This window comes from Blautia glucerasea (assembly GCF_013304385.1).
In the GTDB taxonomy this organism is placed as follows: domain Bacteria; phylum Bacillota; class Clostridia; order Lachnospirales; family Lachnospiraceae; genus Blautia_A; species Blautia_A ammoniilytica.
Map to the genome: position 1 here is coordinate 1 of NZ_JAAITU010000017.1, position 57,671 is coordinate 57,671.

The following is a 57,671-nucleotide window of genomic DNA, read 5'->3' on the forward strand; positions in this document are numbered from 1 at the left end:
GAAATACGAAAAAAAGCCCAATTCTTTTTTAGAATCAGACTTTTTCAGTGCCCTTGATTTATTGGGCTTTTCTCGACAGAAGGCAGACCGTCTCCACATGAACAGTGGAACAAAACTGGTCCACGCTGCAGGTCTTTTGGATCTGGTATCCAGCATCAATGAATGCAGGCAGGTCTCTTGCCAGGCTGGTGGGCTTGCAGGAAATGTAAATGATCTTGTCGACCTGATAGTCCAGAATCTTGGGCAATGCCTTGGGATGGATCCCATCACGAGGGGGATCCAGCACGATCACATCCGGCTTTTCAGTCAGATCATCCAGGACCTTCAGCACATCCCCGGCAATAAAATGACAGTTTTCCAGACCATTAAAGGCTGCATTTTCTCTGGCAGCTTCCACAGCCTCTTCCACGATCTCCACACCAATCACCTCTTTTGCTACCGGTGCAAGCAGCTGGGCAATAGTTCCGGTTCCACTGTAAAGATCGAAGACTACTTTTTCTTTAGTTTCCCCAATATATTCCCGCACAATGGAATACAATACTTCCGCTGCCAGAGAATTGGGCTGAAAAAAGGAAAATGGGCTGATTTTAAACCGAAGTCCCAAAAGAGTTTCGTAGAAGTAATCCTGTCCGTACAAAAGCCTGGTTTCATCACTTTGAACCACATCTGAAAGAGAATCATTGATAATATGCATGATTCCTACGATCCTGCCTTCCAGCGGAAGTGCCAGAAGTCTTGTCACTAACGGAGCATAATCATATTCTGCCTGGCTGGTTGTGATCACATGCACCAGAATCTCTCCTGTTGTTACGCCTCTGCGAAGTAGTAGATGGCGCAGATAACCGGTATGCTGCATTTTGCGATAATGCACAGCTCCCAGTTCTGTGAAGAAATCCAGCACGCACCGGAGGATCTTGTTCATATCCGTATGTACCAGCCTGCAGTGATCTGCTGTCAGTATATCGTAGGTACTGCCTTTTTTATGAAGGCCAAGGGAAAGAGGTCCGTCCTTATATTCATCCCCAAATGAAAATTCCATTTTATTTCTGTATTCAAATTCTCTTGGACTTCCATGTATCCCTTCCCAGTGGATATCTTCTCCTGCTGCCTGGGTGAGAAGCTCTTTCACTTGGGTTTCTTTCATTTTCAGCTGTTCCTCATAGGACATAGTCTGGTACATGCAGCCGCCACACTGGGGAAAAACAGGACATACCGGATCTCTTGTTTCCAATGGAGACTTTTCCAATACCTCAAGCAATCGTCCTTCAGCTCTTCCAGAACGCTTCTTATTGATCATAAAGCGTACTTTCTGCCCTGGGATCCCGTTTTTTACAATTACCTTTTCACCATCGATATTCACGATCCCTTTATTGGGAAAATCAATTTTTTCAATAACTCCCTGATATATTTCACCTTTTTTCATAATAATCTACCTCTCACAATGTCTTTACGATCGCACAGGTACATTACAAAAGAATCTCCTGTTGCAGACGGAGTTTTTATGTAATAGGAACATTACAAAGTAATTTCCTGGTACATAAAAAAACTGTTGCATTAAGCAGTAGAAAATGTTTTAATGCAACAGCTTTTTCAGTTTGTCTTATTTACTCTTCTTCATCCTCAAAATAATCATCGAAATCATCATCGAAATCTTCTTCAAAATCTTCCAGATAATCCGGTGCAAAGAAACGATATACTGCAAAAGCAATACCTGCAATAGCTGCTACAGCTCCAATGATCGCCAGTACCCAGAGGACTGTATTCTTCTGCTTCTCATCTTCTTTTTTCTTTAAGGTTGACAATAATTCTTCGATCTTATCCATTTTAATATTCATGATCAATACCATCCTCTCTTTTTCTGATAACACCCATAATTGCTGATACTGAGAAAAACACCATACGTCCCAACATCATTCATATTCGGTATTATACCACCAATTCTGTCTTTTTACCATATCCAAGATAAAAAAGATCATGCAAATCATTCAAACTGCTCACAGCAACCACAAATCAACATTCTTTTATATACATTCAGCAGACAGTATCCCTTGCAGTTATATTTTTTTCAGCTTTGCAAAGCTGGCAAACATTTTTTTAACACCTACTTTATCAAAATCTACAGTAACTTCATAATCCCTGCCGCCTTCTGCAATGGCTTTCACTATGCCAACGCCGAATTTCATATGTCGCACAGTATCACCTACCTGGTAATCCAGGGCATCCGCTTTTGTCACTTTAAATTCTTTTGGCTTGTAGGCTCTTGTCTGAAAAATCTGCTTCATCTGGGAATATTTGCTGTCAGAAGAGAATACCTGTTCCATCTTTGGTTTCTTTTCCTGTATGGTGTGTCCCAGATCTACCAGATCTCTTGGAATCTCCTGAACAAACTGTGACACCTTGTTATACTGCGTTTCACCTCTCACCATCCGTTGTCTTGCACAGGTCATGGTCAGCTCCTTCATGGCACGGGTGATACCCACATAGCACAGCCTTCTCTCTTCTTCCAGTTCTGAACCATCTCCGTAATTAATGGACATATAGCTTGGGAAAATCCCGGTTTCCATACCAGCCATGAAAACCCTGGGGAATTCCAGTCCCTTTGCACTATGCAGGGTCATCAGAAGTACATAATCCTGCTCCGGATCCACTGTGTCAATATCTGCCACCAGTGCCACTTCCTCCAGGAATCCTGCAAGAGTAGCTGGCTGATCCTGCTCTTCCATAGTTTGCTGATACGTAACTGTTTTACTGATCAATTCGTCAATATTTTCAATCCTTGCCCTTGCTTCTTCTGTATCCTCAGCTTCCAGTTCCTTCACATACCCGGTAAGTTCAATGATCTCCTTTAACAGATCCTCCACTGTGTAAGCCTGAGCCTTGCTTTTCAGCATCTGGATAAAAGTAACAAAGCCATCTATCTTGGATAAGCTTCTGCCTATAGACGGCACTTCTTCAGCTACTCGAAGTGCTTCATAAAGACTGATGCCCATTTTATCTGCATAATCCTGGACACGACCTAGCGTGGTGGCGCCGATCCCACGCTTTGGCACATTGATGATCCTCTGTACAGCCAGATCATCTCTTGCATTATCCACGGTTTTCAGATAACAAAGCAGATCCTTGATCTCTTTTCTGGCATAAAAATTCACTCCGCCTACGATCTTATAAGGTATATTGGCATTGATAAATTTCTCCTCAAATAAACGTGACTGGGCATTGGTCCTGTACAGGATGGCACAATCCCTATACTGGCAAAGCCCTTCCCTGTGGGCCTTGCTGATTTCTCCTGCTATGTACTCTGCCTCCTCAAATCCGTTCATAAACTGCCTGAAATGGATCTTTGGCCCTTCTTCGTTCTCTGTCCATAAGGTTTTTTCTTTACGCTCTGCATTATTTGCGATTACATGGTTGGCAGCATTCAGGATATTCTGGGTGGAACGATAATTCTGCTCCAGACGTATCACAGCCGCATTTGGAAAAACCCGCTCATATCCCAAAATATTCTCAATATTAGCTCCCCGGAACTTGTAAATAGACTGGTCATCATCTCCAACCACGCACAGATTCTCATACCTGGAAGCCAAAAGACTTACAAATTTAAACTGGGCATAATTGGTATCCTGGTACTCATCCACCATAATATACTTAAACCGTTCCTGATAATATTCCAATACACGATCACAATTCTGAAACAACTCTACTGTTTTTACGATCAGATCATCAAAATCCAGCGCATTGTTTTTACGAAGGGCTGCCTGATACTCCCTGTATACCATAGCTGTTTTTTTCTGATTAAAATCACCGGCCGCATCCATTTCCATCTGATCCGGAGTAATCAGATTGTCCTTTGCATGGGAGATCTGGGACAACAGTGCCCTTTCTTTAAATATCTTTGTATCCACATTCAGCCTGCGGCATACATCTTTGATCACTGACTTCTGGTCATCTGTATCATAAATAGTAAAATTAGTGTCATATCCCAGATTGTCAATATGCCTTCTTAAAATCCTTGCACAGGTGGAATGAAAGGTAGATACCCATATTGCATCTGAGCCAAAACCTGCGATCCGGTCTACCCTTTCCCTCATCTCCTGCGCTGCTTTATTGGTAAAAGTGATTGCCAGGATATTCCATGGATTCACTTCTTTTTCCTGGATCAGATATGCGATCCTATGTGTCAGCACCCGGGTTTTTCCTGATCCTGCACCTGCAAGGATCAGCAATGGGCCTTCTGTATGAAAAACGGCCTGCCTTTGCATAGGATTTAAACTGTCATATATACTCATTCTTGCTTTTCCTTTCAAACTGAAATCAAAATCTCAGAAAATACTATAAATTACTCAGTACTTAAGTTACCTTAGCATCAAAAAACTACTCTTTGAATTATACATGATATTCCTATTTGCCACAAGTACACCTGAATCAGGACGAAGAAATTATATCAGCTGGGAGATGACCCCCACCTCTATAGGTGGTGAGAAACAAGCTGGTATCAGTGGTGGGAGTCAATCCCCCAGCTGATATAGCCTCCGGCAGGATTGCAGAGGTGCGCAGGAGAAGTATGTCATGCAATTGCATGACGCGCACCTCGCAGCAAGAATGCCGAGGCATTCTTGAGAAAAATCCAAAAAATTATTTACAAGTAGTATTGAAAACTATATAATAAGGATTATGAGGTGATAAAACATGACAATTGATAACAAAGACATTTTAAATAGTATTCTGCAGAATATATCCAGTTTAAGTTATATTAAACCAGAAGATCTTCCCAATATTGATCTTTATATGGATCAGGTAACTACCTTTATGGAGGGGCAACTGGCTTCTACCAAGCGCTATCCTGAGGACAAAGTTCTCACCAAGACCATGATCAACAATTATGCCAAGAACTCTCTTCTACCCTCACCTGAAAAGAAGAAATATTCCAGGGACCATCTTCTTGTGCTTATTTTTATATATTACTTCAAAAATATTCTGTCCATCAATGACATCCAGACCCTTTTTCAGCCTATCACAGAAAAGTATTTTAAAGGTTCTGACGGCAAAGATATGGCTTATATTTATAATGAAGTTTTCGGGATGGAGAAAAACCATATTGAGCAGATGGAGAAGAATCTTCTTCGGGATTTTTCTGTTTCATCCAAGACTTTTCAGGATGCAGATCCCCAGGATCAGGAATTTCTCCGAAAGTTTTCCTTTATATGTGAATTAAGCTTTGACGTATACATCAAAAAAATGATCATCGAAAAGCTGATCGACCAGATGGCTCCTGGTGATACCAAAAAAGAGCGTAAAAAATCTTCCAAAAAAACAGACGGCTGAATCTGACAGCCGTCTGTTTTTGCGCGGAACTTTTCTTGATCATATATGTTGCCATCTGATATATTTCAGTTTTTATTCTTGCTCTTCTTTTGCTTTCATTCTGGCAAATACCATTTCATAACCGTCATTACCATAATTCAATGAACGATTCACACGGCTGATCGTAGCAGTGGAAGCTCCTGTCTTCTCTGAAATGTCCAGGTATGTGCGCTTATCCATCAGCATCTTCGCAACTTCAAATCTCTGTGATAAGGATAAAAGCTCATTGATGGTACACACATCCTCAAAAAATGTGTAGCATTCTTCCTTATCTTTCAAACACAGGATTGCCTCAAAAAGATGGTCAACTGCCTCTGTTCTGATATTTTTTCCCATAGTCTTACTCCTTTACAGCAACTGCAGCTGCATATGTTTTATTTCCATTCATTCCCTTTTCCAATACATTACTGAATGGCATTATCTTTTGTTATTTTAACACGCTAAACTGTGATAAGCAAGGGATTTTTCAGTAATTTCCCAGATATTCCTGTCAGGCTTGTCTCTCCAGATACTGACAAAGCAACTCATAAGAACGATTCAGCACCAATTCCTTTGGAAAATCCATTTCATTCAAAAGTCGTACTGCATACTCAAATCTGCCGATCAGTTCATCAAAATGAGCATCACTGTCTACCACAATAGGTACCTGATACTCCTTGCATAGCTTTAACATTTTACGGTCATTCTCCCATGCATTCTCTCTGCAGCCGGCCGGATCCAGGGAATGATTATTTAACTCCAGAACCTTGCCATAGTCCTTGGCCGCCTGCACCACTGCCTGGTAATCCACAGGAAAACGTCCGTCATCCGGATGACCGATAATATCTACATATGGATTTTTAATCACATTCAGGTAAGCCTGTGTATTCTCCTCCACTGTCCCAGGCTCTGTGCAGGCAATATGAAGGCTTGCGATCACAATATCCATAGAATTAAGCAGCTTATCTGACATGTCCAGGGTTCCCCGGCTATCCATAATATTTACCTCACTTCCAAGAAAAAGCCGGATCCCATACATTTCTCTTGAAACAATCTTCAGATTATCAAAATAGAACCTGTGGCAGGTTCCCGGCAGCTTAGGAGCATGCTCCGTGATCCCCAGTGCTTTCAGTCCTTTATCTGCTGCTGCCCGTGCCATTTCACGAATCGTATTGTAAGCATGTCCGCTGGCAATGGTATGTGTGTGCAGATCAGCTTCGAAATTGTATTCCATAATCTTCTCACTCCTCCTGATTTCCTGTCAGTCTTCATAGTATAACACATTTTTTCAGGAAAGCAAAACAAGGATACTGTCCAAAGACAATATCCTGTTCTGCGTCTCGAGAGAATATTATTTTAACAACTAATGCTTGAGAGACCTGTTTCTCTGCCCTTATTTCGCAATAAAGGACTTTCTCTTACTTACTACATCAAAGATAACTGCTGCCAGAAGCACCGCACCTTTTACAACCTTCTGCATATTCTGGTCAGTACCCATGATACTCATGCCCTGGTTGATAATACCCATCAGCACAGCACCTACAATAACTCCAGGTACAGTACCTGTTCCACCGTAAGCAGATGCACCACCGATAAAGCAGGAGCCAATTGCATCCATTTCATAGTTCTGTCCATATGTAGGCTGAGCAGATGTCATACGTGCAACTGTAAGAAGACCTGCAAGACCTGCAAGGAAGCCCATATTTGCATAAGCAATGAAGTAAACTCTGTTTGTATTAATACCGGAAAGCTTAGTTGCTTTCTCATTACCGCCAACTGCATAGAAATGACGTCCAACGGTTGTTTTACTGGTAATATAGCCATAAACAATTACCACCAGAATAACCCATACAAGAGAAGTAGGAACACCTTTGTACTGCGCCAGTTTTATACATACAGCCATGATCACTGCTACGATCAAGATCATTTTTCCGTATACAGCCACAGCACTTCCTGCGTCATAACCGTTTTTCTTACGATTCATGTAAGTTCTGATGGTAAGGATCACATAGATCGCACATGCAATAATTCCTACAGCAAGAGCGACTTTATTAAATCCATCCTCTCCGCCGAGAAAATCCGGAATATAACAGTTTGCACCGCCGCCAAACAGTTTTACGAAAATCTCAGATTTGATAGGCAATGTTTTTCCCTGAAGAACCACGTTGGACAACCCACGGAACATCAGCATTCCTGCCAGTGTAACAATAAAAGGAGGGATTCTTACATAAGCGATCCAGAATGCCTGCCATGCTCCGATGAGTGTACCGATAAGAAGTGCCAGAATAATGGCTACTCCATCTGGAAGGTTCATATTTTCCATAAAAATGCCGCACAGGGCACCTACAAAACATACTACGGATCCAACAGAAAGGTCGATGTTTCCTCCTGTCAGGATACACAGCAGCATACCTGTAGCCAGTACAAATACGTATGCATTTTGTGAGATCAGATTGTTAATATTCTGAGGAAGAAGAATCTTGCCCTGTGTTCCCCATGCGAAAAATATAGTTACAAGCACCAGGACAATGATCATTGTATATTTCTGAAAACCTTCTTTAAACTTTGTCTTATCCATTTTTACTCTCCTTTGCTTGACTGCATAATGCAGGTCATGATCACTTCCTGGGAAGCTTCTTCTGAAGATAATTCTCCTGCAATTCTGCCTTCATTCATTACATAGATCCTGTCTGACATTCCAAGAACTTCAGGAAGCTCAGAGGAAATCATGATCACAGATTTGCCTTCTGCCACAAGACTATTAATGATGCAGTAAATCTCATACTTTGCACCAACATCAATCCCTCGGGTAGGCTCATCCAGGATCAGGATGTCCGGATCTGCAAACATCCATTTTGCAAGAAGCACCTTCTGCTGGTTTCCACCGCTTAGGTTACCCACATTTTGTTCAACTGTAGGACATTTGGTTTTCAGCTTATCCTTATATTCCACTGCTACAGCATACTCTTTGTCCTGGTCAATGACCCCATGATTACTGATACCTGCCAGATTTGCCAGACTGGTATTATTCTTGATGGAATTACTGAGAATCAGACCATCGCCTTTTCTGTCCTCTGTCACATAGGCCAGCTTGTGCTCGATGGCATCCCTAGCACTTTTCAGATGAACTTCTTTTCCGTTAATAAAAAGCTGTCCACTGATATTGGTCCCATAACTTTTTCCGAAAATACTCATGGCAAGCTCTGTTCGTCCTGCTCCCATCAATCCAGAAATACCTACAACCTCACCTTTACGCACATTCAGGGATACATTGTCCACAACTTTTCGCTCATTATACAGTGGATGGTACACATTCCAGTTCTTAACTTCCATACGCACATCACCGATCTTTACCCCTGGCCGTTTTGGGAAACGGTCAGCGATCTCACGGCCTACCATACCTTTAATGATCCTCTCCTCTGAGAAATCATCCACGCCCTTTGTCAGTGTTTCAATGGTAGAGCCGTCACGGATCACAGTGATCTTATCTGCCACATAGGAAACCTCATTCAGCTTATGTGAAATAATGATGGATGTCAGCCCTTCTTTTTTTAATTTAAGAAGCAGATCCAGAAGTGCCTGGGAATCCGCCTCGTTCAAAGATGAAGTAGGCTCATCCAGAATCAGAAGCTTAGCATTCTTAGCCAGAGCCTTTGCAATCTCTACCAGCTGCTGCTTGCCTACTCCAATGTCTTTGATATAAGTCCTTACAGAATCTGTAAGACCTACCTGTTTTGTATATTTCTCTGCCAGCCGGTATGTCTCATCCCAGTTGATGGCAGCTTTTTTTCCACGCTCATTTCCAAGGAACATATTTTCTCCGATGGTCATATATGGTATCAGAGCCAGTTCCTGATGGATAATTACAATTCCTTTTGCCTCACTGTCTTTAATATCATGGAAATTACAGATTTCTCCGTCATAAATGATATCGCCTTCATAAGAACCATGAGGATAAATTCCCGAAAGAACATTCATCAAAGTCGATTTCCCGGCACCGTTTTCTCCTACCAGCGCATGGATCTCGCCCTGCTCTACCTGTAGATTTACGTTATCTAGCGCTTTCACACCGGGGAATGTTTTGGTGATATTCTTCATTTCCAACAGTATCTTTGCCAAAATTTTTCCCTCCAGACTTTCCCAATTTAATCCAGAAACCAATATTTTTAAAACTGGGGCTGTCGCATAAACAGCCAGAAGACCTTTTATGCGGCAGCCTCAAAATTATTACTTATTATGTCAGTTCATATGAAACTGATTATTTCAGCTGATCCTCTGTGTAATATCCGGAATCAACAAGAAGTTCTTTGTAGTTGTCAGCTGTGCATACTACAGGCTCGCAAAGGAATGAAGGAATAACGCCTGTGCCGTTGTCATATGTCTCTGTATCGTTTACAGGAGCCTCGCCACCCTGCATGATAGCATCAACCATTTCAACAACCTTGGAAGCCAGTGTACGTGTATCTTTGAATACGGACATAGCCTGTTTTCCATCAATGATATTCGGCATGTTTGCAATGTCACAGTCCTGACCTGTGATGATCGGATATTCGCCTGTGTAGTTTGCTGCAAGAGCATTCTCTACACCAAGTGCTGTGGAGTCATTGGATGCAAGAACAGCGTCAAGATTTGTGCCATCTGCATAGTAGGAAGAAAGGATATTCTCAAATCTGGACTGTGCAGTTTCTGTTGACCAGTTTGCTGTAGCAACCTCATCCTTTGTCATCTGTCCGGACGGAACAACCAGTTTTCCTTCATCAATGTATGGCTGAAGAACATCCATAGCACCGCCGAAGAAGAAGTTTACATTGTTGTCACCAGGATCACCTGTAACGAACTCAATGTTGTAAGGTCCATCTGTATTGTCCAGATCCAGAGCATCTACCAGGAACTGGCCCTGTGTCTTACCAACAAGATAGTTATCAAATGTTGCATAGTAGGAAATTGCATCTGTGTTCATGATCAGACGGTCATAGGAGATAACCGGGATATTATTTTCTTTTGCCTGAGCAAGAACGGTTCCAAGAGAATCACCTTCGATGGAAGCAACCACAAGGAGCTCATCTCCATTAGCGATCATATTCTCAACCTGGGAAACCTGTGTGCTAACTTCATTTCCTGCATACTGCAGATCTACCTCATAGCCTTTTGCTTCCAGCTCTTTCTTCATGTTCTCGCCGTCCTGATTCCATCTCTGAAGATCCTGGGTAGGCATTGCAACACCGATCAGTCCCTTGCTTTCATCAGCGTGTGCAACTGTAGGAACTACTACCAGACCAGCTACCATTGATGCACAAAGAGTTGCAGCAAATAATTTTCTTTTCATTTTGTAAATCCTCCCTTTAATCTCATACCTTCTCGGTACATTCATTTTTGATGATGTTATCTTAGCACGGGCAATACAGGACATAGTTGTCAAAATATCGGATTATTTACGGAAAACAAAAAATGTCCTGCCATAAGCAAGACATTTTTGCTACAAAAAAATCCTATTGACTTTTTATTTCAGTCAGTCCTCCCTGGGAACATTCAGATACACATCTTCTACGGAATGATAGCCACCGTCAATAATGATCTCATCCATATTCCGGCTGGTAACGGAAATAGGCTGAAGCATACAAAATGGAATATCCCCTGAGCCATCATTTATACTGCTGTTAATCCTGGACAGCTTTTCTCCCTTTGCCATACTGACTGCATACCTGGCTGCAACCTTTGCCAGAAGCTCAACTGATTTAAAAGCTGTCATTGTCTGGGTGCCTTCCACGATCCTCTGGCAGGCAGCCAGATCTCCGTCCTGTCCTACCACCTGTACTTTTCCGGCAAGTCTGTGTTCTGCCAGAACACGTACTACCTGAGCTGCTATATCATCATTCCCGCACATGATCCCACTTACATCCGGATATTTTTCCAATGCTTCATCCAGATAATCCACAGCCAGCTCTGCTCTCCAGCCTTTACAATGTGCTTCATAAACCACTTCCAGATTGCTGCCTTCCAATTCCTCCATAAAGCCCTGATACACCAGCTTCACATTATTATCTTCTTCAGCTCCCTGGATCATAATGATCTGTCCCCCATCTGGCAGATCACGTTTCAGTTCCTTTCCCATTAAAGTGCCTACTGCTTTGTTATTAAAAGAAACATACAGATCTGAATCTCCATTCAGGATCAGACGGTCATAGCTGATAGTTTTGATCCCTTTTTCCTTTGCTGCATGCATCACATCAGACAAAGCCGCACAGTCTGCAGCCACCACTGCAAGAACATCCACATTTTTATCGATCAGATACTGGATCTGGGAAATCTGTTCCTGCACACTGCCATTTGCATTCTGCACGTTCACAGAAGCTCCCAGCTTTTTAGCTGTGGAAACAAATACATCCCTGTCACGGATCCAACGTTCGATCACAAAGGAATCAAAACTAAACCCTATCTTTACTTCCTGATTTTCTTTGTTATTATTTTCTTCTGCCTGCTGCCCACTGTCCTGTGTTCTTTCTGAAGTTTTACTTCCACATCCAACTCCAAGAACACATATACACAAAAACAGGCATATTACTTTTTTCCGTTTCTTCATATTGCTTCTCCTACCCTCATCTTCATCTGAGTGTTTTGTTTTGCCGAATCTTTCCCAGATCGTTTAACACTATCCTAATCTTTCTCTGAATTCACTGGGGGTTACCCCTTCATAACGTTTAAAGATCCTGCTGAAATAATTGGGATCACTGTACCCGCACATGCTGCAGATTTCTTTAATACTGTACTTCTGGTTCTTTAGAAGCTGTCTGGCATTTGTCATCCTGATCCTGGTCAGATACTCCACAAAGCCCTCGCCTTGTTCCTGCTTAAATAACTTACTGAAATAATATGGACTGATATCCACCATTCTGGAAACCTCATCAAGAGAAATATCCTTATTATAATTTTCATCAATATAGTTCCTGGCTTTTGCAACTACAGACTCGGATTCCTTTTCCTTTGTAGTTGCCATGCCCTGGCATACGTGGGCTGTTTTCTCCAAAAACCAGTTCCGTAATTCTTCATAGTCCCTGCATCCATGAATCTCTTTCAGGTAGTTCTCCCTGTAGCGAAAACCATACTTCACTCCGCCCTTAAAAAACGCTGTATGCTCAATCCTCATTACCAGCTCCAGCACTTTGATCTCAATGTCTTCCCTGTACTCCTGGTAATGCTCCAGCATCCACTCAAAAAACCGGTTGGCTGTATCCATTGCCCCTGCATAATCCGGTTCCATTGCTCTTTGAAGAAAACGATTTTCCAATTCCAGTGGGTATTCTCCGTCATAATCCTTTACAATGGGAATATCATTAATATGTACCACATGGCTGTCTCCTTCACGCAGTGCACGTAAAGCCTCAGTGTAAGAATCTTTCACATTTTCCCAGGACTTAACTCTGCCAATCCCACCTCTGAACTTACAATCGATCCTGTTTTCCAGACGATGGATCATATTGCGCATCCGGGTAAGGATCTCCACACGTTCTTCATACTCTACGCTCCCCGTCTGATATGGCACAAGAAGGATGATGCGGTTTCCCATCACAGGCCCTACCAGACAATCCAGAAAGCTTTTGGCGATCTCCCGAAACTCTGTATAGAATTTATTGGCCTTTACACTGGCTCCTACTGCATTGGTAAGCACGCCATTCTCCACACTGTCGCCAAATTCCACTACCACCATAAAAGCATATTCCTGTGTAATATTCAGCAGAACCTGATAATTGCTCTGATATGTATGGAATTCGTCAAGAAGCAGAAGATTGTATATATAACCAGACTCGATCACAGGCACTACGATCTCCAGCTTTTCACGGATCTTTAGGTCATCACTCCGCTTCTTCCTTGTCTCATCCACCAGCTGCATAGCCTTTGTGCAGACTTCCAGGATCTTCTTCTTATTCACAGGCTTCATCAGATATTCCAGAACCCCAAGATTAATGGCTTCCTGTGCATAATGAAATTTGTCATATGCCGAAATAATAATAAAAATAGTGTTCTGGTTAAACTTTCGAACCTCTTTAATAGCCTGGATCCCGTTCAGACCCGGCATCTGAATATCCACCAGCGCAATATCCGGCCGAAAGCTTTCTGCCTGTTCTACCACTGCCCTTCCGGTTTTTGCGCAGGCAATCTCACATTCATCCCCAAAACTGCTGGTAATAATAGTTTTAAGGGATTCCACCATGATCCCTTCATCATCTGCAATTAATATCCTATACATTTTCTTTTCCCTTCCCTGCTTCCATGAAGTGCTTTAGCATCTGGTACTGTCTGGAATCTGTATGATCACTTCAGTTCCCAGATCTTCTCCCTGGCTTTGGATGGACAACAGTCCTTTTTCTCCATAATACAATTCCAGCCTGCTGATCACATTGTTCATACCTACACCTGTGGAATCCCCTGCTTCCTCCTCGCTGGTGATCTCTCCGTCCAATATCTGCCGGATCCGTTCCCTGGAAATACCTTTTCCGTTATCTTTTACACTGATCTGTATATACTCTTCTTTTCGTCTGATACACAGATGGATCCGGCCCTCCCAGTCAATATTCCGGATACCATGATTCACAGCATTTTCCACGATCGGCTGTAAGATCATGCTGGGGATCCTGCAGTCAAGCACAGATTCATCCACATCTGTTGTATAATGAATTTCTCCAGAAAAGCGTACATTCAAAATGTAGATATAGTTCTCCACAGCCTCCACTTCCTCCCGAAGTGTAGCATCTTCACTGCCTTTTTTTACATTGTAGCGAAAAAAATCTGCCATCTTCTCCACAAAAATACTGGTTTTCTCTGCATCCTCCATCATAGCCAGCTGCGCCCCTGCATTCAGGGAGTTGAAAAGAAAATGAGGATTGATCTGTGACTGCAGATACTTTAACTGAGCTTCCTTCAGGTGATTCGTCATAAGAAGTTCCCGCTCCATCATTTTCTGTTCTTTTACCATATTTTCTTTGGTAAGATTCACATATTCTTCCAGACTTGATACCATAGAATTAAAAGTTCTTGTCAGTACGCCAACCTCATCTCCTGCATCTGTGGAAGGCATTTTTACATTAAAATTGGCCTGTCCTACCAGCTTTACCGTAGCTGCCAGTCTTGTAAGGGGAGCAGATACACTCTTTACCATCAGATACAGCATCAGCATGCAGATCCCCATAACCATAATAAGAAGCACAGAACTTACGATCTCCAGATACCAAATAGCGCTTTGGAGAGCCTGGTAGCTTGAAGAGTTATTCAGAAACTGCTGTCCATTCAGTTCTCCGATGTAAGTATTCAGATAATGATATACCTGAAGGGCTTCCCCATAAGAGTCCTTATACTTCTCCACATTCCGCCCACGCTTTGCCTGTACTGTCTCTGCCGTATAAGCCAGATAGGTTTCTGACATATTCCGTATATTACGTTCCAGAAGCTTTACCGGATTCTCCATTACCTGTTCATTCAGCTTCTCCAGAAGCTTCCTATAATTCTCCTCATAACGGTAATAATCCTCCAATGTATCTGAAGACTTCACTGTAAGATAATCGTACATGCCAATCTGAACCTTTTCCAGGGACTGGGCAAGCTCTGTAATATCCACATTACTGGCATATACAGCATCCAGTGTCTGCATGGTACGGTTCATCTGCCAATATAGAAGTGTGTTTGTACCAAAAAGAATCACAGCCACAATTATTACCTGTATCAAAACCTTTACTGCAAGGGAAAGATCCTTCCATCTTAGTTTTTTTCTTGTTTTATTCATTACTATTCCCCTGTCCTTAAGCTAGTACATCGTTTCGTCCTTTGTACTGGCAATCACATCCAGATCCACATTATAATAGGCATTTGTTCTGCCTTCTTCCCAATATTCTGTGAGAGCTTCAATACTGTATTTTCCGATCTGCTCCACATTCATGCTGATGGTCACAGGGATCAGTCCTTTCTTAACAGCCTCCATAATACTTCTGGAGGTATAATATCCAATGATCTTCACATCTCCTACCATGTTGTAATCGATCATGGCCTGATACGCACATTTGGTCGTCACCTCATCCAGACAAAGCAGGATCTGAGGCGGTCCTTCCGGTGCCTGGAAAATACTGCGAATTTCTTCTTCCGTATCAAACCGACTATAAGACAAAATATTCCGGGTCTGTATTTTGATCCGCTGGTCATTGCCTGCCTTCTTCTCAATGGCACTGTAGATCTGAGCATAAATCTGATTCTGTCCAAGCTCCTGTTCCCGGTTCAAAAGAAGCATCACCCTGGAAGTGGAAGAATCTATCAGCTTTGCCACCTGTTCTCCATATACCTGCCCCAGCTGATAATCATTGATCCCTACAAAGGACTGTCTGGTACTCTTTGTGGCATCATTGGCAATGATCACCACAGGGATTCCCTTTTCCACTGCCTCATCGATCTTTTCCTGCATACCCTTTTCTCCATTGTACTCCAGGATGATCCCGTCTACCTGTGCGGCAATACTCATATCCATATAGTCCATTTTGGTATAATCGCCGCCGTTCTCAGCACTTTTCAGTTCCAGCACTGCGCTGTTAGCCAGTGCTTCTTTTCTTGCATTCTTGTATACGTCCTGCCAGAAGGTTTCATTTCGACTGTCAACGATCATTTCATACTGATATTTATAAATCTGATTCAGTTCTTCTGACATGGCTCCTGCATTTTCCATGATTGTATTATAATAAGAAGAGATAAAAAAAATGAAAAGAATAGCAACCAGTACTGCAGCCACCATCAGCCACACCTGTCTGCCTATCCTGTGTCTGTTTTCCATACGCAAAACTCCCCTCATCCACACCTGGCAAACCTTTTTTTTATATTATACCAAAATTCTCCCATTCATCAAAGACATTTTTGACCTAAAACACATCCAATCTTCCAATTGCTTTTTACCCACAGATTCGTTATACTATGATTACAATGCGGAGTGCAAAGCACGAAACTATCCGTGTAATCATAATTTTTGTGTTTTGACACTGTCAATCATACTATACCATATTGATATTTTAGGAGGTTTGTTTATATGGGACGTTTTTTTGATATGGATAATAGGTTTTTTACTTTTATGAGCAGAGTCAGCGACCTGATCATCCTGAACCTGCTATGCATACTCTGCTGTCTCCCTATTGTCACAGCAGGTGCATCCATTACCGCTATGTTCTACGTTACCCTGAAGATGGTACGCAATGAAGAAGCCTACATTGCCAAAAGTTTCTTCAAGTCATTTAAACAGAATTTAAAACAGTCTATTATCATCAACCTGATCATGCTGGTAACAGGCGCACTTCTGTATTTTGACCTGACCATTGCAAAAAGCATGAGCGGCCTTCCTGGTAAGGCACTTTCTGTAGTCTTCATGATGATCCTGCTGCTTTACGTAATGGTGTTTATTTATATTTACCCAGTACTTGCCAAGTTTTACAACACCACTAAGAATACCTTTATCAACGCATTCCTGATGGCGATCCGTCATCTTCCATATACTCTTTTGATGCTTCTAATCACAGCACTGCCGGTTGCCATCCTGTATATTCCTACAGCTAGGGTTCAATCCCTGGTGCTTATGCTTTTTGTTCTTACTGGTTTTGCCACTATTGCTTATATCAATTCACACTTTTTTGTGAAGATTTTTGATAACTATATTCCAAAGGAAAACACACTGACAGAGGAAGGCCAACAGGAACAGGGAAATGACTCCCAGGTATCCGGTTCATGACCAGTTGGAACGGCAAGCCTTATCATTCTCTTGACTATATGCTTCGGCAGATGTTCGGAGAAAAGATATACAAGGTTACACTGAATGGCGGCATGACCTGTCCCAACCGTGACGGTAAGATTGGGGAAAGAGGCTGTATTTTCTGCAGTGCAGGAGGCAGTGGTGATTTTGCTGCCAGTGCTTCCCTTTCCATTACGGAGCAGATCCGGCAACAGATCCAGATGTTGTCTGCCAAACGCCCGATTCATAAATACATTGCCTATTTTCAGGCTTACACCAATACCTATGCTCCTGTAGAATATTTGGAGAGAATATTCACCGAAGCCATCCAAAACCCGGATATCTGTGCCATATCCATCGGCACCAGACCGGACTGTCTGGAAGAGCCTGTGATTCGGCTGCTTTCCAGGCTGAATCAGATCAAGCCTGTGTGGGTAGAACTTGGTCTTCAGACCATCCACGAGCACACTGCCAGATATATCCGCAGAGGTTATCCTCTTTCCTGTTTTGACCAGGCCATGCAAAGCCTTCATCAGGCAGGCCTGGATGTGATCGTACATACCATTCTGGGACTTCCGGGGGAGACCTCCAGGGATGTGCTTGACACCATGAAGTACCTGAACGCTTGTCAGATCCAGGGGATCAAGCTTCAGCTTCTCCATGTACTTTCCGGTACAGATTTGGCTGCTGATTACCAGACTGGGAAGTTTTCCGTACTGGACCGTGAAGAATACATTGATCTGGTGATCCGCTGTCTGGAACATCTGGATCCTTCCATAGTGATTCACAGGGTAACAGGAGATGGTCCCAAGGATCTGCTGATCGCCCCTTTGTGGGCTTCCAGGAAACGGGAAGTGCTGAATCTTCTCCATCACCAGATGAAAGAGCAGGGCAGCTATCAGGGCAAAGCCTTTATCCAAGTATAAATACAATTTTAGGAGGTTGATCGTATGGAAACACCATTTACAGTATATAAGCTTATTATTTTGTACATGCTGTCCCATTCAGACACGGAACTTACCAATTCTCAGCTTTCTGAATTTATCCTTGACCGGGATTATACCAATTATTTTCATCTTCAGCAGGCTATCTCCGAGCTTGTGGAGGCAGGACTGATCTACAAGCGGGTAAAGTCCAATTCCTCTTATTACCAGATCACCTCTGATGGTGCAAGCACCCTTTCTTTTTTTGAATCTGACCTTTCACCTGAGATTCGTAAAGATGTATCCGAATTTCTAAAAACAGCCGGTTATGAAGTACAGAATTCCATTGTTACCCCTGCTGATTATTATATTACATCCCAGGGAAACTACTCTGTACGCTGTCAGCTTCTTGAGAAAAACGTATCCCTGATCGACCTGAATATTTCCGTTCCCACACTGGAAGCTGCGGAAGCGGTATGTAAGGCTTGGCCTTTAAAATATCAGAAAATCTATGATAAATTAATGGAGGAGCTGTTATAAGCCCCTCCACTTTTATATCTGTTTCTCTATACTCCGGCAGAATATGGTCTTCTTAAGCCTGCTCCCGGATCTTCTCCATATGTTCTTTCAGTTTTTTCTCATATCCCATATCACTTAATTCATAAAAAGTTTCCCCAAGTATCTCAGAAGGCAGATACTGCTGCTCCACATAATGATTAGGAAAATCGTGTGCATACTTATAGCCGATGCCATGGCCAAGCTTCTCATGACCGCCATAATGGGCATCCTGCAAATGGGCAGGCACTGTTGTGCGCTTATGTTTTACAGAATCCATAGCTGCAAAAATTGCATTCACTGCTGAATTACTTTTGGGGGCGCATGCCATGTAAGCTGCTGCCTGGGCCAGAATGATCTGTGACTCCGGCATGCCTACACGCTCCACAGCCTGGGCTGCTGCCACAGCTACCTGAATCGCCTGGGGATCTGCATTTCCAATATCCTCCGAAGCCAGGATCATAATCCTTCTTGCAATAAATTTCACATCTTCTCCTGCATACAGCATTTTTGCAAGATAATAAACGGCAGCATCTGGATCTGATCCCCGCATACTTTTAATGAAAGCAGAAATAATATCATAATGATTATCCCCGTTCTTGTCATAACGTACCACCCGCTTCTGGATGCACTCAGAAGCCACTTCAAGAGTAATATGGATCTTCCCATCCTCTCCTCTTGGTGTAGTAAGGATCCCCAATTCAATGGCGTTCAATGCACTTCTTGCATCTCCCCCTGCCATATCTGCCAGGAAATCCAGGGCATCCTCATCGATCATAGCCTGGTAGCTGCCCATTCCTCTTTCTGTATCCTGGACAGCCCTCAGGATCAGTTCCTTGATCTCCGGTATTTCCAAGGCCTTCAGTTCAAATACAATAGATCTGGATAAAAGAGCACCGTTCACCTCAAAATAGGGATTCTCTGTAGTGGCACCGATCAGGATCACTGTTCCATCCTCCACAAAAGGAAGCAGATAGTCCTGCTGACTTTTGTTAAAACGATGAATCTCGTCAATGAACAGGATCGTTTTCTTACCGTACATACCAAGAGTATCCTGTGCCTGCTTGACAACCTCTTCCATATCTTTCTTCCCTGCCACTGTGGCATTGATCTGTGTAAAGTTGGCACTTGTAGTATTGGCAATCACCTTTGCTAACGTGGTTTTACCTGTTCCCGGCGGTCCATAGAATATAACTGAAGTCAGCTTGTCAGCCTTGATTGCCCGGTAAAGCAGCTTGTCCTTACCCACAATATGCTGCTGCCCCACCACCTCATCCAGAGTCCTTGGGCGAAGTCTAGACGCAAGCGGGGACTCTCTTTCCATTGTTTTTGATTTTGCATATTCAAATAAATCCATATATCTGTAACTCCCATCTGAAGAACTATGTCCTTGTTGTTCACATTTCATCTGCCTCATGATTGGAATTATAACAGAAAAATTAGTAAAAGTACATATGTTCCCAGTTTTTACATGATCAGCAGCTGATCCACAGTCACAAATTCATAGCCTCGCTCCAGCAGTTCATCCATGATCTGCACGGCTGCATCCACAGAAGTCTGGTAGCCGTCATGCATCAGGATGATTGAGCCGTCTTTTACCTGAGATCGTACCAGTCTCATAATGCAATCCACATTTTTACTTTTCCAGTCCAATGTGTCCACATCCCAAAGAACCGGGAACATAGTCACCAAAAGGTCAAAATTTTTCGGCCAGGCTCCAAAGGGAGGACGTACATACTGGGGATACACCCCAGTGATCTTGTATATCTCATTACTGGTTCTTTCTACCTCAGTTCTAGCCTGGGCAACAGGGATTTTATCCAGCTCTACATGATTATAAGTATGGTTTCCCAACAGATGTCCTTCCTTTTGCATCTGTTGCACCAGCTTTTCATTTCCCGGGATGTTTTTACCCATAAGAAAAAAAGAGGCATGGATTCCTCTTTTTCCTAATTCATTTAATAGAGCCGGTGTATACTTTTTGTTTGGACCGTCGTCAAAGGTAAGGGCAACTTTTGGCTTCTCTATCTGTATCACCTGGATGATCTGCCTTTTTTCCCGATTGAAAGCTCCAGCCCCCACTCCTACTGCTGCCAGGAACAGACTCCATGTAAGTGCAGCTGCTATCGTTCTGATCTTTTTGATCCAGTTCTTCTCCATTTTGAAATCCACTCCGCCTTTTCCTATACTATATGCAGATTTCTTCTGAATAGACTATTGGAAACACCGGTATATCTTCTCACAGCTGATATAAAACAACAGCGAGAACCCTGAAGTCCCCGCTGCCTGCATACCTTATTATTGTAATTTTGTGCTCACAGATTTAGTTAAGCTTCTCCCGAAGAAGTGCCAGCCTGTGTTCGATTTCCTCTACGCACTTATCGTAGCCAAGCTTGCTGCTGTCAAGACACAGATCGTAATTAGTAGCATCTGTCCACTCTTTGCCTGTAAATCTGCGGCAATATTCAAACTTGCGTTTATCATCCTTCTGAAGGAATTTCTCAATCTCCCTTGGTGTTTTGCTCAGTTTCTCTGCTGCCTTCTCCATACGGAATTCCCAGGATGCATGAATAAACACACTTAAAACATTGGGATAATCCTTCAGCACATAATTGGAACAACGTCCAATGATCACACAGGACTCCGTCTCTGCCAGATGGCGGATCGTTTTGGCCTGATAATTAAAAAGATTCTCATCGGATGTAAATTCTTTGCTGTGTGGTGGGATCAGATCTCCTGTATAAATGCTTTCTTTTTTGAAAAGAGGCGGCTTGGCACTACTGTACTCATCCACTCTTCCAAAAAGTGTTTCATGGATCCCACTGTCATCAGAAGCCATACGGATAATGTCCTTATCATAATAGGAAATCCCCAGCTTCTTGGAAAGCATTTCGCCTACTGTACGGCCGCCACTGCCATACTGTCTTGCAATGGTAATCACATAATTACTCATGTCGTCCCTCCTTATTCTCCCAGATATGCCTTCTGCACAGCCTTATCATTAAGCAAATCACTGGCTTTGCCGCTCATGCTGATTCTTCCAGTCTCCAGTACATATGCACGGTCTGCAATGGTAAGAGCCTTCTTAGCATTCTGTTCTACAAGAAGAACGGTTGTACCGCTCTCACTTACTACACGTATTATATCGAAGATCTCATTAACAAAAATAGGTGAAAGACCCATAGAGGGCTCATCCATAACGATCAGCTTTGGTTTGCTCATCAGTGCACGACCCATGGCAAGCATCTGCTGCTCACCACCTGATAAGGTACCTGCTCTTTGCCCTTTTCGCTCTTCCAGTCTGGGGAAGCGCTTATAAATACCGGCAAGGCTTTCCTGGATCTCAGCCTTATCCTTTCTTGTGTAAGCTCCCATGATCAGATTCTCATAAACACTCAGATCAGAAAACACCCTTCGCCCTTCCGGTACATGGGCAATTCCAAGTTCCACGATCTTATGGGCCGGAATCTTTGTAATATCCTTGCCCTCAAAAGTGATGGATCCTTCTTTTGCGCTAAGAAGACCTGTCAATGTCTGAAGGGTGGTGGTTTTTCCTGCGCCATTGGCGCCGATCAGTGCAATAACCTCTCCCTGGTTTACTTCAAAGGAAATCCCCTTCAATGCATGGATCACACCATAATATACGTGCAAATCTTTTACTTCTAACATTGCCATTTTCGTTTCCTCCTTACTCTCCCAGATATGCTGTGATAACGGCCGGGTCTTTCAGCACCTGTGCTGTCTTGCCCTGGCAAAGGACCTGACCAAAGTTCAGAACAGTCAGTTCCTCACAGATACCGCCTACCAGCTTCATATCATGCTCGATCAGCAGGATCGTCATATTGAAATGGTCACGTACAAAACGGATCATATCCATCAGTTCCTGAGTCTCATTAGGGTTCATACCTGCTGCAGGCTCATCCAGAAGCAGCAGCTTAGGTTCTGTAGCAAGTGCTCTGGCAATCTCCAGCTTACGCTGTTCACCGTAAGGCAGGTTGCTTGCAAGATAATCTGCAAAAGCATCAAGACCGAACACTTTCAGAAGCTCCATAGCTTTTTCATTCATCTGCTTCTCAACTTTAAAATATTTTGGAAGTCTGAATACACCTGTAAAGGTAGAATACTTATAATTGTTGTGCAGACCTGCTTTTACATTGTCCAGCACTGTCATATCCTTAAACAGACGGATATTCTGGAAAGTTCTTGCAACACCTGCTTTATTGATCTCTATAGGATTTTTACCTGTAATATCAACGCCGTCCAGCTTGATGATCCCTTCAGTAGGCTTATATACACCGGTAAGAAGATTGAATACAGTTGTTTTTCCTGCTCCGTTAGGTCCGATCAGGCCGTATAATTCCCCCTGGTTGATCTGAATATTAAAATTATCAACTGCATGAAGGCCGCCAAACTGAATGGACAGGTTTTTTACCTCTAAAATAGCCATGATCAAGCCGCCTCCTTTTCTTTTCCATGTTTTTTTAATTTATCAGCTACTCTGCTTCTGAAATCCCTTGCAGCAGGAGCCCAGTTAAACAGCATCATAACGATCATAATAATTGCATAGATCAGCATACGGTATGTGGAGAATCCACGAAGCAGCTCCGGAAGGGCATACAGGATAATAGTAGCAATGATGGAACCACGAAGATTACCAATACCGCCAAGGATCACGTAAACCAGGAATGTAATAGACAGGTTATAGTCAAAAACGGAAACCTTCAGCATGGAAAGGTTATGTGCATAAAGCACACCTGCCACACCTGCAATCGCTGCTGAAATGGTAAAAGCAAGCAATTTGTTCTTGGTTACATTGATGCCAATGGATTCTGCAGCAATACGATTATCCCTGGTAGCCGTAATGGCACGTCCGCTTCTGGAATTTACCAGGTTCTGTACAACAAACAGAGACACCAGTACCAGAATCACACCGATCAGGAAAAAGTAATCTTTAATGTCTTTATAAAGTGTAGCTGTCTTGGAAATACCAAGCGCCCCCTTAATGATCTGCTTTCCACCCGGCTCCAGCTGAAGCGCACCGGAGCTTGTAGCAACATGAAGGCCTTTGCTGTCCACACCCACATACAAAATATTGATCAGATTCTTAATGATCTCGCCAAAAGCAAGTGTTACGATAGCAAGATAGTCCCCCCGAAGACGAAGTACCGGAATGCCGATCAGGAAACCAAGGAGTGCAGCTACTGCTGCCCCGATGAGAATCGCAATGATCAGTCTTGGTACAGAGGGGATCACATCGCTTGCAACATGAGAAAATACTGCACTTGCATATGCGCCCACGCACATAAAGCCTGCATGTCCAAGGCTCAATTCACCAGAATAACCTACAACCAGGTTCAGGGAAATGGCTGCAATTACATATACACAGATTGGAACAAGAAGACCTGTCAGAAGCCTGGACAGATTTCCTGTGGAAGAAAGCGTCTGTGCAACAGCAAAGATCACAAGCACCATGCCATATGTAATAAAATTGTTTTTTGATGTTTTGTTCATACCTTTCTTCATCTTGTCCACCTCACACTTTCTCCTGGATATTCTTACCGAATAATCCTGCCGGTTTTACAAGGAGTACAATAATCAGGACTCCAAACACAATAGCGTCTGCAACCTGAGAAGAAATATATGCTTTACTGAAGATCTCAATCACACCAAGGAGAAGTCCGCCGATCATCGCACCTGGAATGGATCCTATGCCTCCAAATACAGCAGCTACAAAAGCCTTGATACCAGGCATAGCACCTGTGTAAGGAGAAAGAGTTGGGTATGCAGAGCACATGAAAAGACCTGCAATCGCAGCCAGCCCAGAACCAATAGCAAAAGTAAGGGAGATGGTTGCATTTACATTAACACCCATCAGCTGTGCAGCATCCCGATCCTCGGAAACTGCCTGCATGGCACGTCCAGGCTTCGTCTTCTTAACAAAAAGCTGTAATCCAACCATGATCACAATACATGCAACAATGGTCAGGATCGTCATCCCCTTGATCACCAGTTCTCCACCAAACAAAGACAGAGACGGAAGATCGATCACTGTAACAAAGCTCTTCGCATCAGCGCCAAAAACCAAAAGAGCCAGGTTCTGCAGAAGATAGCTGACACCAATGGCAGTGATCAGAACTGCCAGATTAGATGATGCTTTACGGAGAGGACGATATGCAACTGCCTCGATCACAACACCCATCAATGTACAGATCACAACAGATAAAAGAATTGCCACTGCAGGTGACAGTCCGGCTTTTGTGATAGCGGTAAGGATCACAAAAGCACCAACCATGATTACATCGCCATGGGCAAAATTCAGCATCTTTGCAATTCCATACACCATAGTATAACCAAGTGCGATCATTGCGTAGATACTTCCAAGGTTTATCCCGTCTTTTAAATATACCAAAAAACTCATAACCCACCTCGTAATATGAATGATTTGTATTTTATGAGCGTGCTTGAAAATTCATTCCCGAATGTAAATAGTCTAAAGTCTTAGTCTTTCCGGAAGTAAATTTTCAGACACGCTCCAGGTCACTTTAAAGAAAATCACCAGGATTTTCTTAAATACAAGAGGGAGACGGCAATCATCTTAACCGTCTCCCCGTTTGCTTAACGGCCATTCCCTGTATATCCAGGAAAATGTCCCTGTATTTTGTTCAAAGGATTATTCATCCATGGATGCGTAAACACCATCTTTGATCACATATGCTTTTGGTGCTTTATCGCATTCGCCATCCTCTGTCCATTTTGCTTCTCCTGTAAGACCATCAATTGTGATGTTCAGCATGGACTCAGACATTGCTGCACTGATATCCTCATTGGACATATCCGGTGTGATACCTGCATCATCTGCTGCTGCCTTCATAGCATAGATCACATCATATGCATCAGCTGCAAACTGGTTCGGAACCTCACCGTTATTAGCATCACCATATGCTTTTACAAAGTTCTTGGTAGCCTCATCCTCACCTGTAGCAGCGAAAGGTGTCAGAAGCATAACGCCCTCTGCAAGGGATGTATCAAAGTTCTCAACATTCAGGATACCGTCCATACCGTCAACTCCGAAGAATTTGATATCAAGACCGATATCGCTTGCCTGCTGAAGGATCAGTGCATTGTCAGAGTAATAATTAGGAAGGAACAGAAGCTCTGCACCGCTCTTCTTAATGCTCTGAAGCTGTGCTGAGAAGTCCTGATTACTATCTGTGGTGTATTTCTGATCATCTACAAGCTCAAGACCGTATTCATCACAAGCTTCAACAAATGCATCGTGAACACCTACATTGTAATCTGCTGCTGAATCATACAGTGTAGCTACCTTTGTAGCAAGACCTTTCTCAGAAATGTACTCTGCTGATTTGGTACCCTGCATAGGATCGGTAAAGCACATACGGAATTCATTGTCGCCTCCCTCAATACTCTCTACTGCTGTAGCAGAAGGTGTAAACAGGAATGTGCTGTCAGCTGCTTCACTGGCAACAGCGATACAAGCACCGGATGTAACTGTTCCGCAAAGCATCTGCATACCCTTGTCAAGAAGATCATCATATGCATGGATGGCTTTATCAGGATCACCCTGATCATCACCTGCGTCCAGGATCTCTACCTTATATCCATTGAATCCACCATTCTCATTAATCTCATCCGCTGCGATCTTAGCTGCGTTGTAAACACCGTTACCATACTGTGCGTAATCACCGGTCATAGGTCCGATCACACCAATCTTAAAAGTCTCCTCGTCATCTGCAAATACAGATACAGGTGCAATGGATGTAACTGCCATCGCTGCGGCTGCTGTGATACTGAGTACTTTTTTCAGATTTCTCATAATAAAATCTCCTCCTTAGATTTTAAGGAAGAAGCCAGCGGGAAAACCGGATCATGTATATCTCATATATAGTCAAAAAGCCCACTGGTCCATCCAGCCGGCTTTGGCTCCCTAATGACTTTTCCTCTTTACTACTTCAATGTAGTAATTATAGCATCACATTATTTTGATTGCAAGTGATATTTTATACAAAAATCAAAAGAATCCAGGGAAATTATTTTCCCTGGATTCCAGAATTGATAATACTTATGCGATTGCAGCTTTTGCAACTTCAGCTAATGCTTTGAAGCCTTCAGCATCATTAACAGCCAGATCTGCAAGCATCTTTCTGTTGATGTCAACATTAGCAACCTTCAGGCCATGCATCATCTTGCTGTAGGATAATCCGTTCATTCTTGCTGCAGCGTTGATACGAGCGATCCACAGACTTCTGAACTGACGTTTTTTCTGTTTTCTTCCTGCATAAGAGCTTGTAAGTGCTCTCATTACAGACTGTTTTGCAATTCTATACTGTTTGGAACGGGCTCCTCTGTAGCCTTTTGCCAGTTTTAATACACGGTTATGTTTCTTCTTTGCGTTTAATCCGCCTTTAATTCTTGCCATCTCTTATTTTCCTCCTGTTCGTCGTCTTCTATCTGTATCTTATAAATATGGTAATGCTTTCTTCATGCTCTTAACATTTGTAGAATCAACAACAGTAGATTTTCTCAGATTTCTTTTTCTCTTCTGAGATTTTTTGGTTAAGATATGACTCTTGTAAGCTTTATTTCTCATTAATTTTCCTGTACCTGTCTTTTTGAAGCGCTTTGCTGCTGCTCTACATGTTTTAATTTTTGGCATTATAGTTTCCTCCTTAATTTTCGTATTATGAACTGCCCTGCGGCATAAATGCTGCTGAATTTATTTTTTCTGAGCTAAGAACATGGTCATGCTTCTGCCTTCCACTTTAGGTGCTTTCTCCACATTAGCCACTTCTTTCAACATATCTGCGAAATCATCAAGCACATGCTTGCTGGCTGACATATGAGCCATCTCTCTTCCGCGAAATCTGAGAGTTACCTTCACCCTATCGCCCTTTGAAAGAAACTTCTTTGCTGCATTGACTTTTGTCATAAGGTCGTTTGTATCGATATTCGGTGAAAGCCGCACTTCTTTAACATCAATCGTTTTCTGTTTTTTCTTGGCTTCTTTTTCTTTTCTAGCAAGTTCGTAACGGTATTTACCGTAATCAATGATCTTGCATACCGGCGGTTTAGCCTGGGGGGCAATCTTTACCAGATCAAGCCCTGCCTCCTGAGCCTTGAACATTGCTTCCTTTGCGGACATAATACCGAGCTGTGCTCCGTCCGGGCCAATCAAGCGTACTTCTCTGTCCCTGATTTGTTCGTTAATCATTAAACTGCTAATTGTAGTGCACCTCCATACCTGATAGATAAATACTAAATCACCCGCCAGCTTCCCAATTTCTCTCCGGGAAACCTTCTGCCTTAAACATGAAAAAAGTGCGGACAGAATCCACACTTCACCTATTACACAAATCACATCTTTAAATATAAGCTGTGCAATATTAACCCAAGTCGCCTGACTGCGCTAAGGTGAGAGTGTAACTCTGCTTTGTTTTCTCACGTACCCAGACAGAATACCATGTTTTCCCTTAGAAGTCAAGGACTTTTTAATAATTATTTTATAATATATCAATATACTCCCCTGCCAGAGCCTTATTCATGCTGCGGACTGCACAGAATTTACCGCACATACTGCAGGTATCACTGTGGTCATCTTCCGGCTTACGACTGTCACGGATCTGCCTTGCAGTCTCAGGATCAAGGGCACATGCATACTGAGCTTCCCAATCAAGTTTCTGCCGTGCATCTGCCATACGATCATCAATATCTCTTGCTCCCGGAATACCCTTGGCAATATCAGCTGCATGGGCTGCAATCTTGGAAGCAATGATCCCCTGCTTAACATCATCCACGTTAGGAAGAGCCAGATGCTCTGCAGGCGTTACGTAGCAAAGGAAAGCAGCTCCGCTCATAGCTGCCACTGCTCCGCCGATAGCTGCAGTAATATGGTCATATCCAGGTGCAATATCTGTTACAAGAGGCCCAAGTACATAGAAAGGTGCTCCCATACAAATGGTCTGCTGCACTTTCATATTGGCTGCTACCTGATCCAACGGCACATGTCCCGGTCCCTCTACCATAACCTGTACATTATGCGCCCATGCGCGTTTGGTCAATTCCCCAAGACGGACAAGTTCCTCAATCTGACATACGTCGGTTGCATCTGCCAGACATCCTGGACGACAAGCATCCCCAAGGGAAATGGTAACATCATATTCCTCACAGATATCAAGAATTTCATCAAAATACTCATAAAATGGATTCTCTTCTCCTGTCATGCTCATCCATGCAAAAACCAGGCTTCCGCCACGGCTTACAATATTCATTTTTCTTTTGTGATTCCGTATCTGATCAATGGTTTTCCTGGTGATCCCACAGTGCAGCGTTACAAAATCTACACCGTCCTGGGCATGAAGCCTTACAACGTCAATAAAATCCTTGGCTGTCAAAGTCGCCAGATCCCTTTGGTAATGGATCACGCTGTCATATACAGGAACCGTTCCGATCATAACAGGACATTCCTGGGTCAGCTTCTGACGGAAGGGCTGAGTATTACCATGGCTTGACAGATCCATAATCGCCTCTGCGCCCAACTTCACAGCACTCATGACCTTTTCCATCTCAATATCATAGTCTTTACAGTCGCGGGACACTCCCAGATTGACATTGATCTTTGTGCGAAGCATGCTTCCCACGCCTTCCGGATCAAGACATTTGTGATTCTTATTTGCACAGATTGCAACCTTGCCTTCCCCAACCAGCTTTCTTAATGCATCTGTTGTCATATGTTCCTTTTTTGCCACAATCTCCATTTCTTTTGTGACAATGCCTTTTCTTGCCGCATCCATCTGTGTGGTATAATTTCTCAATCTTTTTTCCTCCATAAAAAAAGCCTCTGCCATACTAAAAGCAGAGACTACTCATCCTCTTCCCTACGTTGGCATTATCCAAATCAGGTTACGGGTCAAAACGGAATCACGTTTCCTCTCAGCCGGTTTTCGCCAGCTCCCCTTTTTCATGCTCATATTATAGCGCAGCATAGATGGCTTTGCAATATTTTTACTATAATTTTCCATACATATTACATAGCAAAACGCAGATACTATCCTTGTATATACAAAGATGCCCTGCATCTAATAAAAGGAGGAATGATCATGACGATTTTAAAATGTTCAGCTGCTAACTGTGTTTATAATGACGCCCGTCAGTGTTCCAGAGGTGAGATCAATGTTATGGGTGAAAGTGCCCACATTGCAGATGAAACCTGCTGTGGAAGCTTTCAGGAAAAATCTGATGCAGCAACAAATGGTATGGAGTGCCGCTGCGGCTGCGAAAAGATCCAGATTGAATGTAAAGCCCACAACTGTGCATACAATGACAATTGCAAATGTACAGCAGCAGCTGTTGATGTAGATGGTTCCAGGGCACAGTGCTGCCATGAAACCAAATGTGGAACCTTTGCCTGTAAATGTTAAGATGTAAAAAGGCTGCAGCACAGCAGAGAGTAATTTCCTGCTGTGTCGCAGCCCTGATATTTCACAAAAAATTGACTAACGGTTCTTAAGGAAATCCGGAATCTGGATATCCTTCTTCTGCACTGTACTGGAAGGTGTCTTCGCAGTAAATGGTGTTGCATTCATAGTAGGCATACTGAAGCTTGGCATCTTAAAAGAAGATGTTGTGCTTGTCTGTGCTGCCGGTCTTTTGGCATTAAAAGATGCATTGCTGCTTCTGTTGCCAAAAGGACTGGTATTCTGCGCTGCATCACTAAGGCCTGTAGCAATAACAGTGATCCTTGCATAATCAGCAACTGAATCATCATACATTGCACCAAAGATGATATTTGCATCCTCTCCTGTAAGCTCCTGTACATAGCTGGCTGCATCATTGGCATCCATAAGGGAAATATCACCGGAAATATTAATGATAACGTGTGTAGCACCTTTAATGGTAGTCTCAAGAAGCGGAGAAGAAACAGCCTGCTGAACAGCCTCCATAGCCTTGTCATCACCTCTGGCCTCACCAATACCGATGTGTGCAATACCCTTATCTGTCATAACGGTCTGTACATCTGCAAAGTCAAGATTGATCAGTGCCGGCAGATTAATCAGGTCTGTAATACCCTGAACTGCCTGCTGAAGTACTTCATCAGCCTTACGCAGTGCCTCCGGCATAGTAGTCCGACGGTCAACGATCTCCAGTAATTTATCATTCGGGATCACGATCAGTGTATCCACTGCTTTCTTCAGATTCTCAATACCTGCAAGTGCATTGTTCATACGGGTCTTTGCTTCAAAGCGGAAAGGCTTTGTAACAACACCAACAGTAAGGATACCCATCTCCTTTGCTGCTGCTGCAATCACCGGAGCAGCTCCTGTACCGGTACCGCCACCCATACCGCAGGTAACGAAAACCATATCTGCACCTTCCATGATCTGCTTCACTTCTTCTATACTTTCCTCTGCTGCCTTCTGTCCAACCTCTGGCTGTGCACCCGCACCAAGTCCTTTGGTAATCTTTTCGCCAATCTGAAGTACAGTTGGAGCTTTGCACAGAGTTAAAGCCTGTTTATCGGTATTCACACCTACAAACTCTACCCCGCCAATGGCTTCTTCCACCATTCTGTTCACTGCATTATTACCAGCTCCACCTACGCCGATTACAATAATCTTCGCAGATGACTCTGCCTCATTTGACATAATCTCTAACAATGTACTTCCTCCTTTATTTCTATACCTGATATTCAAGTCAAGTTTATTTGTATCAAGCTACATATAGATATATCATATATTTTTTTTTTGAATTAATCAACTACTAATTTTGTTTTTTTATACTTTTTTCACGAATATTCGTCATTCCCTGCATTAGGATTAGGGCCTACATAGTTGCCCTCATGGTCATATTCACCAGTTCCTGTATAACTTCCGTCTTCCAGATATCCGCCATGCCAGTCTCCGTTGGCAGCTATACTTTCTTCGGTAGGCTTGGGTCCCACATAATTCCAGTTGGCATCATACTCGCCCTCGCCAGTATAATCTCCCTCTCCGTCATATCCGCCATGCCAGTTTTCAAGGGCATAATCCAGCTCACTTTTGGGCTTTGCGCCTACATACTTGCCATTTTCGTCATATTCCCCATCACCGGTATATTCTCCATTTTCATTATAACCGCCGGTCCAGTTCTCAGCAGTTACCGGTTCTACCTCTGCTTCAAAGGTACAATTCTTCTCCGTCTCGGTAATATTCTCCATGTGAAGGATCCCTTTCTGCCCGGAAAGCTTTGGCAGGATGGCAATCGCCCTTGTCATCTTGTCCTCCAGCAGCCTGTCTTCCCCAAGCATGACAGTAACATCCCCATAAACCAGACTGATCCTGGACTTATCATCAATCTGGATATGATCCGGCACTGTGTCATTCTTCTGAAAAATAGTTGCAAGTGCCACAGCTGTATTCAGAATCGTTTTCCCTTTCAGTGGAAGCTTTTCATTCAGGACCACCTTATCTACCTGGATCCCGTCAAAAAAAGGTACCTTCTCATCTCTGGTCTTCAGACCTTCAACAAAGACCCCGTTTCTGTCAAAATAAATATAATTATCCAGATAAGGGATGCAGCCTACTACTTTCTTTTCTTTTACACTGATACAGATGGTATCCCTGCCAGTCATGGAAACACTGTATCCCTCTACAAAAGGCATGTCGCTGACCTGCTCATTTTTATGAAAAAAGGAAGCCAGCACCGTATTGCTCATAAAGGAACCCTGCAGCGCCATCTCCTTTACCTGATCCTGGGTATAATGAGTACTGCCCATGACTTCAATAGTCCTGACCCGGAAAAAGGAAAAGAAAAAGATAATGCCTGCCAGCAGCACTGCCGCCAGGGTTCCCCAGATTATTTTTTTTGTTTTTTTATCAAACACAGACGTTTCTCCGTTATCTCCAGTTCCCATAATCCATCCTTTAAGATTCAAGAATGCCCCGGCTGTCTGCAGCTCTGCCCAGACTGATCCTGGCGCCTGCGCCAGCAAGATCCTGACAGATATGCTCATAGCCTCTGCTGATAAATGAATATCCACTGATCTTTGTGGTGCCTTTGGCACACAAGGCAGCAATCACCAAAGCGGCACCGCCCCGAAGCTCCCTGGCACTTACCTGCCTGCCATATAAAGGATATCCACCTTCTATATAAGCTTCCCTTCCGCAGATCTTTATATGTGCGCCCATCTCCACCAGTTCTCCTGCCGCCTTATAACGATCCTCAAAAATCTGTTCCCGGATCAGGCTTTTCCCGGTCACTGTAGTCAGAACTGCCATAAGCTGCGATTGCAGGTCTGTAGGAAATCCAGGATAAACATCTGTCTTAAGAAGCTTTACCGGACAGTGGATGTTCTGTCCATTGACTATTAGTTTACCACTCTTCCCTTTATATTGTCCACCCATTTTGCAATATACATCCAGAAAGGCATCCAGTTCACCTTCCGGTACATTTTCCAGTGTGATCTCACTTCTTGTGGCTGCTGCGGCACAAATATAAGTTCCTGCAACGATCCGGTCCGGAGGAATCTTCATACATCCGGCTCCTAATTCATCTTTTCCCTCTATAAAAATGCAGTCCGTTCCCTCTCCTTCGATCTGTGCGCCCATTGTTTTCAAATATCTGCAAAGCCAAAGGATTTCCGGCTCCCTGGCAGGATTTTTTATGATTGTTTTTCCTTTTGCAAGCACAGAAGCCAGAATAGCCTGTTGTGTAGCACCCACACTTCTTTTTGAGAACAATATCTGGTTTCCTAAAAGACCGGATGGAGCAATTCCCTGAATCACCTGGTCTTTTTTGATCACAGCCCCAAGCTGCCTTAGTGCATAAAAATGCAGGTCTATAGGCCTGCTGCCAATTACACAGCCTCCCGGATACCCAAGCCTTCCTTTGCCATTCCTGGCAAGCATGGCTCCAAGCAGAATAACAGATGACCGCATACGTCCTGTATACATTTCCGGTATTTCTTCTTTGTCTGCATTTGTACAGTCCATATATAGATCATGATCCTCCCACCAGGTAACTGCTCCCAGCGCCTGAAGGATTTTCTCCATACAGAAAACATCTGTGATCCTGGGACATGTCTTAAGAACACTTATGCCTCTGTGCAGCAGGGACGCTGCCATCATGGGAAGCGCCGCATTCTTTGATCCCTGTACAGAAATGGTTCCTTTTAATGGCTTACCACCCACGATACAGATGTAGTCATCCAAGCTTTTCACTCCTAAAGAGCCTCTTACCCTTTAGTATATGTAAAGAGCTGCTGTTTGTGACTGCTTACACTAAGAGCCAGACCCATTTCTCCCATCAGAAAAACCCCAGAGGTTCCTCCATAGCTGACAAAGGGCAGTGTAATGCCTGTATTTGGAATGGTATTTGTTACTACAGCAATATTCAGGATCACCTGAATAGCCATATGAGCCATGATCCCGGTGCAGATCAAGGTTCCTGCCAGATCCATACACTGGGTAGCGATCACGCACAGTCTCCAGATCAGCAGTCCGAAAATCAAAATCAATATCAATGCACCGGTAAGTCCCAGTTCTTCGCAAATAATTGAAAAAATCATATCATTCTGGGCTTCCGGCACAAATCCCAGCTTTTGTATACTGCTTCCCAGCCCTCTGCCAAACAGTCCTCCGCTTCCAATAGCATACAGCCCTTGAATGGTCTGAAAACCTTTTTCGTATTTTTCCGGATCCCGCCAGATAGCAAGACGTTCCAGACGGTAGCTTTCTGCTGCCAGAAACAACACGGCAAATGCCACACCTGCGGCACCTATGCCAAGAAAACATGCATATCTGGAGTTTGATGCAAAAATCAGCACCACTCCGATCCCAAGGATAATAATGGCTGTGCTCAGATTATTGGAGCCTACAAGTCCTACCACAGGAAGAAGCGATGCAAGGGTCCGTCCCATAAACCACAGACCGGAAGTACTGCTTTTGGTATGCTGGATCTGCCACACCAGAAAAAGGATCACTGCCACTTTTGCAAATTCTGAAGGTTGAAAAGACAATGGTCCCAGATTCAGCCACCGCCTGGAGCCATTGATCTCTTGCCCCACCACCAGCACTGCTGCTGACAAGCCTAAAGAAACTACATAGGCTGCCGGTGCCAGGCGGATAAAAAAGTGATAATCCATTCCAGCAACCAGATACATAGTCAGAAGCCCCAGGGACATAGCAAATAGCTGTTTCTTAAAATAATAGGCAGAGTCGCCGAAACGTACTCTGCCATTATATTCACTGGTTGAGAAAAGCATGGTCAATCCAAAGACCGCAAGGATCAGCACCAGCGTAAGTAAAATCCCGTCTGCTTCTGAATAGCCCTGTTTCTTTCCGGATGCCATAAAATCTCCTGGATCATTCTTTTATTTAAAGATATGAAACAAGCTCCTTAAATATGTCACCTCTCTGCTCATAATTATCAAACTGTCCCCAGCTTGCACAGGCAGGTGAAAGAAGCACTGCATCACCTGGCTCTGCCTTTTGTGCACATACCTTAACTGCTTCCTTCAGGTCTTCACACAGGATGATCTGATGGAAACCATTCTTCTTTGCAGCCTCTTTGATCTTCTCCTTTGTCTGTCCGATCAACACCAGGTACTTCACTTTACCATCAAATGCCTGGATCCATTCATCATAAGTAGATCCTTTATCATAGCCGCCGCCGATCAGCAATGTAGGACGGTTCATCGCCCTGATCCCACGAATGGCAGCGTCCGGATTAGTTCCCTTGGAATCATTATAATATGCAACACCGTTTTTCTCAGTCACATATTCGATCCTGTGAGGAACTGCAGTAAACTCACACACACTTTTACGGATACTGTCAATATCTACGCCGTCATACCATGCCATAGCAACTGCTGCCATCACATTTTCAAAATTATGTTGTCCCAAAAGCTTCAGGTCTCCTGTTTTTACAACCTGGATCTCTTCTTTGTCTGTACGAAGTGTGATCATATCCCCATCCAGGCAGATACCCTTTGAAAGCTTTCTCACACTAGAGAAATAAACCACCTCCGGTACAATGTTTTCGCCAAACTTACGAAGGACCGGATCCTCATAATTCAGTACGCATACATCCTTTGGTCCCTGATTCTTAGTGAGCAGCTCCTTCACCCGGATATATTCTTCCATAGTGTGATGACGGTTCAGATGATCCTCAGTAATATTCAGGATCGCACTTACATGAGGGGCAAAATCCTGGATCGTCTCCAGCTGGAAGCTGCTGATCTCAGCTACAGTAATGCTATCTTCCTTCATCATTGGTGCTTTTAATGTATAAGGTGTACCAATATTTCCAACAACAAAAACAGAAGGACGGGCATCTGCCATAATCTTGCCCAGAAGTGCAGTGGTAGTGGTTTTGCCATTAGTGCCAGTAATCGCAAGAACCTGCCCTTTTCCTGTCTGGTACGCCAGTTCTACCTCGCCCCATACCGGCAGCCCCTGTGCATAAAAGCTTTTTACAAGGGGAAGGTCAGTAGGAACCCCAGGACTAAGTACAGCCAGATCCAGACTCTTTTGTACTTCACCAGGCAGTTCTCCTGTATACACCTGCACCGGTGTATCTGCTCCGACTTTATGTATGATCTCCTCTTTGTCAATATCTGCTTTTCCATCAAAAATAACTGGGAGAGCACCTGCTTTTACAAGAAGCTGCGCAGCTCCTATCCCGCTTTTTCCTGTACCGAAAACAAGAACTTTTTTTCCTTTTAAATCCACGACTTTCTCCTCCTTAAAGCGCCAGCAGTCCGATCAGGCACATAATTGCCGTAATAATTGAAAAAACTGCTACAACTCTGGTTTCAGACCATCCGCCAAGTTCAAAATGATGGTGGATCGGGGTCATTCTGAAGATTCTCTTCCCGTGAGTTGCCTTAAAATAAGTAACCTGGATCATAACTGAAAGAACCTCTACCAGATAGATCAGGCCTACGATCAGAATAAACAAAGGCATCTGCATCATGTAAGCACAGCCTGCCACAAATCCGCCCAATGCAAGGGAACCTGTATCTCCCATAAACACCTTCGCAGGATACACATTGTAAAGCAGAAATCCCATCAGACCACCCACTACCGCACAGGTAAAAGGCTCGATCCCGGACTTCAGCCCAATGGAAACCACAGTAAAAAACACTGCAACGATCAGTGTAACGCTGGAAGCCAGACCGTCAACACCGTCTGTAAAATTCACCCCGTTTACAGTACCGATCACAGCAAAGAACAGAAGTGGCACTGCCAGCCAGCCCAAATCCAGATAATGTCCGCTCCAGAACGGGATCCGCATAGTCAGTGAAATATCTGTATAATTTAAAATATAGAAGGTAAAAATCCCTGTAACAACCACCTGCAAAATCAGCTTCTGCCATGCCAGAAGTCCATCTGACCTGCGTAGCACAACCTTCAGATAATCGTCCAGAAATCCGATCAGTCCAAAGCCTAATGTAAGAAAAAGCACAGGAATGATCTTGGGATAATCCTTTACATAAAACAGAGCCGTGATCACTGTGGATACAAGAAACATCACGCCTCCCATGGTAGGTGTCCCTGCCTTCTTCAGATGGGACTGTACGCCTTCTACTCTTTCTGTCTGTCCCATTTTCAGCTTTTTAAGAAAAGGAATCACAACAGGGCCTAATAATGCACTGATTCCAAAGGAAATCAGCACGGGAATCACAACTTGAAAATCCATTTCACACCTCTTATTTCTTTCGTCTTTTTTAAACCATTTTATAGTATACGGCTTTTTCACCTATTTATCAAGACTGTAGCTGCATTCTATACCCAGATAGGGCAGAACATTCTCAAAAATCCGTCGGATCACAGGTGCAGCTATGGTGCCTCCATAATACATTCCCTGAGGATTATGAATAATGCAAAGTCCCAGAACAATGGGCTCTTCTGCTGGTGCAAAGCCAAGAAAAGAAGAAATATATCGGTTGGCACTTCTGGGAAGAGTCTGTGAGGTAGCTGTTTTCCCTCCGATAGAATAGCCCTCAATCTTTGCATTTTTTCCGGAGCCTTCTGATACCACCTTTTCCAGAATGTTCCGTACCCGCCTGGAGGTTGCTTCTGACAGGATCCCCTGCTCCACCGGATAAGAAAGCTCTTTGATATTTCTCCCATCCGGACTTTGTACTGCCACCGCAAAATGAGGAGTCACCCTTTTCCCACCGTTGATGATCCCGCTTACCGTTGCTGCCAGCTGGATGGGCGTGATCTGAAAAGACTGTCCAAAGGACACAGTAGCCAGTTCTACATTTCCCATTTTGTTTTTCTGATGCATGATGGTTCCTGCTTCACCAGGCAGGTCGATTCCTGTTTTTTTCAAAAGACCAAACTGTTTGAAATATTTGTAATAATTATCCACTCCCAGCCGCAGGCCAACTTCAATAAAAACCGGGTTACAGGAATTTTCTGCTCCCTGGACAAAATTCTGTGAGCCATGCCCTCTACGGTTGGCGCAATGGATCCTTCGGTCATCTACCAGCTTATATCCTGGGCAATAAAAGGAATCTTCTTCTTTAACCACTCCTTCCTCCAATCCAGCTGCCATTGTAATGATCTTGAAGGTAGAACCAGGTTCATAGGTATCATTCAGGCATGGATTTCTCCACATCTGGTTCAACAGATCCTGCTTTTCCTGCTGGCTAAGGCCAGATGTATCCTGTTCCGTATTCAGTTCAAAGGGTTGGTTCAAATCAAATTCCGGCACATTGACACAGGCATAGATTTCACCGTTCTGAGGATTCATCAAAAGGATGGATACTCTGTCCGCCTGTTTTTCCTCCATCACCTTCTGTGCCGCCTGCTGCACATATTCCTGGATACTGGCATCCAGACTGATCCGAAGATCCTGCCCTGCCACCGGTTCCTTTCTTTTTTCTCCTTTATCTGTAAGTTCCACTCCCCTGGCATCTGTAACCGTCAGGATTTTCCCATTTTCTCCCCTTAATACATCCTCATATTTTACTTCCAGCCCGATGATTCCCTGATTGTCCCCACCTGTAAAGCCAAGTACTTTGGAAGCCAGGTCTCCATAGGGATACCACCGTTTGTAATCCTCATCCACCTTCACTCCCTCCAGCTGGCACTCACGGATCTGATCCCCTATTTCCTTGTCAACATTTGTACGGATCCTTTCTATAGAAGAAACCTTTTCCACTTGTTTCCGCACCTGACCCGGATCCATGGAAAGCTTTTCTGCCAGTACCCGGATCACCTTTTCCGGTTCTTTGATCTGATTGTGGATCACAGAAATAGTACACACTGTCCGGTTATCCGCCAGTACCTTTCCAGCTGCATCCAGGATCTTTCCCCGTTCTGCCTTAATATCCCGCTCCCTTTCATGAAGATCCTCTGCTTTCCTGTAATAATGATCTGACAAAAAGCCCATCAGACACACCAGACGTATCATCAATCCAAGCAGCAGAATACTGCAGATGGAAAGGACCAGCCACACTTTTTTCCTGTGAAAGGTCAGACTTTTTTTCACAAATATCCTTTCCGGGCTTTCCCTGTTCTATTGTAACCGCTATATCAGGACATAAAAAACCCTGCCAGAACTGTCATATTAATATATGAACAGTCCTGGCAGGGTTATCACTTTTCTTATTCCAGACCAGCCTCTTCGTTGGTCAGTCCTTCGCTTTCCATATCATTGTCCTGTGCAGTCTTAGAATCTCCGTCCAGAGGAGCCGGAATGCTTGTATCCGATACAGCTTCCTGCAAACCACTGCCATCACCTGCTCCATCAAGATTATCTGACTTAATATATTCTCCATTCTCATCAATCTGATAGCTTCCATCTGCATTGAGAAGATAACCATTTTCATCGATACGGTTGCCATCCCAGTCGATCAGATTGCCATTGCCGTCCACCAGATTGCCATTTTCATCCAGAGAACTTTCCGTATTATTTGAAAGATATCCCTGAAAGCCTTCCCACAGTTCTGTAACCGGCGTTTCTCCATCAGAAGCCTCGTCCGGTGCTACATTCAGATAAGGAAGCAGCTCGGAAAGGATTCCCTGTGCAATATACTGTGCATAGGTACTGGTTGCCTGATCCTCTGCGTTTGGCTCATCCACAACCACGTAGATCACAACCGCAGGATCATCCACAGGGGCGAATCCTATAAAGGAAACCAGGTACTTCTTATTTCCACGGGGAAACTTCTCTGCTGTACCTGTCTTACCACCGGAACTGTAACCCTGAACCCTTGATGTCTGACTGGTACCACGAAGCACACTCTGGTGCATATAGCTGCGGATATCTGTAGAAATATTAGAGGAAATGGTCTGTTTCATCAGAACCGGATTCACGGTTTTTATCACACTTCCATTGCTGTCCTTGATCTTTGTCACAAGATGAGGCTGATAATAATATCCACCATTCACAACGGAGCACATAGCATTGATCTCCTGAAGCATGGTACAGGTAAATCCTTGTCCGAATGCAGAGCAGGCAAGTTCAGTCTCGCCCATCGTATCTGTAGTATGGATAATACCTGTTCCTTCGTTTGGCAGGTCAATGCCTGTCCTGGATCCAAAATTAAATACACTTTGTGCTTTGATAAACTGCTCACTGCCCATAGCTGCAGCGATCTGCATCATACCGTCATTACAGGAGTTTGCAATAACATCTGCCAGCGTCTCTGTACCGTGGGCATTCGGCCATACCGCACACTTAATAAAAGTATCTGTACCAAAGGCCTGGCCTCCATCACATACAAAAGTATCCGAAGTGCTGATCTTGCCTTTTTCCAGTGCTGAAGCCATAACTATAGGCTTTATAACAGAACCGGGCTCATAAGCATCTGTTACGCAGAAATTACTCCACATGGCATTTAATGCCTCTACTGTCTCTTCATCATTCATTCCTTTGATCTCGTCCTTGGTATAAAGCTGGGAAAGATCTCTGGGTTCGTTCAGATCATACCGGTCTCCACCATCCATGGCAATGATCTCTCCGTTGGAAGGATCTTCCACGATCACGCCTACATTCTTTGCTCCCATCCGTTCATTGAAAGCATTCACATATTTTTCCACGATCTGCTGTGCTCCCATGTCCAGACTAAGTTCCAAACTGTTGCCATTGCTAGGCTCAATAATGGTTTGTTCCACATCGGAGCTGCTATTAAAATAGCCATATTGACGGCCGTCTACTCCATTCAGGGTACTGTTGTAGTAGCCCTCGATGCCGCTGTCTGCCACATCCCTTTCCAATGTAAATCCAATAGTATCACAGGCAGATTCATTATATGGATAAATTCTCAGATAATCCTCTTCAAACCATACGCCCTGTACATTATTTTTTTCCTGGATCTGCTCTTTCGAAAGATCACTTTCCTCAGGAATGGATTTGTAGTCCTCAAAAGCCTTTTTATCATCCATGGAAATCTGCTTCTTGATGATCTGATACTGGCTGTTCTTGGTACTTTCTGCTGTAAGACGGGTACGGATCTCTCCCTCTTCAATCCCAAGCACGCTGGTCAGCGCACGAACGGTGGGCTCCACATAATCCTCATTTTCATTTACTGCCTTGCAATCCAGGATCACATTATAAACCTTATTACTGGTAGCCAGGATATTCCCGTTCCGGTCGTAGATATCTCCTCGCTTTGCAGGCATCACCCTGCTTTCATATTTTTGTTGTGCCTGGCTTAGTACCTGTTTTTTGTATTTGTTCCCGCTTGTTGCATTAATGTATGTGATTCTCATTGCTAATGCAAAAAAAGCTCCTATCACTATTGCAAACAGTAATATCAGCTTCTTCCGCATAACATAATTAATTTTTTTCTCTGGTCTTTTTTTCCTTCTTTTGTCCATGTTGCTCAATAGATCACCTGCCTTGCTTTCTAATCAGTTGGATACCAGTACAGTGAATATTAAGTAATCACCATATTGACTTGTCTTAATTTTCACTGCACTAGGAAGCGTCTGTTAAGGCACATCCTGATATTGCCGTACATAGCTCCCCCCCTCAACACTATAAGTCATCACCTGATCATCAGACGGATTTTTCATTCCAAGTCGTCCGATGGCAATCTTCTTGATCTTATCCAGGTCTACATTGGAAGTAACCTCACTGTAGTAAGCATCATTATCCTCTTTCAACTGAGCCAGTTCTGATTCCAGAGATGCCACCTGACTGATCTTCCTTGTATAATCTGACTTCAGCCTCAGATAATTGATACAGCAAAACAGGACTGCTGTGGATACAACCGCAATGAAAACAACAAACTTCCGGTTCATGCTCATCGCTTTTGCCCTGTTCTTCTTTGCCTCTTTACTAAGTGTACGCTGCCTTTCCTGAGTTCGGGGGCTTGCTGCCACTTTGGCAGGCTGCCTTGCAGGACGCTGTGCCGGAGGATAATATCTCCGCTCTGGCACTTCCTGAAGCTTGCGTGCTGCACTTCCGTCTATATATACCCCTCTGGGATTTCTGGCGCTATTCATATTTCTTCTTGCTGTAGTAGGTCTGTTTGCCGCCATTTTATTTCCCCTCTAACTTACTGTCTGACTAACTTCTGCTTCGCTCAAAAATCCGCAGCTTTGCACTTTTGGAACGTGGATTCTCTTCCATCTCTTCCTCACTTGGAAGAATAGGCTTTCTTGTGATCACTTGTCCCTTTGATTTTTTTCCACATACACATACCGGAAAATCCGGTGGACATGTACATGGATTTTCATTCTTTCTGAATATGGTCTTAACGATCCTGTCTTCCAGAGAATGGAAGGTGATAATGCAGATCCTTCCTCCATCATTCAGAAGATCGATCATACCATCCAGAGAATCTCTCAATACATCCAGTTCTTTATTCAGTTCTATACGAATCGCCTGGAAAGTACGCTTGGCAGGATGGCCTCCTGTTGCCTGTATCTTCATGGGAATCGCTCCGCGGATAATCTCCGTCAGTTCCCCAGTTGTGGCGATAGGCTTCTTTTCCCTTGCTGCCACAATATGCTTTGCAATATTCTTTGCAAATTTATCTTCCCCGTAGTCTCTGATGATACGGTAAAGTTCTTTTTCTTCATAACCGTTGACGATGTCTGATGCGGTCTGGCTCTGCCTCTGATCCATTCTCATGTCCAGTGGAGCATCTACCCTGTAGGTAAATCCTCGCTCTTCATTGTCCAGCTGATAAGAGGATACTCCAAGATCCAGCAGGATTCCGTCTACCCCGTAAATTCCCCGGGCAGAAAGTTCCTGTCCCATGTAACAATAATTGCTGCGAATGATTGTCGCCTGTTTGTAGGCGCCCAGCCTTTCACTCGCAGCAATTATTGCATCTTGGTCTTGATCTATACCAATAAATCTCCCCTTGGCAGAAAGTTTTTCACATACCCTGCAGGCATGTCCCGCACCTCCTAAAGTCCCATCCACATAGGTTCCATCAGGCTTTACCCTTAAGCCGTCAACAGCCTCTTCCAGTAATACAGATTTGTGTTTGAATTCCATTTCCGTCTCCTGTTGGATTTGTCCTTAGAACTGCCTTATATAACGATTCCCATTTCCTGCATGCCTTCTGCAATGCTGTCCATGTCGTCATAATTGCAGTTTTCATTCCATTTTTCTTTGCTCCAGACTTCGATCCTGTTAAGATTTCCAGTCAGAACCACATCTTTATCCAGACCAGCAAACTCCCTTAAGGTCTGTGGTACAAGGATTCTCCCCTGCTTGTCCAGCTCACATGTGGTGGCTCCTGCCACAAAGAATCTTGAAAAGGTTCTTGCGTTCTTGTTCGTAAGTGGTAATGCTCTGAGTTTTGTTTCAAAGGCTTCCCATTCATCCATAGGATATATAGAAAGACAACCATCCAGTCCCTTGGTCAGAACAAACTCTTCCCCTAAGAGTTCTCTGAACTTAGAAGGGATAATCAGCCGCCCCTTCGCATCGATTGTGTGGTTGTATTCTCCCATGAACATATTTACTCACCTACTCTCGGGAAATACGAGTCTCCCCTTCGTATTTCCGGGATGCGGATGGAACTGTCTGCCACAATGCCCCCATTCGCCTCCACTATTCTCCACTTTCTACCACTTATGGGTTTATTCTAAACCATTTAGATGAAAAACGCAAGTAGGAATCCTTATTTTTTAGCTGGACCACCTGTAAAATATTTCCATGCAACAGAAAAAAAGTGGGTACTCTCCACATTCCTGTGAACAGTTACCCACTCTATGATCATTCTATTTCTTCAGCCAGCATGGCTGCATTCATGAACCGGTCAAGCTTCCGGCTCATTTCCAGATTCTTCAGCAGATCCTGACGGCACCGGATCTGTCTGTCCAGCTTCTTTTGCAGCTTCTGCATCCGGATCTTCAGGATTCTCTTTCGTATGCGTCTCAGATAAGAGGTCATCCGCTTCCAGGGAATCATGTCCTTCTGCTTCTCGGGCAGCTTTTTCTTCTGCTTCATAATCTTCCTCTCTTCTACGTTTTTTTACTTTTGCACGTTTCTTCGCCATTGTCCTGCGTACCATTCCCATGATCCCACATAATACAAACAGTATCACAGAGATCACCATGGAAACAGAAATACCTGTCCCTGGTATCACCAGCTTGTCTGTACGGATCCACTCCAGCAGAAATCTCCCCAGTCCGTAACCTGTAAGATATCTAAGAAAGATCTCCCCCTGGAAGCTTTTTCTCCTCTTCCACACAAGGAGAAGAAGGAACAACACCAGGCACCATGCGCTTTCGTAAAAAAAAGCAGGATGTACCTGAACAAAGGAAACTCCGTTTACAGTCACAAGATTTTCCCGCATAGCCGCACTGACCTGGCTGCTTCGTACTGAAGATAAAGGAAGCTGCATGGCAAGAACCGAATTGGTATATTCCCCAAAGGATTCCCTGTTAAAAAAATCTCCCCATCTTCCTATTATCTGTGCCACTACCAGTCCCATACAGGCAGTATCTGCCATTTTCATAAAGGAGAGCCTGCGTATTCCACAGTAAATAGCAGCCCCCAGCATGCCGCCTAACAAACCGCCGTAAAAAGCCATTCCTCCATTCCGGATATTAAAGATCTCCAGAATATTGTCTTTATAAAGATCCCAGGAAAATCCCACATAAAAAAGCCGCGCACCTATCAGGCCAAAGATCACAGCTGTGATCATCATTCCAACGTAAGCATCCTGATTTTCATTTCTGCGTTTTGCTTCAAGAACAATAAAAGCAAGTCCTGCAAGCATCCCCAATGCAAGGAGCATCCCTCCGAAGGTGATCTCAAAGCCGAATATCCGTACAGATCTGCCCACATATCCAAGTTCCACCCCAAGATTAGGAAAACGAATCATCATATCCATATATCACCGTTTTATACGTTGAACCTGAATAAGATCACATCTCCATCCTGCACAACGTAATCCTTTCCTTCCATGCGAACCAGGCCCTTTTCTCTGGCTCCTGCGTAAGATCCACAGTCCAGAAGATCCTGATAATTTACTACCTCTGCTTTAATAAATCCTCTTTCAAAATCAGAATGGATCTTTCCTGCTGCCTGAGGTGTCTTTGTACCGATCTTAATTGTCCATGCACGTGTTTCATCCTCTCCGGATGTAAGGAAACTCATCAGGCCAAGAAGATGATAGCTTGCACGGACAAGCTTCTCAAGTCCTGATTCTTTCAGCCCCAGATCTTCCAGGAACATTTTCTTCTCATCATCATCCAGTTCAGAAATCTCTTCCTCGATCTGTGCACAGATCACAAATACTCCACTGTTCTGTTCTTTTGCGTATTCACGCACCTCTGCCACATATTTATTGGACTCACCGTCATCTGCCAGATCATCCTCAGCCACGTTAGCAGCATAGATCACAGGCTTCCATGTAAGAAGGTTGTATGTACCCATCCATCCCTCTTCATCCTCATTGTCCAGCTCCATAGTGATGGCCATCTTGCCGTCTTCCAGATGCTTCTTGATCTTCTGAAGGAAATCCAGTTCCTTAGCTGCTTCTTTATCCATACGTGCAGTCTTTGTAACCTTTGCGATCCTGCGCTCCAGAATCTCCAGATCAGAGAAGATCAGCTCCAGGTTGATGGTCTCAATGTCACGAAGCGGATCAATACTTCCATCTACGTGGATCACATTAGAGTCTTCAAAGCAGCGTACCACATGTACAATGGCATCTACTTCACGGATATTGGCCAGGAACTGGTTGCCAAGTCCCTCTCCTTTGGATGCTCCCTTTACAAGGCCTGCTATATCCACAAATTCGATCACTGCCGGTGTTACCTTCTTGGAATGATAAAAATCTCCTAAAAGCTTCAGTCTTTCATCCGGCACTGTTACAACTCCCACATTGGGGTCAATGGTGCAGAATGGGTAGTTAGCTGATTCTGCCCCTGCTTTTGTCAGGGAATTAAACAATGTACTTTTGCCTACATTGGGCAGGCCTACGATTCCTAATTTCATTTCTATGTATATCTCCTTTGAGTGTATTGATTTACAGTATTTTCAGATATCTTGTGTATATTCTTCTTTTGTTATAATCATGCTCATTTTCATGCAAAAGAGCTCTGACACGTATGGATTATAACACACCAGAACTCTTTTGTATACCTTTATCCGATTTTGAGTCTACACGGTATTCACCTGCAAACCGCCACATTTAGCCCCAATTCAGTCTCTTGTCATTAACATCAGCAAATTGCCCCCAGAAAAGGTGATCCTAGCCTCCTGCTCCTTAATCTCATTGCTGACAGTAAGCCCGCTTTGGGCGAACCGCAGATGATGATCATGCAGCGGATATTTAAAGCCTTCCAGGGTAAGTCCGGTCACATCTCCTCCTACAGAGAAAAAAGATACATACTTCCCATACTGCCAGTCTTTGTGAAGAACTGTGCCATTATCCACAAGGGTGATAAAGTTATTCACGTCTGCTAGCCGGATATTCACACCCCGTTCTTTGCCTGACAAAAGCAGTCCCAGATTGGCCATCACATGATCCAGCCTGGTACCTGTCCCTCCAAGGATCAGAATATCCTTTGCTCCCTGAGAAATAGCCAGATTCACAGCTGACTGTGTATCAGAATCATCTTTTTCAGGCTTTAACCTGCGGATAGAAGTCTGTGGCAGTTTTTCCATGTATATCTTTCCCTCCGAGGAAAGGCTGTCAAAATCTCCCACTATCAGATCTGGCGTTATGCCTGCTGTTATGAAAAATTCCAGGCCTTTATCTGCTGCGATCAGCTGCAAAGCTTTACTATGGGAAGTGCTTGTCTGTGTTGATGTTTTTCTGTTTGTTTCTTTTTTCAGTTTTTTTAAAAAATCGAGGGCAAAATCAACCTGGATATTGCCCCCGCTAACTACTACTGTATCAATCATATGCTTCCTTATTCCAGTGTATCTGCTATTTCATGGATCTTATTCTGGATATTTCTTACATTCTTTGCAATATCATCCTTGAACACCCAGGAGCCTGCCACAAAAAGATTGGCTCCGGCCTTCATTACAGTTACAAGGGTATCCTCATTGATCCCGCCGTCTACCTGAATATCCACATCCAGCCCCTCATGGTCGATCAGTTCCCTAAGCTCCTGGATCTTCTCTGTACACTCATCTATATACTTTTGTCCCCCAAAGCCTGGCTGAACAGTCATAACAAGTACCATGTCAACATCCTCAAGCATATGGCTGATATCATTTACCGGAGTAGCCGGTTTGATAGATATGCCTGCCTTTACGCCTGCATCATGGATCAATTCAATGGTACGTTCCAAATCCTCACATGCCTCCGCATGTACAGTAATGGAATCAGCACCACAGTCTACAAAATCCTGAATATAACGACCAGGCTCTGTAACCATCAGATGCACATCAAAGAACATACCGGATTCCTTGCGGATAGATTTGATCACCGGCATTCCAAAGGAAATACTTGGCACAAAATCGCCGTCCATAACATCAATATGAAGCCATTTTACTCCCTCGTTTTCCAAGATTTTAATCTGTTCGCCCAGGCGGTTAAAATCCGCAGATAAAATAGACGGACACAACTGATACATAGTTTTAATAATCCTCCTTATATTCCGCTTAATATTTATATTTCATTTAGTATTTACGCTTATTTTTATATTTCATTTAGTATTTACGCTTATTTTTATATTTCATTTAATATTTACGTTTGTCTTTTAATTCCTGATATAATACCAAATAATCCTCATATCGCTGCTTGCTGATTTTATGGTCCTCCAATGCCTGCTTCACCTGGCAGTCCGGCTCATGAATATGTCGGCATCCCTGAAAACGGCATTGCTGAGTATACCTGGTAAATTCTGGAAAATAATCCTTCAGCTGATCTTCTTCCATATCAGTCAGGTATAAAGAAGAAAATCCAGGTGTATCCACCAGGAAGGTATCCTTTCCTACAGGGATCACCTGGGAATGTCGGGTAGTATGACGTCCCCGTTTCAGCTTACGGCTAATCTCGCCAGTCTCCATACAAATCTCATCCTGAAGCCTGTTAGTTAGCGAAGACTTTCCAACCCCTGAAGGCCCGGCCACAACAGTGGTCTTATCCTGCAGTACCCTGCGGATCTGATCTACTCCGATACCATCTTTGATACTGGCAGGAATCACCTGATATCCACAATCCTCATAAATTCTGCACAGTCTCTGCTGTTCTTCTGGTTCTGCAAGATCTCCTTTGTTAAAACAGATCAAAGAAGGAACATCCTGCTGCTCCATCATGATCAGAAATCTGTCAAGAAGAAGAAAATTGGGCTTAGGGCTTTCCATGGCAAATATCACCATTGCCTGATCCACATTGGCTACCGCCGGACGGATCAGCGAATTCTTCCTTGGAAGAATCGCTGTTATATTTCCGGTCTTTTCCTTAGGATCCAGAATGCTGATCTGTACATCATCCCCTACCAAAGGCTTCTGGTTATCTTTACGGAAAATTCCTTTAGCCTTGCACTCATAGGTTTCTCCGTCTTCTGCATAAATATAGTAAAAGCCTGCAATTCCTTTTATGATCTTTCCCTGCATGGATTATTCAGCCTTTTCAAAAGTGATAGGATAATGTCCCAGTTCCTGATAGCTTCCGTCCACTTCCTCTGACAGATAAAGCGTACCTTCGCTCACACCAGGTGCACCTGTAATGTCAAGCTGATATGGGAAAGTGATCTTCTGACCCTCTACGATCACGGAAGCAGTAGGTACTCCTCCTACCTCCTGTACAAGTTCCAGACGGACAGCGCCGCCATTATAACCGGTAGGGGTATTCAGTTTCTGTGTACATTTCCATACTTCTCCTGCAGCTGCCGCCTGGCTGGCTGTATCATTGCTTGATGATGCAGTGTCTGATGTACTGTTATCTGCAGAAGCTACACTGTCTGTAGATGTATCTGCCTGTGCGCCAGGCTCCTGGTCACCTGTACTGATGGTAATAGTCATTGGCTGATCCGGATCTGCTGCCTCACCGCCAACCGGATCCTGTGAAATAACTTCCCCGGCTGCCACATCTGTGCTCTTCTGCTCATTTATTGTAATATCGATAAACTTGCCAAGAGTTGTAAGCGCATCATTCTTCTGCATGCCCACTACATACGGAACTTCTGCACTGTCACCGAAATCCAGTCCACGGCTTACATACAATGTCACACTATCACCGGACTTGGCATCTGTGCCGGATGAAGGCTCTGTATACATGGAGTATCCAGGATCTACCTGAGGATAGCTTCCTGTGTCATCTGCTTCACTGTATACCTTCTGTACCTGCACTACCAGTCCCAGATCCTCCAGCTGCTGCTGTGCATCAATCCCTGTAGTACCGGATACATCCGGGATACTTACATCCTGTGTTCCCTTGCTGATATAATATTTAATCGTTGTATTCTGGTCTACCATTGTTCCAGGATCAAGATCCTGCGAAGAGATCCGGCCCTTTTCCTGTGTAGATGCTTCTTCTCCCATAGGTTGAAGGCCAAGATGCAGGTCAGAAACAAGAGTCTTCGCCTCATTTTCTGTCTTGCCTTTCAGATCCGGAACTGCTACCTGTCCCGCATCTGCCGGTGCTTCCGTAACCTGTGCTTCCTGCTGCTGGTCTGTATTGTCACTGCCGCCAATAAGCCCTGCTGCACGGCCAATGAAGATGATCAGGACTACAAGAAGGGCTGCACCAAAGATCAGTGCCAGGATCGTAATGATCAGTCCGCTGTTTCTCTGTTTCTTTCTTCTTCGTGCCCTTTCGCGCTCCCGCTCTCTTTCTCTCTCCCGCTCTCTGCGGCTTACCGGTTCATCCGGCTCATCATAATCTGTTTCATTGATCTCTTTTTCCAGTTCTTCAATATCTGTCTTCTGCTTTGGTGTATGCTTGATCTCACCAAGCTCTTTGTCAGAAATCACAACGGTTTTGGCATCATTATCCACAGATGTAAGCTTCACAAAGTCCCCCTGTGGATCGATCAGGGAATGCTTCAGGTCTGCGATCACATCTTCCATTTTCTGGTAACGGCGGTCTACACTCTTCTGTGTGCATTTGAAAATGATCTGCTCCAGACTGTAGGGAAGATCCGGTGTATATACACTGGGCGGAACCATTTCCTCCTGAAGATGCTTGATAGCAATGGCGACTGTAGTGTCCCCGTCAAAAGGAACCCTGCCTGTAACCATTTCATACAAAGTAATACCAAGTGAATAAATATCACTTTTCTCATCACTGTATCCACCACGTACCTGCTCAGGAGAGCTGTAATGTACAGACCCCATCACATTGGAACTGATGGTATTGGAGGATGCAGCCCGTGCAATACCAAAATCTGTAACCTTTACCTTTCCGTCTGTGGAAATCATAATATTCTGAGGCTTAACATCCCTATGTACAACACCATGGCTGTGTGCTGCCTCCAGTCCCATGGATACCTGAATAGCAATACTGGTAGCTTCCTTTACGGAAAGCTTGCCTTTCTTGGAAATATACTCTTTCAGAGTGATTCCCTCAATCAGTTCCATGACAATATAATATATCCCATCATCTTCCCCAACATCAAATACATTTACAATGTTAGGATGTGTAAGCCCTGCTGCTGCCTGGGCTTCACTTCTGAACTTTTTAACAAAGGTTGCATCTTCACGGAATTCCGGTTTCAAAACCTTCACTCCCACATAGCGGTTCAGCTTATGATCCTTTGCCTTATAGACATCCGCCATTCCGCCGGTACCGATTTTTCCTACTATCTCATAGCGTTCTGCTATAATCATACCTGTCTTTAACATGTTTCCACCTCATTCGTGAATGGTTCTATCAATATAACTGCAATATTATCCTTGCCGCCATTCTGGTTTGCTTCCCGTATCAGTGTATCCCCTTTCCAGGTAATATCCTTATCCGGGTTTGTTATGATCTCTTCCATCGTACGATCTTCAACCATATTGCTCAGACCATCGGAACACATCAGGATCGTGTTTCCCGGCTCCAGCTTCAGGTCAAAAAAATCAACATCTACCGTCTTTTCTGCACCAAGCGCCCTTGTGATAATATTCTTATCTGGATGGTTGCGTGCCTCTTCTGCATTGATCTCTCCAAGCCTTACCATCTCCTGTACAAGGGAATGGTCTCTTGTCACCTGGCGAATCTGTCCCTGTACAACGTAAAGTCTGCTGTCTCCTACATTTGCCACATAAGCATAATTTCCTACAATGGTGGCAACTACCATGGTAGTCCCCATCCCACGAAGTCCTTCATCTCTCTGCGCCTGATCAATAATTTCTGTATTGGCAGCTTCAATGGCATGACGGATCACCTTAATGGGATTAAAATCCGCATCTGCCTGAATCTGGGACACCAGAGTCTGTACTGCATGTGCAGATGCATAATCTCCTGCATTGTGTCCGCCCATGCCATCGGCAACAGCAAAAAGATTAGGGAGATTTCCGACCGGCTCCTGGGAAACAAACACATAGTCCTGGTTCATCTTCCGCTTCTGCCCAACATCAGTCGCTGAATATATCCTCATTCTACTTCTCGCTTTCTGTTTTCTCCATATAGCTTTTTCTTAATTGCCCACAGGCACCGTCAATATCGCTGCCCATTTCCCTTCTAATAGTAACATTAATTCCATATTTTTCAAGTTTTATTTTGAAATTCTCCACTGCCTGGTGGGTGGAACGCCGATAAGAACGTTCCTTAACCGGATTAACAGGAATCAGATTTACATGGCAGTTCATGTTCTTGATCCTGCCTGCCAGCTGAGCTGCATCTTCATCCCCATCGTTCACTCCTGCAACCAGACTATATTCAAAGGTGATCCTTCGGCCTGTTTTTTCAAAATAATTCCTGCATGCATCTAATACCTGTTCCATGGTATAGCGTTGGGCTATAGGCATTAATTCCTGTCTTTTTTCATCATTCGGTGCATGAAGTGACAGGGCAAGAGTCATCTGCAGCTTTTCTTCTGCCAATTCATACATTCTGGGAACAATCCCACATGTGGAAACAGTAAGATTCCTCTGGCTGATATGAAGTCCACCTTCTTCTGTAAGAATATGGATAAATCTAAGAAGATTCTCATAATTGTCCAGCGGTTCTCCAGTTCCCATCACTACCACATTGGAAATCCTCTCTCCTGTCACTGTCTGGATCCGGTAAATCTGATCCAGCATCTCTGAAGGCAGAAGATTTCTGGTCCAGCCTCCTATGGTAGAAGCACAGAACCTGCACCCCATTTTGCAGCCCACCTGGGAGCTGATGCATACTGAATTGCCATGCTTGTACTTCATCAACACGCTCTCGATCACATTACCATCGGACAGTCTGAAAAGATATTTCCTGGTACCATCAATAGCCGAAATCTGCTGATCTACCATTTCCAAAACGGTTATGGGATAATCAGACAATTTTGTCTTCAGGCTTTTGGGCAGATTTCCTGCCTCATCCCAGGACGTGATCAGATGCTCATGCAGCCAGCTGTAGATCTGCTTGGCCCGAAAAGGTTTCTCCTTTAGCTGCACCATCAGATCCTTTAACTCCTCTATGCTCATCGACTTAATGTCTGTCATACTCTTTTTCCTTTATTTTCTTCTGAATTTTGCAATAAAGAATCCATCTGTCTTATGTACTCCCGGTAAAAGCTGAAGATATCCAAGTGCTGTTGTCTCAGAATGCAGCTCCTCTGGCAGGCATGGATCCAGACTTTCCAGTTTAAACGGATAGTTTTGCAAAAACCACATCATATTTTCTTCATTTTCTTCTTTTGCAATCGTACAGGTACTAAAGATCAAAGTACCTCTGGGCTTCACATAATTAGCTGCCCGATCAAGGATGGTTCGTTGAAGAATCACGATCTCCTCCTGCTTCTGCGGTGTTACACGATATTTGATATCCGGTTTCTTCCCGATCACTCCATATCCTGAGCAGGGAACATCGGCAAGCACAATATCTGCAAGCAGCTCGGATTCCTGGTCGAAAATCGTAGCATCCTGCACCTTTGCCTGTACATTAATAGAATTGGTGCGTCGGATATTTTCTTCGATCAAATTCACCTTGTACTGACTCACATCCCTGGCATCAACAGTACCAAAGCCTTCCATCTTATCTCCTACATGCAGGCTTTTTCCACCTGGTGCAGCACATACGTCAATCACATAATCTCCTTTTTGCGGATCAGCTGCTTCTGCAACCAGCATGGAACTTACATCCTGTACCAGGATCTTCCCGTTAATAAATGCATCCAGTGCCAGGATATGGTCAAACCCTGAGATATGGCAGGCATAAGGCAGGTAGGGGGCAGGTTCTACCTTTACTCCCTGATCAGTCAGGCTTTTCACAATAGCCTCCTGAGAATTCAAATATGTACGGCAGCGTACAGTCAAAGGCTTTTCTTCAAGAAAATCTTTAAGGATCTTCTCTGTGGTCTCCTCACCATAAGCCTCCAGCCAGCGTTCAACTAGCTGTTCTGGCATGGAATATTCAACAGACAGGCTTCTTACCAGATTCTCTTCCCTGGAAGGAAATTTCACCTGATCCATCTCTCTTGCAATGGTACGAAGCACTCCATTCACAAAAGGCTTCAAATTATAAAAGCCTTTTCTCTGGGTCAGCTTTACTGCTTCGTTGCATACTGCACTATCCGGAACACTGTCCATATACCGCAGCTGATATACGGCGCTGCGAAGGATTTCCCGGATAGGCGGTTTCATTTTGTCTACTGTTACTTTTGAAAAAGAATCCAGAATATAATCAATCTGGATCCTGTATTCCAAAGTTCCCTCGCAAACTCTTGTGATAAAGGCCCGCTCCTGTCTTGGCAGAAACTGATATTTGGAAAGAGCGCTGCGGATAGCAATATGACTGTGCTCTCCTTCCTCGATCTGAAGCAAGATCTCCAGGATCATCTCTCTTGGGTTAATTCCATTAGTCACGATCTCTACCTCCGGCAAGAATAATCAATCTTAACAGCTGGAGAATGGATGAAGCCAACGCTGCCACATAAGTCAAAGCCGCTGCTGTCAGTACCCTTCTGGCTCCCAGATTCTCTTCTGTACTTAAAATCCCTGTGCTGTCCAACAGCCTAAGAGCCCTGGAGGATGCATTGAACTCTACAGGCAGGGTCACAAGCTGAAACAAAACTGCCAGCGAAAAAAGGACAATCCCCAGCATCAGCAGGGAACGCATAGAAAAGATCAGTCCTGCCAGGAAAATCGGCCATGAAAGACTGGAACCTAGGTTTGCCACCGGAACAATCGCTGAACGGATATTCAGTGGTGCATAATTCACTGCATGCTGAATAGCATGCCCACATTCATGAGCAGCCACACATACAGATGCCACAGATGTCTGTCCATACACATCCTGTGATAAAGATACTGTCTTAGTCCTTGGATCATAATGGTCTGTCAGACTGCCCTGGACAGGTACGATCTTCACATCATAAATCCCGGCTGCAGCCAGGATCCGCTCTGCAGTCTGTGCACCAGTAAGGCCAGAATCACTTCTCACACGACGATATTTTGAAAAAGTGCTTTTCATCCTTGTAGAAGCGATCAGCGAGATCACAAGTCCAATTATCAGTAAAATATACGTAGGGTCAAAATAAAATCCATAAGGATATCCGTACATAAGCCTTCAGCTCCTCTCATCAAGCACATCTGCTCTAACCTAACAGGGTTCCCTTTTCTATTTTATAGCCTCGAAGGAATGAAGCTGTATCCATCCGTTTCTTTCCTTCCAGCTGCACTTCTGTAAGTACCAGTGTACCTTCTCCACAGGCCACGAAAATACCGCCTTCCTGTGCCTGAAGTACAGTTCCCGGTGTTGCTCCCTGATTGTCATCTTCTGTTTTGCATTTCCAGATTTTCAATGTTTTTCCGTTTACAAAGGTATAAGCACTGGGCCATGGATTTAACCCGCGTACCAGCCTTTCCAGCTCTGTTGCAGATTTGTGGAAATCGATTCTCCCCATTTGTTTGGTGATCATCCCGGCATAAGGAGTTGGACTTTCTTCCGGTTGTTTCTCATAGACAGCTGTTCCATCCAGAATATGCGGCACAGTTCTGATCAAAAGATCTGCTCCCGCATCTGCCAGCTTATCAAAAAGGCTTCCTCCTGTATCCTCATCTGTAATAGGAACCACCACCTTTGCAATCATATCTCCTGTGTCCAGTCCGGCTTCCATACGCATAATGGTAACACCGGACTCTTTCTCACCGTCAATAATTGCCTGCTGAATCGGTGCTGCCCCTCTGTATTTTGGGAGAAGGGATGCATGAATATTAATACATCCATATTGGGGCAGATCCAGGATACTCTTGGGAATGATCTGCCCGAAAGCAGCCACTACGATCATATCCGGTGCGATCTGCTGGAGAAGATCTACAAAACTCTGTTCCCTTACCTTTGCCGGCTGATATACTGTCAGCCCATGCTTTAACGCTTCTTCTTTGACAGGTGTAGGAACCAGATTCTTGCTTCTTCCTTTCGCCTTATCCGGCTGTGTTACTACTGCTGCCACTTCATATCCGGCTTCTGCAAGTGCCCGTAAAGGCTTTACCGCAAAATCCGGAGTTCCCATATAAACAATCTTCATATCAATCCTCATCCTCATCATAAGTTGTACGGTGAAGCTCTCCTTCTACCAGACGGGTATACATCAGTCCATCCAGATGGTCGAGTTCATGGCAGAATGCTCTGGCAAGAAGTCCTTCCCCTTCATATTCTATCTCATTCAGTTCTTCGTCCTGGGCTTTCACTTTCACATATTCTGGTCTTGTAACCTGACCAGCCATACCAGGTACACTTAAGCAGCCCTCATCACCAGTCTGTTCGCCGGATGATTCAACAATCTCCGGGTTGATCAACACAATAGGCCCCTCTCCTACATCGATTACTACGATTCTTTTCAGGATGCCCACCTGAGGTGCTGCCAGACCAACTCCCTGTGCATCATACATTGTGTCCAGCATATCCTCAATAAGCTCCAGAATTCTTGGTGTGATCTTGTCTACAGGTCTGCATTTCTTTGTTAAAACAGAATCTCCCTCTGTTCTGATTGTTCTAAGTGCCATTACTATTCTTCCTTTCCTGATGATTATTATATCCCGAATCATTTCGGTTATGAAAAATCAAATTGTATATATATTTTTCTGAAACCTGAATTAATCTCCATGTACCGTTCCAATTTTTCCCGAAGTGCGATCAATACCCTGCTGTCCTGATGCTTCAAATAAATCACCTTTTTGTACATATCTTTGACTTTTCCCACAGATTGTGGGGCTGGTCCGATCATGTGAAGCTTTGCATCCGTACAGATTCTGCGTATAAAAAGTGCCGTATAATGCATGGCCTGGTTAAGTAATTCTTCCTTTTCACATGCGCCTAGCACTGCCATCATATGAGCTGCCGGCGGATAATCCAAAAGCATCCTGTAACCCATTTCTTCCTGATAAAAAGCAGGATAATCCTGAACAGCTGCTGCCTGTATACTGTAGTGGTCCGGATTGTAGGTCTGGATCAGAGCTGTTCCTGGCTGAAGTCCTCTGCCAGAGCGTCCAACCGCCTGTGTAAGCAGCTGGAACGTCCGCTCACCGCACCGGTAATCCGAACCATTCAGTGACATGTCTGCAGCCAGCACTCCTACAAGCGTAACATCAGGAAAATCATGCCCCTTTACGATCATCTGGGTCCCCACCAGAATATCTGCCTTATGGGCTGAAAATGAAGCCAGGATCTGTTCATAGCTTCCCTTATTTCTTGTAGTATCATAATCCATCCGCAGTACAGATGCCTCTGGAAACTCCTTTTTGAGAATCTGCTGAATCTGCTGTGTACCAGCTTTAAAGCCTCCAATATAAGGAGAGCCACACACCGGACAGACCTGGGGTTTTCTGATTTCATATCCACAGTAATGACAGATCAGTCTTTCTCCCTGATGCTCAGAAAGTGATACATCACAGTGTGGACATTTCATTACGTGACCGCAGGATCTGCAGCTGACAAATCCGGCATATCCTCTGCGGTTTAAAAAAAGCATTGCCTGCTTCTTCTCTTCCAGGCACTTTTCTAATGCTTGCTTCAGACTGCGGCTTAGGGCTGACCGGTTCCCTGCTTTCAGTTCTCCCCTCATATCTATAATGGACACCTTAGGCAGTGGTCTGTCCGCATACCTTTCATTTAAGGTGACCAAAAGATATTCTCCCTCCTGTGCTTTCTTGTATGCTTCCAAAGAAGGAGTGGCAGAACCAAGGATCACATGGGCATTTTCCAGTTCTCCTCTTTTTACTGCTGTCTCCCTGGTATGATATCTGGGCGTATTCTCACTTTTGTAGGTAGGTTCATGCTCCTCGTCCATAATGATCAGCCCTAAATTTGGAAAAGGTGTAAAAAGAGCTGATCTGGGTCCTACCATGATCTGGATCTCACCTTTTTTGGCCCTTTTGAACTGATCATACCGCTCTCCCTGGGAAAGCCTGGAATTCAGGACAGATACCTTATCTCCAAATATGGAGCAGAATCTGTGTACTGTCTGATAGGTAAGTGCAATCTCCGGGATCAACACAATCGCCTGTTTTCCCTCCTTGATCATCTGTTGGATCAGCTCTATATATACAAGCGTTTTCCCACTGCCTGTTATTCCGTGAAGCAAAACAGTCCTTGAGTT

At 43.9% G+C, this 57,671-nt stretch carries 53 protein-coding genes (1 of these 53 running past the window's edge); 5 read left to right on the forward strand and 48 right to left on the reverse strand.

All coding sequences use genetic code 11. The features are described from left to right. Positions 1 to 58 precede the first annotated feature (58 nt). From rlmD to pcrA, 3 genes are all read right to left on the reverse strand, one after another. On the reverse strand, positions 59 to 1,423 hold the full coding sequence (gene rlmD / locus G5B11_RS08380; RefSeq protein WP_173727618.1) for a 23S rRNA (uracil(1939)-C(5))-methyltransferase RlmD: 1,365 nt from the start codon (positions 1,421 to 1,423) through the stop codon (positions 59 to 61). A 181-nt stretch (positions 1,424 to 1,604) separates the two neighbouring features. Next, positions 1,605 to 1,823, reverse strand: coding sequence for a hypothetical protein (locus G5B11_RS08385; protein WP_158421884.1), 219 nt, complete (start codon positions 1,821 to 1,823; stop codon positions 1,605 to 1,607). A 231-nt stretch (positions 1,824 to 2,054) separates the two neighbouring features. Beyond that, a complete protein-coding gene (pcrA, locus tag G5B11_RS08390; protein WP_173727622.1) occupies positions 2,055 to 4,286 on the reverse strand; it encodes a DNA helicase PcrA in 2,232 nt (743 codons plus the stop codon). Positions 4,287 to 4,686: 400 nt separating this feature from the next. Here pcrA and G5B11_RS08395 point away from each other — a divergent pair, with 400 nt between their 5' ends. After that, a complete protein-coding gene (locus G5B11_RS08395; protein ID WP_158421875.1) occupies positions 4,687 to 5,322 on the forward strand; it encodes a DUF1836 domain-containing protein in 636 nt (211 codons plus the stop codon). 72 nt (positions 5,323 to 5,394) lie between these two features. On the opposite strand, the gene G5B11_RS08400 is transcribed toward G5B11_RS08395, so the two are convergent. The 9 genes from G5B11_RS08400 to G5B11_RS08440 all read right to left on the reverse strand — a co-directional run bounded on the left by G5B11_RS08400 (position 5,395) and on the right by G5B11_RS08440 (position 16,147). After that, positions 5,395 to 5,697 (reverse strand): YerC/YecD family TrpR-related protein, encoded by a 303-nt coding sequence (locus G5B11_RS08400; protein WP_158421874.1) that lies wholly within the window; start codon positions 5,695 to 5,697, stop codon positions 5,395 to 5,397. Positions 5,698 to 5,851: 154 nt separating this feature from the next. Beyond that, a complete protein-coding gene (locus G5B11_RS08405; protein WP_173727625.1) occupies positions 5,852 to 6,574 on the reverse strand; it encodes a phosphatase in 723 nt (240 codons plus the stop codon). A 159-nt stretch (positions 6,575 to 6,733) separates the two neighbouring features. Beyond that, positions 6,734 to 7,918, reverse strand: a complete 1,185-nt coding sequence (mmsB, locus tag G5B11_RS08410; protein ID WP_158421872.1) for a multiple monosaccharide ABC transporter permease — start codon at positions 7,916 to 7,918, stop codon at positions 6,734 to 6,736. Between the two features lie 2 nt (positions 7,919 to 7,920). Further along, positions 7,921 to 9,459, reverse strand: coding sequence for a multiple monosaccharide ABC transporter ATP-binding protein (mmsA, locus tag G5B11_RS08415; protein WP_158421871.1), 1,539 nt, complete (start codon positions 9,457 to 9,459; stop codon positions 7,921 to 7,923). A gap of 139 nt (positions 9,460 to 9,598) precedes the next feature. Further along, on the reverse strand, positions 9,599 to 10,627 hold the full coding sequence (chvE, locus tag G5B11_RS08420) for a multiple monosaccharide ABC transporter substrate-binding protein (protein ID WP_244092953.1): 1,029 nt from the start codon (positions 10,625 to 10,627) through the stop codon (positions 9,599 to 9,601). 222 nt (positions 10,628 to 10,849) lie between these two features. After that, a complete protein-coding gene (locus G5B11_RS08425) occupies positions 10,850 to 11,920 on the reverse strand; it encodes a sugar ABC transporter substrate-binding protein (protein WP_173727627.1) in 1,071 nt (356 codons plus the stop codon). A gap of 69 nt (positions 11,921 to 11,989) precedes the next feature. Then, the gene (locus tag G5B11_RS08430; RefSeq protein WP_158421868.1) at positions 11,990 to 13,585 is read right to left on the reverse strand and encodes a helix-turn-helix domain-containing protein; all 1,596 of its coding nucleotides are present in this window, start codon (positions 13,583 to 13,585) and stop codon (positions 11,990 to 11,992) included. A gap of 33 nt (positions 13,586 to 13,618) precedes the next feature. Continuing rightward, the gene (locus tag G5B11_RS08435) at positions 13,619 to 15,115 is read right to left on the reverse strand and encodes a sensor histidine kinase (RefSeq protein ID WP_173727628.1); all 1,497 of its coding nucleotides are present in this window, start codon (positions 15,113 to 15,115) and stop codon (positions 13,619 to 13,621) included. Positions 15,116 to 15,136: 21 nt separating this feature from the next. Next, complete coding sequence (locus tag G5B11_RS08440) at positions 15,137 to 16,147, reverse strand: substrate-binding domain-containing protein (RefSeq protein WP_244092950.1); 1,011 nt, start codon at positions 16,145 to 16,147, stop codon at positions 15,137 to 15,139. Between the two features lie 249 nt (positions 16,148 to 16,396). Between G5B11_RS08440 and G5B11_RS08445 the strand changes: the two genes are divergently transcribed. Genes G5B11_RS08445 through G5B11_RS08455 form a run of 3 tightly spaced genes read left to right on the forward strand, consistent with a single transcriptional unit; the run spans position 16,397 to position 18,552 of the window. After that, positions 16,397 to 17,089 carry a YesL family protein gene (locus tag G5B11_RS08445; protein ID WP_173727630.1) on the forward strand — a complete coding sequence of 231 codons (693 nt, stop codon included), beginning with the start codon at positions 16,397 to 16,399 and terminating at the stop codon, positions 17,087 to 17,089. After that, positions 17,086 to 18,015: a TIGR01212 family radical SAM protein gene (locus tag G5B11_RS08450; RefSeq protein ID WP_173727631.1), complete on the forward strand. Its 930-nt coding sequence runs from the start codon at positions 17,086 to 17,088 to the stop codon at positions 18,013 to 18,015. Before G5B11_RS08445 ends, G5B11_RS08450 begins: the two co-directional genes overlap by 4 nt. Positions 18,016 to 18,039: 24 nt before the next feature. Continuing rightward, positions 18,040 to 18,552: a DUF4364 family protein gene (locus G5B11_RS08455; protein WP_158421864.1), complete on the forward strand. Its 513-nt coding sequence runs from the start codon at positions 18,040 to 18,042 to the stop codon at positions 18,550 to 18,552. Positions 18,553 to 18,604: 52 nt separating this feature from the next. Here G5B11_RS08455 and G5B11_RS08460 read toward each other — a convergent pair whose 3' ends face one another. From G5B11_RS08460 to thiC, 12 genes are all read right to left on the reverse strand, one after another. Further along, positions 18,605 to 19,924 carry a replication-associated recombination protein A gene (locus G5B11_RS08460; protein WP_158421863.1) on the reverse strand — a complete coding sequence of 440 codons (1,320 nt, stop codon included), beginning with the start codon at positions 19,922 to 19,924 and terminating at the stop codon, positions 18,605 to 18,607. 110 nt (positions 19,925 to 20,034) lie between these two features. After that, positions 20,035 to 20,739 (reverse strand): polysaccharide deacetylase family protein, encoded by a 705-nt coding sequence (locus G5B11_RS08465; protein WP_330603103.1) that lies wholly within the window; start codon positions 20,737 to 20,739, stop codon positions 20,035 to 20,037. A gap of 151 nt (positions 20,740 to 20,890) precedes the next feature. Then, the gene (locus tag G5B11_RS08470) at positions 20,891 to 21,520 is read right to left on the reverse strand and encodes a cytidylate kinase-like family protein (RefSeq protein ID WP_158421862.1); all 630 of its coding nucleotides are present in this window, start codon (positions 21,518 to 21,520) and stop codon (positions 20,891 to 20,893) included. An 11-nt stretch (positions 21,521 to 21,531) separates the two neighbouring features. Next, a complete protein-coding gene (locus G5B11_RS08475) occupies positions 21,532 to 22,242 on the reverse strand; it encodes an ABC transporter ATP-binding protein (RefSeq protein ID WP_158421861.1) in 711 nt (236 codons plus the stop codon). 13 nt (positions 22,243 to 22,255) lie between these two features. After that, positions 22,256 to 23,014 carry an ABC transporter ATP-binding protein gene (locus G5B11_RS08480; RefSeq protein WP_173727633.1) on the reverse strand — a complete coding sequence of 253 codons (759 nt, stop codon included), beginning with the start codon at positions 23,012 to 23,014 and terminating at the stop codon, positions 22,256 to 22,258. Between the two features lie 2 nt (positions 23,015 to 23,016). Next, a complete protein-coding gene (locus G5B11_RS08485) occupies positions 23,017 to 24,090 on the reverse strand; it encodes a branched-chain amino acid ABC transporter permease (protein WP_173727668.1) in 1,074 nt (357 codons plus the stop codon). Between the two features lie 10 nt (positions 24,091 to 24,100). Then, positions 24,101 to 24,985, reverse strand: a complete 885-nt coding sequence (locus tag G5B11_RS08490) for a branched-chain amino acid ABC transporter permease (RefSeq protein ID WP_158421858.1) — start codon at positions 24,983 to 24,985, stop codon at positions 24,101 to 24,103. Positions 24,986 to 25,237: 252 nt separating this feature from the next. Continuing rightward, entirely contained in the window at positions 25,238 to 26,401 is a 1,164-nt protein-coding gene (locus tag G5B11_RS08495; RefSeq protein WP_158421857.1) for an ABC transporter substrate-binding protein, read from the reverse strand. A gap of 246 nt (positions 26,402 to 26,647) precedes the next feature. Next, entirely contained in the window at positions 26,648 to 27,004 is a 357-nt protein-coding gene (gene rplT, locus G5B11_RS08500) for a 50S ribosomal protein L20 (protein ID WP_158421856.1), read from the reverse strand. Positions 27,005 to 27,043: 39 nt separating this feature from the next. Beyond that, a complete protein-coding gene (gene rpmI, locus G5B11_RS08505) occupies positions 27,044 to 27,241 on the reverse strand; it encodes a 50S ribosomal protein L35 (RefSeq protein WP_158421855.1) in 198 nt (65 codons plus the stop codon). Positions 27,242 to 27,301: 60 nt separating this feature from the next. Then, positions 27,302 to 27,796, reverse strand: a complete 495-nt coding sequence (infC, locus tag G5B11_RS08510; RefSeq protein ID WP_158421854.1) for a translation initiation factor IF-3 — start codon at positions 27,794 to 27,796, stop codon at positions 27,302 to 27,304. A gap of 289 nt (positions 27,797 to 28,085) precedes the next feature. Then, positions 28,086 to 29,396 carry a phosphomethylpyrimidine synthase ThiC gene (thiC, locus tag G5B11_RS08515; RefSeq protein ID WP_158421881.1) on the reverse strand — a complete coding sequence of 437 codons (1,311 nt, stop codon included), beginning with the start codon at positions 29,394 to 29,396 and terminating at the stop codon, positions 28,086 to 28,088. 285 nt (positions 29,397 to 29,681) lie between these two features. Between thiC and G5B11_RS08520 the strand changes: the two genes are divergently transcribed. Beyond that, on the forward strand, positions 29,682 to 30,002 hold the full coding sequence (locus tag G5B11_RS08520) for a DUF1540 domain-containing protein (RefSeq protein WP_158421853.1): 321 nt from the start codon (positions 29,682 to 29,684) through the stop codon (positions 30,000 to 30,002). 75 nt (positions 30,003 to 30,077) lie between these two features. Here the strand turns inward: G5B11_RS08520 and ftsZ are convergent, their stop codons facing one another. The 24 genes from ftsZ to priA form a co-directional block, all read right to left on the reverse strand. Then, positions 30,078 to 31,226, reverse strand: a complete 1,149-nt coding sequence (gene ftsZ / locus G5B11_RS08525; protein WP_158421880.1) for a cell division protein FtsZ — start codon at positions 31,224 to 31,226, stop codon at positions 30,078 to 30,080. A gap of 140 nt (positions 31,227 to 31,366) precedes the next feature. Then, positions 31,367 to 32,473 carry a cell division protein FtsQ/DivIB gene (locus G5B11_RS08530; RefSeq protein WP_173727635.1) on the reverse strand — a complete coding sequence of 369 codons (1,107 nt, stop codon included), beginning with the start codon at positions 32,471 to 32,473 and terminating at the stop codon, positions 31,367 to 31,369. A 10-nt stretch (positions 32,474 to 32,483) separates the two neighbouring features. Further along, a complete protein-coding gene (murA, locus tag G5B11_RS08535) occupies positions 32,484 to 33,779 on the reverse strand; it encodes a UDP-N-acetylglucosamine 1-carboxyvinyltransferase (protein ID WP_173727637.1) in 1,296 nt (431 codons plus the stop codon). A 14-nt stretch (positions 33,780 to 33,793) separates the two neighbouring features. Then, complete coding sequence (locus tag G5B11_RS08540; protein WP_173727638.1) at positions 33,794 to 34,909, reverse strand: FtsW/RodA/SpoVE family cell cycle protein; 1,116 nt, start codon at positions 34,907 to 34,909, stop codon at positions 33,794 to 33,796. 25 nt (positions 34,910 to 34,934) lie between these two features. Beyond that, complete coding sequence (murD, locus tag G5B11_RS08545) at positions 34,935 to 36,290, reverse strand: UDP-N-acetylmuramoyl-L-alanine--D-glutamate ligase (RefSeq protein ID WP_173727640.1); 1,356 nt, start codon at positions 36,288 to 36,290, stop codon at positions 34,935 to 34,937. 13 nt (positions 36,291 to 36,303) lie between these two features. Beyond that, complete coding sequence (mraY, locus tag G5B11_RS08550) at positions 36,304 to 37,260, reverse strand: phospho-N-acetylmuramoyl-pentapeptide-transferase (RefSeq protein WP_158421848.1); 957 nt, start codon at positions 37,258 to 37,260, stop codon at positions 36,304 to 36,306. Between the two features lie 60 nt (positions 37,261 to 37,320). Continuing rightward, on the reverse strand, positions 37,321 to 39,063 hold the full coding sequence (locus tag G5B11_RS08555; RefSeq protein ID WP_330603104.1) for a peptidoglycan D,D-transpeptidase FtsI family protein: 1,743 nt from the start codon (positions 39,061 to 39,063) through the stop codon (positions 37,321 to 37,323). 116 nt (positions 39,064 to 39,179) lie between these two features. Further along, positions 39,180 to 41,396: a peptidoglycan D,D-transpeptidase FtsI family protein gene (locus tag G5B11_RS08560; RefSeq protein ID WP_244092951.1), complete on the reverse strand. Its 2,217-nt coding sequence runs from the start codon at positions 41,394 to 41,396 to the stop codon at positions 39,180 to 39,182. Positions 41,397 to 41,510: 114 nt separating this feature from the next. Continuing rightward, on the reverse strand, positions 41,511 to 42,062 hold the full coding sequence (locus G5B11_RS08565; protein WP_158421846.1) for a septum formation initiator family protein: 552 nt from the start codon (positions 42,060 to 42,062) through the stop codon (positions 41,511 to 41,513). A 28-nt stretch (positions 42,063 to 42,090) separates the two neighbouring features. Continuing rightward, positions 42,091 to 43,029 carry a 16S rRNA (cytosine(1402)-N(4))-methyltransferase RsmH gene (gene rsmH / locus G5B11_RS08570; RefSeq protein WP_158421845.1) on the reverse strand — a complete coding sequence of 313 codons (939 nt, stop codon included), beginning with the start codon at positions 43,027 to 43,029 and terminating at the stop codon, positions 42,091 to 42,093. Positions 43,030 to 43,064: 35 nt separating this feature from the next. Then, positions 43,065 to 43,496 carry a division/cell wall cluster transcriptional repressor MraZ gene (gene mraZ, locus G5B11_RS08575; protein ID WP_158421844.1) on the reverse strand — a complete coding sequence of 144 codons (432 nt, stop codon included), beginning with the start codon at positions 43,494 to 43,496 and terminating at the stop codon, positions 43,065 to 43,067. A 302-nt stretch (positions 43,497 to 43,798) separates the two neighbouring features. Then, on the reverse strand, positions 43,799 to 44,872 hold the full coding sequence (lgt, locus tag G5B11_RS08580; protein ID WP_244092952.1) for a prolipoprotein diacylglyceryl transferase: 1,074 nt from the start codon (positions 44,870 to 44,872) through the stop codon (positions 43,799 to 43,801). A 17-nt stretch (positions 44,873 to 44,889) separates the two neighbouring features. Beyond that, a complete protein-coding gene (gene ychF / locus G5B11_RS08585) occupies positions 44,890 to 45,987 on the reverse strand; it encodes a redox-regulated ATPase YchF (protein WP_173727642.1) in 1,098 nt (365 codons plus the stop codon). Positions 45,988 to 46,194: 207 nt separating this feature from the next. After that, positions 46,195 to 46,899: a thiamine diphosphokinase gene (locus G5B11_RS08590; protein WP_173727644.1), complete on the reverse strand. Its 705-nt coding sequence runs from the start codon at positions 46,897 to 46,899 to the stop codon at positions 46,195 to 46,197. Between the two features lie 8 nt (positions 46,900 to 46,907). Then, positions 46,908 to 47,579: a ribulose-phosphate 3-epimerase gene (gene rpe, locus G5B11_RS08595; RefSeq protein ID WP_158421840.1), complete on the reverse strand. Its 672-nt coding sequence runs from the start codon at positions 47,577 to 47,579 to the stop codon at positions 46,908 to 46,910. A gap of 106 nt (positions 47,580 to 47,685) precedes the next feature. After that, positions 47,686 to 48,564 carry a ribosome small subunit-dependent GTPase A gene (gene rsgA / locus G5B11_RS08600; RefSeq protein ID WP_173727646.1) on the reverse strand — a complete coding sequence of 293 codons (879 nt, stop codon included), beginning with the start codon at positions 48,562 to 48,564 and terminating at the stop codon, positions 47,686 to 47,688. Positions 48,565 to 48,567: 3 nt separating this feature from the next. Next, positions 48,568 to 50,793 carry a Stk1 family PASTA domain-containing Ser/Thr kinase gene (gene pknB / locus G5B11_RS08605; protein ID WP_173727647.1) on the reverse strand — a complete coding sequence of 742 codons (2,226 nt, stop codon included), beginning with the start codon at positions 50,791 to 50,793 and terminating at the stop codon, positions 48,568 to 48,570. Continuing rightward, complete coding sequence (locus G5B11_RS08610; RefSeq protein WP_173727649.1) at positions 50,787 to 51,533, reverse strand: Stp1/IreP family PP2C-type Ser/Thr phosphatase; 747 nt, start codon at positions 51,531 to 51,533, stop codon at positions 50,787 to 50,789. The genes pknB and G5B11_RS08610 overlap by 7 nt, the downstream gene beginning before the upstream one ends. Before the next feature lies 1 nt (position 51,534). Beyond that, the gene (gene rlmN, locus G5B11_RS08615) at positions 51,535 to 52,575 is read right to left on the reverse strand and encodes a 23S rRNA (adenine(2503)-C(2))-methyltransferase RlmN (RefSeq protein ID WP_173727651.1); all 1,041 of its coding nucleotides are present in this window, start codon (positions 52,573 to 52,575) and stop codon (positions 51,535 to 51,537) included. Between the two features lie 12 nt (positions 52,576 to 52,587). Beyond that, positions 52,588 to 53,937: a 16S rRNA (cytosine(967)-C(5))-methyltransferase RsmB gene (gene rsmB, locus G5B11_RS08620; RefSeq protein ID WP_158421835.1), complete on the reverse strand. Its 1,350-nt coding sequence runs from the start codon at positions 53,935 to 53,937 to the stop codon at positions 52,588 to 52,590. Further along, positions 53,930 to 54,634 (reverse strand): zinc metallopeptidase, encoded by a 705-nt coding sequence (locus tag G5B11_RS08625; RefSeq protein WP_173727653.1) that lies wholly within the window; start codon positions 54,632 to 54,634, stop codon positions 53,930 to 53,932. The genes rsmB and G5B11_RS08625 overlap by 8 nt, the downstream gene beginning before the upstream one ends. A gap of 34 nt (positions 54,635 to 54,668) precedes the next feature. Continuing rightward, on the reverse strand, positions 54,669 to 55,601 hold the full coding sequence (gene fmt, locus G5B11_RS08630; protein WP_158421833.1) for a methionyl-tRNA formyltransferase: 933 nt from the start codon (positions 55,599 to 55,601) through the stop codon (positions 54,669 to 54,671). Position 55,602: 1 nt separating this feature from the next. After that, entirely contained in the window at positions 55,603 to 56,079 is a 477-nt protein-coding gene (gene def / locus G5B11_RS08635) for a peptide deformylase (RefSeq protein ID WP_158421832.1), read from the reverse strand. 47 nt (positions 56,080 to 56,126) lie between these two features. After that, positions 56,127 to 57,671 carry the 3' portion of a replication restart helicase PriA gene (gene priA, locus G5B11_RS08640; protein ID WP_173727654.1) on the reverse strand. It continues 675 nt past the right edge of the window, so 1,545 of the gene's 2,220 nt are visible here — the last part of the coding sequence; the start codon falls outside the window, past its right edge; it ends in the stop codon at positions 56,127 to 56,129.

Bases quoted from the DNA above. Each gene is read 5' to 3' on its own strand.
- G5B11_RS08540 (WP_173727638.1), bottom strand. From the start codon at position 34,909: ATGGCATCCGGAAAGAAACAGGGCTATTCAGAAGCAGACGGGATTTTA.
- G5B11_RS08425 (WP_173727627.1), bottom strand. From the start codon at position 11,920: ATGAAGAAACGGAAAAAAGTAATATGCCTGTTTTTGTGTATATGTGTT.
- mraY (WP_158421848.1), bottom strand. From the start codon at position 37,260: ATGGATTTTCAAGTTGTGATTCCCGTGCTGATTTCCTTTGGAATCAGT.
- mmsB (WP_158421872.1), bottom strand. From the start codon at position 7,918: ATGGATAAGACAAAGTTTAAAGAAGGTTTTCAGAAATATACAATGATC.
- G5B11_RS08440 (WP_244092950.1), bottom strand. From the start codon at position 16,147: ATGGAAAACAGACACAGGATAGGCAGACAGGTGTGGCTGATGGTGGCT.
- rplT (WP_158421856.1), bottom strand. From the start codon at position 27,004: ATGGCAAGAATTAAAGGCGGATTAAACGCAAAGAAGAAACATAACCGT.
- G5B11_RS08445 (WP_173727630.1), top strand. From the start codon at position 16,397: ATGGGACGTTTTTTTGATATGGATAATAGGTTTTTTACTTTTATGAGC.
- rpmI (WP_158421855.1), bottom strand. From the start codon at position 27,241: ATGCCAAAAATTAAAACATGTAGAGCAGCAGCAAAGCGCTTCAAAAAG.
- G5B11_RS08490 (WP_158421858.1), bottom strand. From the start codon at position 24,985: ATGAGTTTTTTGGTATATTTAAAAGACGGGATAAACCTTGGAAGTATC.
- G5B11_RS08435 (WP_173727628.1), bottom strand. From the start codon at position 15,115: ATGAATAAAACAAGAAAAAAACTAAGATGGAAGGATCTTTCCCTTGCA.
- G5B11_RS08405 (WP_173727625.1), bottom strand. From the start codon at position 6,574: ATGGAATACAATTTCGAAGCTGATCTGCACACACATACCATTGCCAGC.
- rlmN (WP_173727651.1), bottom strand. From the start codon at position 52,575: ATGACAGACATTAAGTCGATGAGCATAGAGGAGTTAAAGGATCTGATG.
- rlmD (WP_173727618.1), bottom strand. From the start codon at position 1,423: ATGAAAAAAGGTGAAATATATCAGGGAGTTATTGAAAAAATTGATTTT.
- G5B11_RS08475 (WP_158421861.1), bottom strand. From the start codon at position 22,242: ATGGCAATGTTAGAAGTAAAAGATTTGCACGTATATTATGGTGTGATC.
- mraZ (WP_158421844.1), bottom strand. From the start codon at position 43,496: ATGTTCATGGGAGAATACAACCACACAATCGATGCGAAGGGGCGGCTG.
- ftsZ (WP_158421880.1), bottom strand. From the start codon at position 31,226: ATGTCAAATGAGGCAGAGTCATCTGCGAAGATTATTGTAATCGGCGTA.
- G5B11_RS08565 (WP_158421846.1), bottom strand. From the start codon at position 42,062: ATGGCGGCAAACAGACCTACTACAGCAAGAAGAAATATGAATAGCGCC.
- G5B11_RS08530 (WP_173727635.1), bottom strand. From the start codon at position 32,473: ATGGGAACTGGAGATAACGGAGAAACGTCTGTGTTTGATAAAAAAACA.
- fmt (WP_158421833.1), bottom strand. From the start codon at position 55,601: ATGAAGATTGTTTATATGGGAACTCCGGATTTTGCGGTAAAGCCTTTA.
- pcrA (WP_173727622.1), bottom strand. From the start codon at position 4,286: ATGAGTATATATGACAGTTTAAATCCTATGCAAAGGCAGGCCGTTTTT.
- infC (WP_158421854.1), bottom strand. From the start codon at position 27,796: ATGATTAACGAACAAATCAGGGACAGAGAAGTACGCTTGATTGGCCCG.
- G5B11_RS08485 (WP_173727668.1), bottom strand. From the start codon at position 24,090: ATGAAGAAAGGTATGAACAAAACATCAAAAAACAATTTTATTACATAT.
- lgt (WP_244092952.1), bottom strand. From the start codon at position 44,872: ATGATGATTCGTTTTCCTAATCTTGGGGTGGAACTTGGATATGTGGGC.
- G5B11_RS08460 (WP_158421863.1), bottom strand. From the start codon at position 19,924: ATGGATTTATTTGAATATGCAAAATCAAAAACAATGGAAAGAGAGTCC.
- rsmH (WP_158421845.1), bottom strand. From the start codon at position 43,029: ATGGAATTCAAACACAAATCTGTATTACTGGAAGAGGCTGTTGACGGC.
- G5B11_RS08430 (WP_158421868.1), bottom strand. From the start codon at position 13,585: ATGTATAGGATATTAATTGCAGATGATGAAGGGATCATGGTGGAATCC.
- G5B11_RS08610 (WP_173727649.1), bottom strand. From the start codon at position 51,533: ATGAGGATATATTCAGCGACTGATGTTGGGCAGAAGCGGAAGATGAAC.
- G5B11_RS08495 (WP_158421857.1), bottom strand. From the start codon at position 26,401: ATGAGAAATCTGAAAAAAGTACTCAGTATCACAGCAGCCGCAGCGATG.
- G5B11_RS08450 (WP_173727631.1), top strand. From the start codon at position 17,086: ATGACCAGTTGGAACGGCAAGCCTTATCATTCTCTTGACTATATGCTT.
- G5B11_RS08385 (WP_158421884.1), bottom strand. From the start codon at position 1,823: ATGGATAAGATCGAAGAATTATTGTCAACCTTAAAGAAAAAAGAAGAT.
- G5B11_RS08400 (WP_158421874.1), bottom strand. From the start codon at position 5,697: ATGGGAAAAAATATCAGAACAGAGGCAGTTGACCATCTTTTTGAGGCA.
- chvE (WP_244092953.1), bottom strand. From the start codon at position 10,627: ATGGTAGCTGGTCTGGTAGTAGTTCCTACAGTTGCACACGCTGATGAA.
- rpe (WP_158421840.1), bottom strand. From the start codon at position 47,579: ATGTATCAGTTGTGTCCGTCTATTTTATCTGCGGATTTTAACCGCCTG.
- def (WP_158421832.1), bottom strand. From the start codon at position 56,079: ATGGCACTTAGAACAATCAGAACAGAGGGAGATTCTGTTTTAACAAAG.
- rsgA (WP_173727646.1), bottom strand. From the start codon at position 48,564: ATGCAGGGAAAGATCATAAAAGGAATTGCAGGCTTTTACTATATTTAT.
- ychF (WP_173727642.1), bottom strand. From the start codon at position 45,987: ATGAAATTAGGAATCGTAGGCCTGCCCAATGTAGGCAAAAGTACATTG.
- G5B11_RS08455 (WP_158421864.1), top strand. From the start codon at position 18,040: ATGGAAACACCATTTACAGTATATAAGCTTATTATTTTGTACATGCTG.
- G5B11_RS08470 (WP_158421862.1), bottom strand. From the start codon at position 21,520: ATGAGTAATTATGTGATTACCATTGCAAGACAGTATGGCAGTGGCGGC.
- pknB (WP_173727647.1), bottom strand. From the start codon at position 50,793: ATGTTAAAGACAGGTATGATTATAGCAGAACGCTATGAGATAGTAGGA.
- G5B11_RS08590 (WP_173727644.1), bottom strand. From the start codon at position 46,899: ATGATTGATACAGTAGTAGTTAGCGGGGGCAATATCCAGGTTGATTTT.
- G5B11_RS08395 (WP_158421875.1), top strand. From the start codon at position 4,687: ATGACAATTGATAACAAAGACATTTTAAATAGTATTCTGCAGAATATA.
- G5B11_RS08560 (WP_244092951.1), bottom strand. From the start codon at position 41,396: ATGGACAAAAGAAGGAAAAAAAGACCAGAGAAAAAAATTAATTATGTT.
- G5B11_RS08480 (WP_173727633.1), bottom strand. From the start codon at position 23,014: ATGGCTATTTTAGAGGTAAAAAACCTGTCCATTCAGTTTGGCGGCCTT.
- G5B11_RS08520 (WP_158421853.1), top strand. From the start codon at position 29,682: ATGACGATTTTAAAATGTTCAGCTGCTAACTGTGTTTATAATGACGCC.
- G5B11_RS08625 (WP_173727653.1), bottom strand. From the start codon at position 54,634: ATGTACGGATATCCTTATGGATTTTATTTTGACCCTACGTATATTTTA.